The organism is Variovorax paradoxus (assembly GCF_009498455.1).
Classification (GTDB): domain Bacteria; phylum Pseudomonadota; class Gammaproteobacteria; order Burkholderiales; family Burkholderiaceae_C; genus Variovorax; species Variovorax paradoxus_H.
Window position 1 is genome coordinate 568303 of record NZ_CP045644.1, and the last position, 56295, is coordinate 624597.

Genomic DNA, 56295 nt, shown 5'->3' on the forward strand with positions numbered 1-56295 from the left:
CAGCGTCTCGCCGTTCCATTCGACACAGCGCTCGGGCGTGAGGATGGCCCAGCGCATCTGCGCGAAGCGGCGCGCGAAGAACGGCGCGTTGGCCTCGACGATGTGGTGGTCGGGCTCGAACCAGGCGACGTGGCGCTCGAGCCCGTCATCGCCCACGACGCGGGTGAAGCGCACGAAGGCGCGCATCTTGTGGATGTCGCGGTGCACGGCCTTGGCCAGCAGCTGCGCCTGCAGCATGTCGGCGTCGAGCGGGTCGTGCCGCAGCGAGGGCTCGTGCGCGAGCCGCCACAGCAGGCGGTACATCAGGGCGAAGCGCTGCGGGTCGCGATGCAGGATCACGTCGCCGCACAGCGCGACGAAGGACGCGGGCACGGCGTGCGGCGTGCCCGCGACGAGCGGTGTGGGCGGCGCGTCGTTCGCCTCATCGAACCGGCCGGCAACCCGCTCCCCGTTCCATTCGACCTGCGCCGGCGGCACGCCCCCGGCCAGCAGCTGCCGCGCGTGACGGCGAAAGGCGTCGAGATCGATCGGGTCATCGAGCCGCACGTGCATCGCGGGCCTGCTCAGAACAAGGCGGCTTGCGTCGGTTGCGCGGCAGGTACCGCCGCCGCCATGGCACCCGCCGCGGGCCGGTGCCCGTCGGCCACCACGAACGGCAGCACCTTGCGCGCGGGCACGTGCAGCCGCCGCAGGTCGTCGGCCCGCACCCGGCGCACGCGCCGCGCCTGCAGCAGCCGCTCGACCGCCTTCACGCCCAGGCCGGGCACGCGCAGCAGCATCTCGCGCGGCGCATGGTTCAGGTCGACCGGGAAACGCTCGGCATGCGCGAGCGCCCAGGCCATCTTGGGATCGACATCGAGCCGCAGCAGGCCGTCGGGCGCGGCCACAATTTCCTGGTGCTCGAAGCCGTAGAAGCGCATGAGCCAGTCGGCCTGGTAGAGCCGGTGTTCGCGCATCAGCGGCGGCGCGACCAGCGGCAGCGCGCGCGCCGCATCGGGGATGGGGCTGAAGGCCGAGTAGTACACGCGCTTGAGCTTGTAGGCGCCGTAGAGCGTGGCGCTGGAGGCGAGGATATGGCGGTCGTCGGTGGCGTCGGCGCCTACGATCATCTGCGTGCTCTGGCCCGCGGGCGCGAAGGGTGGTGGCTTCGCGGCGGTGGGCGCGGCGCCCGGCAGCGCGCGAATGGGCACCACGCGGCGCGCCTCCTCGCGCGTGTCGTCGATGCGCAGCCGCAGCCGCGCCATCGATCGCCGGATCGCGCTCTCGTCCTTCTCGGGCGCGAGCGCCTGCAGGCCTTCGGTGGTGGGCATCTCGACATTGATGCTGAGCCGGTCGGCATAACGGCCGGCGCGGGCGATGAGCTCGTCGCTGGCGTCGGGAATGGTCTTCAGGTGGATGTAGCCGCGGAAGTCGTGGTCTTCGCGCAGTTGGCGCGCCACCTCGACCACCTGCTCCATCGTGTGGTCGGGCGACTTGATGATCCCGCTGGAGAGAAACAGGCCCTCGATGCAGTTGCGGCGGTAGAAGTCGAGCGTGAGCTGCACCACTTCCTCGACGCGGAAACGCGCGCGCGGCACGTTGCTCGACGCGCGGTTGACGCAATAGAGGCAGTCGTACTGGCAGTGGTTGGTAAGCAGCACCTTCAGGAGCGAGATGCAGCGGCCGTCGGGCGCGTAGCTGTGGCAGATGCCGGCGCCCTCTGTCGAGCCGATGCCGCGGCCGCCGAGCGAGTCGCGCGGCTGCGAGCCGCTGGACGCGCACGAGGCGTCGTACTTGGCGGCGTCCGCGAGGATGGCGAGTTTGCGCTGGATATCCACGGTGGTGCTCGGCTGAAAATACTGTATGAATATACAGTTTTCGAGAGCCCATGTCGGAAGAAGGCGCACGCTGGCGCCGGCACCGGGCCTGCCGGCCGGGCCAGTCGTCTACTGCGGCGAGTGCGCCTCGGCTTCTTCCGGCCGCACCCGCGCCAGGATGAAATCGATGAACGTCCGGATCGCCCGCGTGTGCTGGCGGTTCGGCATGTAGAGCATGAACATCTGGGTGCCGAAGATCGACAGGCGCCAGTCGTCCAGCGTGGTCACCACGTCGCCGCGGCGCACGTCTTCCTGCACCACGTAGTCGGGCACGAGGCCCACGCCCAGGCCCGCGAGGATGGCCTGGCGCAGGAACAGAAAGTTCTCCGAGATCAGCGTCGGCTCCAGGATCACCTCGCGCCGCGTCTCGCCCTGGTAGGCCGAGATGCGCAGCTGCCGGCCGATGACGGCGGCCGTGACCACCGGCGTGGCGCGCAGCGCGTCAAGCTGCACAGGCAGCGGGTGGCGCTCGGCGTACGCGCGCGTGGCACAGGCCACATAGCGCACCGGGCCCATCTCGCGCGCCACGAGGTTCTGCGGCGGCTCGGGAATCACGCGGATGGCGATGTCGACCTCGTCGCGCAGCAAATCTTCGATGCGGTTCTCGAACACCACGTCGAGCACGATGCCGGGGTACTGGCGCTTGAAGTCGATGAGCCAGTCGGCCATCACGAGCTGGCCGTAGCCGCTGGGCACGCTCAGGCGCACGCGGCCCTGCAGGCCCTCGCCCAGCGCGGTGACCGATTCGCGCGCCGCCAGCAGCTCGGTCTGGATGGCCACGCCGTGCTGGTACAGCCGCAGGCCGATCTCGGTGGGCTCGGCGCGGCGGGTGGTGCGCCGGATCAGCTGCGCGCCGACCGAGCGCTCCAGCTGGTTCAGGTGGTAGCTGACGTTGGCGCGGGTCATCTTGAGCCGGCGGGCCGCCGCGCTCAGGTTGCCCGCGTCAAGGATTTCCACCAGCAAGGTGAGCGATTGCAGGTCCATGGGCGGATTGTGTCAAAAATTCTTTGACAGTCTGTCAACCACCTATGCAATTGTCAAAGCCGAGATACCGGCCAAGAATGCAGGGCTCCCCAGAGCCCCGGACCCCTCGGCTTCACGAGGGCCTGCCACGCAAGCAAGAGACAAGCGACACGCACATGGCCACCCCCACTCCCAGCCCTTCCACGTCCAACGGTCCCGTCACCTTCCAGCGTCAAGGCGACGTGTGTGTGGTGACCATCGACAACCCGCCCGTCAACGCCCTGGGCGTGGATGTGCGCCGCGGCCTGGCCGCCGCCATCGACGCGGCCGAGGCCGACAGCGGCGCCAAGGCGGTGCTGATCGTCGGTGCGGGCCGCAACTTCATCGCCGGCGCGGACATCCGCGAGTTCGGCCAGGCCCCGCAGCAGCCCTCGCTGCCCGAGGTCTGCCTGAAGATCGAGAACTGCACCAAGCCGGTGGTCGCCGCCATCCATGGCGCCGCGCTCGGCGGCGGCCTGGAGATTGCGCTGTCGGCGCACTACCGCCTCGCCTCCCCCACCGCCAAGCTGGGCCTGCCCGAAGTGGCGCTGGGCCTGCTGCCCGGCTCGGGCGGCACGCAGCGCGCACCGCGCCTCATCGGCGTGAAGCCCGCGCTCGAACTGATGCTCAGCGGCCGCCATGCGGGCGCCAAGGAAGCGCTGACGCTCGGCCTCGTCGACCGCCTCGGCACCGACGCCGACGCACGCGCCGAAGGCCTCGCCTACGCGCAGGAACTGGTCGCCGCCAACGCCCCGGTGCGCCGCACGCGCGAAGCGGCCGGCCTGGCCGACAAGGACGCAGCCCGCGCCGCCCTCGATGCCGCGCGCGCCGACACCGCCAAGAAGAGCCGCGGCCTGTTCTCCCCGATGAAGATCGTCGAAGCCGTCGAAGGCGCACTCACGCTGCCCTTCGACGAAGGCATGGCGCTCGAACGCCAACTGTTCCTGCAGTGCATCGACAGCCCGCAGCGCGCCGGCCTGATCCACGCCTTCTTCGCCGAGCGCGAAGTGCTGAAGGCGCCCGAGACCCGTTCGGCCAGCCCGCGCGCGCTCGCCTCGGCCGGCATCGTCGGCGGCGGCACCATGGGTGCGGGCATTGCCGTGGCCATGCTCGACGCGGGCCTGCCGGTGACCATGGTCGAGCGCGACGAGCCCAGCCTCGCGCGCGGCCGTGCGCACGTCGAGAAGGTGTACGACGGCCTCATCGCCAAGGGCCGCATGACACCCGAAGCCAAGGCCGCCGTGATGGCGCGCTTCTCGGGCTCGACGAGCTACGACGCGTTCGCCAATGTCGACATCGTGGTCGAGGCCGTGTTCGAGGAAATGGGCGTCAAGAAGGCCGTGTTCGCCGAACTCGACCGCGTGTGCAAGAAGGGCGCTGTGCTCGCCACCAACACCTCGTACCTGGACATCGACGAGATCGCCGCCAGCATCTCGCGTCCGCAGGACGTGGTGGGCCTGCACTTCTTCTCACCCGCCAACATCATGAAGCTGCTGGAGATCGTGGTGCCCGCCAAGGTGAGCGCCGACGTGGTCGCCACCGGCTTCGAACTCGCGAAGAAATTGAAGAAGGTGCCCGTGCGCGCCGGCGTGTGCGACGGCTTCATCGGCAACCGCATCCTGGCCGTGTACCGCCAGGCCGCCGACCACATGATGGAAGACGGCGCCTCGCCCTACGAGATCGACGCGGCCGTGCGCAACTTCGGCTACCCGATGGGCCCGTTCCAGGTGTCCGACCTGGCCGGCGGCGACATCGGCTGGGCCACGCGCAAGCGCAAGGCCGCCACGCGCGACCCGCAGGCGCGCTACGTGCAGGTGGCCGACCGCATCTGCGAGCGCGGCTGGTTCGGCCAGAAGACGCAGCGCGGCTACTACCTGTACCCCGAAGGCGCGCGCACCGGCGTGCCCGACCCCGAGGTGCTGGCCATCATCGACGCCGAGCGCGAGCGCGCCGGCATCACGCCGCGCAAATTCACCGAAGAAGAAATCATGCGCCGCTACATGGCCGCCATGGTCAACGAAGGCGCGAATGTCGTGCTCCAGCGCATCGCGCTGCGCCCGCTCGACGTCGACGTGACCTTCCTCTATGGCTACGGCTTCCCGCGCCACCGCGGCGGCCCCATGAAGTACGCCGACACCGTGGGCCTGCCCAAGGTGCTGGCCGACATCCGCGAGTTCGCCAAGGCCGATCCGATTTTCTGGAAGCCGTCGCCGCTGCTCGTGGAGCTGGTCGAACGCGGCGCCGATTTCGCCAGCCTCAACAAATCCGAGTAACCGTTAGAGCCCACCGTCCAGGAGACAAACCCATGCGTGAAGCCGTCATCGTTTCTACCGCCCGCACCCCGCTCACCAAGGCGCACCGCGGCGAATTCAACATCACCTCCGGCGCCACGCTGGCCTCGTTCGCGGTGAAGGCCGCGGTCGAGCGCTCGGGCCTGGACCCGGCCCTGATCGAAGACGCGATCCTCGGCTGCGGCTACCCCGAAGGCACCACCGGCCGCAACATCGCGCGCCAGTCGATCATCCGTTCGGGCCTGCCCATCAGCATCGCCGGCACCACGGTGAACCGCTTCTGCGCCTCGGGCCTGCAGGCGATTGCCATGGCCGCCGGCCGCATCGTGGTGGACGGCGCGCCGGCCATGATCGCGGGCGGCGTGGAAAGCATCTCGCAGATCCGTGGCCGCAGCCCCGGCGACGGTGGCGACCTCAGCCTGGACCCGTGGATCGTCGAACACAAGCCCGAGCTGTACATGGCGATGATCGACACCGCCGACATCGTGGCCAAGCGCTACAACATCAGCCGCGAAGCGCAGGACCGCTTCTCCGCCGAAAGCCAGCGCAAGACCGAAGAAGCGCAACTGGCCGGCCGCTACAAGGACGAGATCGTGGCCTGCACCACCACGATGGCCGTGACCGACAAGGACACCAAGGAAGTCACGCACCGCGAAGTCACCGCCACGGAAGACAACTGCAACCGCCGCGGCACCACCTACGAAGCGCTGGCCAAGCTCAAGCCCGTCATGGGCGAAGACAAGTTCATCACCGCCGGCAACGCCTCGCAGCTGTCCGACGGCGCCTCGGCCTGCGTGATGATGGAAGCCAAGGACGCCGAGCGCGCCAACCTCAAGCCGCTGGGCGCGTTCCGCGGCCTGGCGCTGGCCGGCTGCGAGCCCGACGAGATGGGCATCGGCCCGGTCTTCGCCGTGCCCAAGCTGCTCGCGCGCCACGGCCTGAAGGTGCAGGACATCGACCTGTGGGAACTCAACGAAGCCTTCGCTTCGCAGTCGATCTACTGCCAGGAGAAGCTGGGCATTCCGTCGGAACGCCTGAACGTGAACGGCGGCGCGATCTCCATCGGCCACCCCTTCGGCATGACCGGCGCGCGCCTCACGGGCCACGTGCTCATCGAAGGCAAGCGCCGGGGCGCCAAGTACGCCGTGGTCACGATGTGCATCGCCGGCGGCATGGGCGCCGCTGGTCTGTTCGAAATCTACTGATTCATTGAGGAGTCCGCGATGGACCTGAACTTCACGACCGAAGAAGAAGCCTTCCGCAGCGAAGTGCGCACCTTCCTGGCGGACAAGCTGCCTGCGCGGCTGTCCGACAAGGTGCGCGGCGGCAAGATCCTGGAAAAGGCCGACATGCAGGAATGGCACGCCATCCTGAACGCGCGCGGCTGGCTCGCCAACCACTGGCCCGAGCAGTACGGCGGACCCGGCTGGACGGCGGTGGAGAAGTTCATCTTCGAACACGAGTGCGCGCTGGCCTTTGCACCGCGCATCGTGCCCTTCGGCGTCAACATGCTGGGCCCGGTGCTCATCAAGTACGGCAACGAAGCACAGAAGCGCTACTGGCTGCCGCGCATCCTGAGCGGCGCCGACTGGTGGTGCCAGGGTTATTCAGAACCCGGCGCGGGCTCCGACCTGGCCGCGGTGAAGACCACGGCCGTGCGCGGCATCGACGCACAGGGCGACCACTACATCGTCAACGGCCAGAAGACCTGGACCACGCTGGGCCAGCACGCCAACATGATCTTCTGCCTGGTGCGCACCAACCGCGAGGCGAAGAAGCAGGAAGGCATCAGCTTCCTGCTGGTCGACATGACCTCGCCCGGCGTGGAAGTGCGCCCGATCATCACGCTCGACGGCGAGCATGAAGTCAATGAGGTGTTCTTCTCCGACGTGCGCGTGCCCGCCGAGAACCTCGTGGGCGAAGAGAACAAGGGCTGGACCTGCGCCAAGTACCTGCTGACCTACGAACGCACCAACATCGCGGGCGTGGGCTTTTCGGTGGCCGCACTCGAACAGCTCAAGGGCATCGCCGCGTCGCAAACCAGGAACGGCAAGCCGCTCGCCGAAGACCCGGCCTTCGCGGCACGCCTGGCACGTGTCGAGATCGACCTGGAGAACATGAAGACGACCAACCTGCGCGTGATCGCGGCCGTGGCCGGCGGCGGCGTGCCCGGTGCGGAAAGCTCGATGCTGAAGATTCGCGGCACGGAAATTCGCCAGGAGATCTCGTCGCTCGCGCGCCGTGCCATGGGCGTGTACGGACGGCCCTTCATCGAGGAGGCGCTGCACGACGGCTTCGACGGCGAGACCTTCGGCCCCGCCTACGCGTCGGCCGCAGCTTCGCGCTACTTCAACAACCGCAAGCTGTCGATCTTCGGCGGCTCGAACGAAATCCAGAAGAACATCATCAGCAAGATGATCCTGGGCCTGTAAGGAGACATGCAATGAACTTCGAACATTCCGAAGACCGGCGCATGCTGGCCGACAGCCTGAACCGCTTCATCGCCGAGCAGTACGCCTTCGATGCACGCGACCGCATCGCAAAGTCCGAGCACGGCTTCAGCAAAGAGATCTTCCAGAACTTCGCCGAGCTCGGCGTGATCGGCGCGCTGTTCAGCGAAGCCGACGGCGGCTTCGGCGGCAGCGGCTTCGACATCGCCGTGGTCTTCGAAGCGCTGGGCCGCGGCCTCGTGGTCGAGCCGCTGCTGGGCGCCGTGATGGTCGGCGAGGCGATCAGCGCCGCCGGCAGCGATGCGCAGAAAGAGAAGATCGGCGACATCGTCAACGGCGTGACCGTAGCGGCCTTTGCACACGACGAAGCCGACACGCACTACGAACGCACGCGCGTGGCCACCAAGGCCGAACGCAGCGGCGACGGCTGGGTGCTCAAGGGCGCCAAGGCCGTGGTGCCGCAAGGCGAGCAGGCCGACCTGTTCCTGGTCTCGGCCCGCACCTCGGGCAACGTCGATGACGAAGCCGGCATCTCGCTGTTCCTCGTGCCCGCAAAAACCGCCGGCCTCACCGTGCGCGGCTGCCCCGCGATCGACGGGGGCCGCGTGGCCGAACTCACGCTCGACGGCGTGACGCTCGGCGCCGACGCGCTGCTGGGCGCCGAAGGCCAGGGCGCTGCGACGCTGGAACGCGCCATCGGCCGCGGCGTGCTCGCGCTGTGCGCCGAAGCGCTGGGCGCGATGGAAGCCGCCAAGACCGCCACGCTCGAGTACCTGCGCACGCGCAAGCAGTTCGGCATCCTCATCGGCAGCTTCCAGGCCCTGCAACATCGCATGGCCGACCTGCTGCTCGAGATCGAACAGGCCCGCTCGGCCGTGATCAACGCCGCCGCCGCCATCGACGGCAGCGACCGCGTGGCGCGCGAGCGCGCACTGTCGGCCGCCAAGTTCAGCATCGGCCGCATCGGCGCACTGGTGGCGGAAGAAAGCATCCAGATGCACGGCGGCATCGGCATGACGTGGGAGCTGCCGCTGCCCCACTACGCCAAGCGCCTCGTGATGATCGACCACCAGCTCGGCGACGAAGACCACCACCTGCAGCGCTACATCGCGCTCGGCAAGGAGCTTGCAGCATGACGGACAAGACCGTCCTCATCTCGCAGGAAGGCGCCGTCCGCATCCTGACCAACAGCAACCCGGCCGCGCGCAACGCGATCACGCCGACGCTGTACGCCGAGCTCTCCGCCGCGCTCACCGACGCGCAGAACGACCCCGAGGTGGGCGCCATCGTCTTCACCGGCGCAGGCGACTTCTTCTGCTCGGGCGGCGACCTGAACCTGCTGGCCAAGCGCCGCGAACTGCCCGAGGCCGAACGCCGCGAGAAGCTCGAAGGCCTGCACGACCTGATCCGCGCGATCCGCGACTGCGGCAAGCCCGTGATCGCGGCGGTCGAAGGCGGTGCGGCCGGTGCCGGCCTGTCGATGGCGCTGGCCTGCGACATGCTCGTGTCGGCGCGCGATGCGTTCTACACGGTCGCCTACATCAAGGTCGGCCTCACGCCCGACGGCGGCGCCACGGCCTTCCTCGCGGAGTTCGTCTCGCGCCAGGTGCTCACCGAGCTGTGCCTCACCGGCGACCGCCTCACGGCCGAGCGCCTGCACGCGATGGGCGCCGTGAACCGCCTGACCGACAAGGGCGGCGCGCTGGCCGAAGCCATCGCACTCGCCGCCAAGGTGGCGGTTGGCCCGCTGCGCGCGAGCGCACGCATCAAGTCGCTGTGCCGCCAGGCCCATCGCGCCACGCTCGAGGAACAACTCGAGGCCGAAGCGGTCTACATGGTGACGTCGCAGGCCGACGCCGAAGCCGCTGAAGGCATCGGTGCCTTCCTCGGCAAGCGCAAGGCCGACTTCGTCGCGTTGCGCCACGCGCCCCAGCCCGACGCGTCCTGACGCGCCGCGCCCTTCCCCGCGTGTGCATGCCGATGCAGATGCGGGGGTCTTTCGTTTTCCTGGAGTTGTTCCCATGCCCTCGCTGAATTCCTCGCTGCCGCTCGCCGGCGTGCGCGTCCTCGATCTGTCCCGCATCCTCGCCGGCCCGTGGTGCGGCATGGTGCTGGCCGACATGGGTGCCGAGGTGATCAAGGTCGAGCACCCGGGCCGCGGCGACGACACGCGCGACTGGGGCCTGCGCGTGGGCAAGACGGAGACCGCCTACTTCAACAGCGTGAACCGCAACAAGCGCTCGGTCACGCTCGACCTGCAGACGCCCGAAGGCCAGCAGATCGCACGCGACCTCGCCAAGCAGTGCGACGTGGTGCTGCAGAACTTCAAGTTCGGCGGCATCGACAAGCTGGGCCTGGGCTACGAACAGCTGCGCAAGGAGAACCCGGGCCTCATCTACTGCTCGATCTCGGGCTACGACCGCACCGGCCCCGAGGCCGCACGCCCCGGCTACGACCTCGTGGTGCAGGGCGAGGCCGGCCTGATGGCGCTCAACGGCGAAGCCAACCAGCCGCCGCTGAAGTTCGGCGTGGCCGCCGTCGACCTGTTCACCGGCATGTACTCGGCGCAGGCCGTGCTGGCCGCGCTCTACCAGCGCGAAAAAACCGGCACGGGCCGCCACATCGAGATGGCGCTGTTCGACTGCGGCCTCATGATCACTGCCTACTACGGCCTCGAAGCGCTGCTGATGGGCGAAGACCCGCCGCGCTACGGCAACTCGCACCCGTCGATCGTGCCCTACGGCGTGTTCGACGCGGCCGACGGCCCGCTGGTGATCACCGTGGGCAACAACGCGCAGTTCTCACGCTTCTGCACTGAAGTGATCGAGCGCCCCGACCTCGCGGCCGACGAGCGCTTCAAGACCAACATCCTGCGCTCGGCCAACCGCGCCGTGCTGCTGCCCGAGCTGCACGCCGAGCTGGCCAAGCGCCCGCGCGCCGCGCTGCTCGAAAAGCTCAACGCCTCGGGCATTCCCTGCGGCGAAGTGCTGGGCCTGCTGGAGGCGCTGAACTCCAAGCGCGCGACCGACGCCGGCCTGGTGACCAAGCAGCCGCACCCGGTGGCCGGCGAGGTCGACGTGCTCGCGCCTCCCTACCGTTTCGATGGCGAGCGCCTGCCCGTGCGCAGCGCGCCGCCCACTTTGGGCGAAGGCACGCACGACGTGCTGAAGTCCCTGCTCGGCCTGTCGGATGAAAAGCTGGCAGCGCTGAAAACGAACGGCGTTGTCTGATCGCACTTCGCGAAGACAACGTCCGCATTCCTGAAGAGAAGTCCATGGCCTTTCCGTTTTTCCGTACCCCCCGCAATCCCGTGCGCCGCGCCCTGATCGCGCTGGCCCTTCCCCTTCTGGCCGGCAGCGCCTTCGCCCAGGCCTGGCCGACCAAGCCGATCACGCTGGTCGTGCCCTTCCCGCCCGGCGGCCCGACCGACGTGGCCTCGCGCATCGTGGCGCAGAAGATGTCGCTGTCGCTCAAGCAGAACATCCTGGTCGACAACCGCAGCGGCGCCTCGGGCACCATCGGCGCGGCCTTTGCGGCCAAGGCCGCACCCGACGGCTACACCTTCGTGATGCTGGCCACGCCGACGCTGCTGGCCTCGCACCTGTACGGCACCGTGCCGTACGACATCTTCAAGAACTTCACGCCCGTGGGCACGGTGTACGACCTGCCGATCGTGATGGTGGTGAACCCGAAGGCGCTGCCCGGCGTGAACGGCCTGCAGGACCTGATCGCCAAGGCCAAGGCCGACGGCGGCAAGCTCAACTACACGACCGCCGGCGCCGGCAGCTTCGGCCACCTGACGACCGAGCAGCTGAAGAACATCGGCAAGTTCGAGATGCAGCACGTGCCTTACCGCGGCAGCGCGCCCGCCGTGACCGACCTCATCGGCGGCCAGGTGCCCGCGATGTTCTCCGACCTCGTGGCCGTGATCCCGCACATCCGCGCCGGCACGCTGCGCCCGATCGCCGTGGGCTCCGGCAAGCGCGTGAGCCTGCTGCCCGACGTGAAGACCGTGGCCGAGCAGGGCTTCCCCGGCTTCGACGCGACCTCGTGGGGCGGGCTGCTGGCCCCGGCCGGCACGCCGCAGGCCGTGGTCGACCGCATGAGCGCCGAGCTGAAGAAGGCGCTGGCCGACAAGGAAGTCGGCGAGAAGCTGCAGAGCGTGGGCTCCTTCGCGGCCTACGGCACGCCGGAACAGACCGCCACGCGCATGCGCCAGGACTTCGAACGCTGGGGCAAGGTGATCCGCGACAACAAGATCACGAACCAGTAAGACGCGGACCCGCGTCCGCAGCCGGTAAGACGACCTAAGGAGACACCATGACAACAGGCAACGACAAGAACAACAACAACGTCATCGGCACACCGTTCCGCCCCCGGTTTCCGGTGCGCGGGCTCGACGACATCCGCGCGCTCGAAGCAACGCCGCTCGAAGAAGCGCTCACGGTGCGCAGCACCTACGAGCTCTTCCGCAATTCCGGTGCGGCCTTCGGCGACAAGACCGCGCTGACCTTTCTGCGCAGCGGCAACCCGGCGGATGAACCCATCCGCTGGTCGTATGCGCAGCTGCTCGCGGGCATTCACCAGACCGCCAACCTGCTGCACACGCTGGGTGTGGGGCCCGACGATGCGGTCGCGGTGCTGCTGCCCGGTTGCCTCGAGTACCACCTCGCGCTCTGGGGCGGCGAGGCGGCCGGCATCGTGCAGCCGCTGAACCCGCTGCTCACCGACGAGAAGCTGGTCGCGCTGATGACCGCGGCGCGCGCCAAGGTGCTCATCGCCTACGGCTCGGACAGCGAATCGGGCATGTGGTCGAAGGCGATGCGCCTGCGCGGCCAGGTGCCCACACTCACCACCGTGCTGCGCGTGGCGCCGCACGACGAAGCGCCGGGCGCTGCGGGGGCATTGCCTGGAGGCGTGGCCGAGTTCGACGTGCTGCGCGCCGCGCAACCTTCGGACCGCCTCGTGAGCGGCCGCGACATCGCCCCCACCGACATCGCCGCCTACTTCCACACCGGCGGCACCACGGGCGCGCCCAAGCTCGCGCGCCACAGCCACGGCGCGCAGGTGTTCACCGCCTGGGCCAGCGTGCAGCTCGCGGGCATGAACGAACAGGGCATCTCGATCAACGGCTACCCGCTGTTCCATGTGGCGGGCGTGCTGCCGGCGTCGCTCTCGGCGTTGTCGGCGGGCGTGGAGGTGATCATTCCGACGCCCTCGCTGCTGCGCAACAAGGAGGTGCTGGCCAACTACTGGAAGCTGGTCGAGAAGTACCGCCCGACCTCGCTGTCGGCCGTGCCCACGGTGCTCGCCGCGCTGGCCAACGTGTCGCTGGACGGCGCCGACATCTCGTCCATCACCTACTGCCGCACCGGCGCCGCCGTGCTCGCGCCCGAGCTGGCCGCGCGCTTCGAGCGCCTGTTCGGCCTGCACGTGCACGAGAGCCTGGGCATGACCGAGATGGCCGGCATCTCGACCATCACGCCGCCCGGCGTGAACGGCCCCGCGGGCTGCGTCGGCTTCCGGCTGCCGTATGCGCAGGTGCGCATCGTGGCGCTCGACGAGAACGGCAACGCCAGCGACCGCGAAGTGGCGCAAGGCGAGACCGGCATGGTGCTGTTCAAGTCGCCCAACGTGTTCTCGGGTTTCGTCGATCCGGCCGACAACGCCAAGGCCTTCACGGCCGACGGCTGGCTCGCGACCGGCGACCTGGGCTGGATGGACGCCGAAGAGCGGCTGCACCTCACGGGCCGCTCGAAGGACCTGATCATCCGCAGCGGCCACAACATCGACCCCAAGACCATCGAGGACGCGCTGGGCGCGCACCCGGCCGTGCAGCTGTGCGCCGCCGTCGGCGCCCCCGATGCCTACGCGGGCGAACTGCCCGTGATCTTCGCGACGCTGGTGCCCGGCGCCTCGGCCACCGAAGACGAGCTGCTGGCCTTCACTTCTGCACGCGTCGACGAGGCGCCCGCGCGCCCCAAGTGGGTGTCGGTGATCGCCACGATGCCGATGACCAACGTCGGCAAGATCTACAAGCCCGAGCTGCGCGCCATGGCCGCGCGGCAGGTGGTGGCGACCACCGTCGCCGAGGTCTGCGCGGCACTCGGCCTGAGCGATGCGGCGCAGCCTGCGGTAAGCACGGAAGGCGAAAGCCTCGTGCACGTGCAGATCGACGCTGCCGCGGCAGGCACGCAAGCCGCGACGCTGCAGGAGCGGCTGCAGAAGGCCCTGGAGCCCCTGCCATTCAAGACGCGCATCGCACTGAAGTGAGCGACCCGCTTCTTCTTCGACACGATTTTCTGAAACCGAACGGGAGACAACCCATGACCCATCAAGCCTCGACCCGCCGCGCCCTGCTGTGCGCTGCCGCATCGACCGCCGCGCTGTTCGCACTGGCCCCCGCGCATGCGCAGGCGCCCTATCCGAACAAGCCGATCCGCCTCATCGTGCCCTTCCAGGCCGGCGGCGCGACCGACGTGCTGGCGCGCGTGCTGGGCCAGAAGATGGCGGCCAGCATGGGCCAGCCCATCGTGGTGGACAACAAGCCCGGCGCGGCCGGCATCATCGGCACCGACATGGTCGCCAAGGCCGCGCCCGACGGCTACACGATCGTGCTGTCGCTGAGCAACTCGCTCATGACCAACGAGTTCTTGTACGACAAGCTGCCCTACGACACGCAGCGCGACCTGACGCTGGTCTACCAGATCGCGATGGCGCCGCTGGTGCTGGTGGTGCACCCGAGCGTGACCGCGAAGACCGGGCCCGAACTGCAGAAGTACGTCGTCGCGCACAAGGGCAAGGTTGCCTACGGTTCGTACGGCGTGGGCGCCTACCCGCACCTGGCCGGCGCGCACATGAGCCTCACGCAACAGGCCGACATGAACCACGTCGCCTACAAGGGCGAGGCACCGATGGTGCAGGACCTCATCGGCGGCCAGATCCAGATGGCCTACGCCAGCGCGCTCGCGGCCAAGCCGCACATCGACGCGGGCAAGCTCAAGGCCATTGCCGTGACCGGCGAGCGCCGCATGAGCACGCTGCCCAACGTGCCGACGATGGCCGAGCAAGGCCTGAAGGACGAGGCCTACCGCGTGACCGGCTGGCTCGCCATCGCCGCGCCCGCGAAGACGCCCAAGGCCATCGTCGACCGCATCGCCGACGAAGTGCGCAAGGCCACGCAGCAGCCCGACGTGCGCGAGCGTGTCGCGGCCATGGGCTTCGAGATCAAGGACAGCTCGCCCGAACTCTTTGCAGCAGCCTGGAAGCAGGAGCGTCCCGTGTGGGAGCGCCTCATCAAGCAGTCGGGCGCCAAGCTCGAGTAACCCCTTTCCCATTTTTTGTCATTCAAGAGGAACAGCCATGAAAGTTCTGGTGCCTGTCAAACGGGTCGTCGATTACAACGTGAAGGTGCGCGTCAAGAGCGACGGCACCGGGGTGGACATTGCCAACGTCAAGATGAGCATGAACCCCTTCGACGAGATCGCTGTCGAAGAAGCGGTTCGGCTGAAGGAAAAGGGCATCGTGACCGAAGTCATCGCCGTCTCGTGCGGCGATGCCAAGTGCCAGGAAACCCTGCGCACCGCGATGGCCATCGGCGCCGACCGCGGCATCCTGGTCGAGACCACCGAAGAGCTGCAGCCCCTCGCGGTTGCCAAGCTGCTCAAGGCACTGGTCGACAAGGAAAAGCCCCAGCTGATCATCCTCGGCAAGCAAGCCATCGATGACGACGCGAATCAAACGGGCCAGATGCTGGCTGCCTTGGCCGACCTGCCGCAAGCCACCTTCGCCTCGAAGGTCGATCTCGCAGCCGACAAGGTCACCGTCGCACGCGAAGTCGACGGCGGCATGGAAACGCTGACGCTCACGCTGCCCGCCGTCATCACGACCGACCTGCGCCTGAACGAGCCGCGCTACGTGACGCTGCCCAACATCATGAAGGCCAAGAAGAAGCAGCTGGACATCTTCAAGCCCGAAGACCTGGGCGTGGACGTGAAGCCGCGCCTGAAGACCCTCAAGGTCAGCGAGCCGCCGAAGCGCGGCGCCGGCATCAAGGTGCCTGACGTTGCAACGCTGGTGGACAAACTGAAGAACGAAGCGAAGGTGATCTGAACATGACCGCACTTGTTATTGCCGAACACGACCACGCCAGCATCAAGCCGGCCACCCTCAACACCGTGACTGCAGCCCTGGCTTGCGGTGGCGACGTCCACATCCTCGTGGCCGGTGCCAACGCCGCTGAGGCCGCCAAGGCCGCCGCGCAGATCGCCGGCGTGTCCAAGGTGATCGCTGCCGACAGCGCCAGCCTCGCTGAAAACCTCGCCGAGAACGTCGCAGCCCAAGTGCTCGCGATCGCCGGCAACTACAGCCACATCCTGTTCCCCTCGACCGCCAACGGCAAGAACGTCGCTCCGCGCGTGGCCGCCAAGCTGGACGTGGCGCAGATCAGCGACATCACCAAGGTCGACAGCCCCGACACCTTCGAGCGCCCGATCTACGCCGGCAACGCGATTGCCACCGTGCAGAGCACCGACGCCACCAAGGTGATCACCGTGCGCACGACCGGCTTCGATGCCGCAGCAGCCACCGGTGGCAGCGCTACCGTTGAAACCGCTGAAGGCGTGGCAGACAGCGGCAAGAGCAGCTTCGTCGGCCGTGAAGTCACGAAGAGCGAGCGCCCCGAACTGACCGCCGCCAAGATCATCGTCTCCGGTGGCCGTGCCCTGGGCAGCGCCGAGAAGTTCACCGAAGTGATGGCGCCGCTGGCCGACAAGCTGAATGCAGGCCTCGGCGCCAGCCGCGCAGCCGTCGACGCAGGCTACGCCCCGAACGACTGGCAAGTGGGCCAGACCGGCAAGATCGTCGCGCCGCAGCTGTACATCGCTGCGGGCATCTCGGGCGCCATCCAGCATCTGGCCGGCATGAAGGACTCGAAGGTCATCGTCGCGATCAACAAGGACGAAGAAGCACCGATCTTCTCGGTGGCCGACTACGGCCTCGTGGCCGACCTGTTCACGGCCGTGCCGGAACTCGTGAAGGCGCTGTAAGCGGCGGCGACAACGATGAAGACCCGCATCACCGAACTGCTCGGCATCCGCTACCCCATCATCCAGGGCGGCATGCAATGGGTGGGCCGCGCCGAGCTGGCCGCGGCCGTGTCGAACGCCGGCGGCCTCGGCATCCTCACCGCGCTGACGCAGCCCACGCCCGACGACCTGCGCCACGAAATCGAGCGCACGCGCACGATGACCGACCAGCCCTTCGGCGTGAACCTCACGATCCTGCCGGCGGTGAAGCCGCCGCCGTATGCCGAGTACATCCAGGCCATCATCGACAGCGGCGTGAAGATCGTGGAGACCGCGGGCAACAGCCCGAAGGACTTCATCGAGGCCCTGAAGCGCCACGACGTGAAGATCGTCCACAAGTGCACCTCGGTGCGCCATGCGCTCTCGGCCGAACGCAACGGCGTCGACGCGGTGTCGGTGGACGGTTTTGAATGCGCCGGCCACCCGGGCGAAGACGACGTGCCCGGCCTCGTGCTGCTGCCGGTGGCGGCGCGCAAGCTGCGCATTCCGATCATCGCGTCGGGCGGCATCGCCGACGGCCGCGGCATGGCCGCCGCGCTGGCGCTGGGCGCCGAGGGCATCAACATGGGCACGCGCTTCTGCGTGACCCAGGAAGCGCCGATCCACGACAACATCAAGCAGGCGCTGGTGGCCGCGACCGAGCGCGACACCAAGCTGATGTTCCGCACCCTGCACAACACGGCGCGCGTGTTCCGCAACGCGATCTCCGAAGAAGTGGTGGCCACCGAACGCCGTCCGGGCGGCTGCGAGTTCGAGGACATCCGTCCGCTGGTGGCCGGCGCGCGCGGCCGTGCGGCGCTGGAGTCGGGCGAGGTGCACAACGGCGTGGTCTCGGCCGGCCAGTGCATCGGGCTGATCGACGACATCCCGACGTGTGCTGAATTGCTGGAGCGCATGGTGCGGGAGTGCCGCGAGCATCTGGACCGGGCGCGCAGCTGGATGAACTGAGGGCTTCAGGCTCTGCCGCGCTCCCGCCGACGGGGTACCTTGCTCCGCGAATGTCCCCCGGGGCTGCGCCCCTCCTCCTTGATTTCGCTGCGCAAGGCACCCCATCGGCGTGAGCGTTCAGAGCCGCTTCGGGCTGATGCGGCATCGGGCCCACGAGGTCCGTGCGCGGCGCGCCGCAGAAGCTGCATTTGTTGGCGCTCGCCGAGACTTCGTGCCGCATGAACCGGCTGCTTCGCCGGGTTCTTCTCTAGAGTGAATGCCCCCTGTCACTCGACACCCCACCAAGGGAAGAAGAAAGGCGCCATACCCCCACCACCCAGATGTTTGAAGGCTGCTTGCCTCGCGGCAGGTCGTCGGTGCGAAAGCAGCGATGCAGATGCGAGGTATCAAAAGGCGACGGCCAGGGCGTTACTAGCACCCCAGCCGTCTAACCAAGTTCGTGCAATCACCTCTCAAGGAACCGCACAAAAATGGCTACCAAGACTATAGCCCGGCCAACTACGCCGGTAGCTTCCGAAGACAACGCCCAAGACCCGGCGGATCTTCTCGAAAACACCCTCTCGCAACTCGAAGCGCTCCTGTGGGTCTGCCATGGGGAAGAGATCGACTGGTGCAGCGGTGACGGGCCTCGACAACTGGACAACGTGCTTTGGCTTGCGGCTGAACTGGCTCGCAAGGCGGGGCGCTGTTTCAGCTGAGCGAGAAGGCGCGACGTGGGGCGCTTGAGACTGGCGGTTAGCGGCTGGTCTGCGGGCCGCAGGGCGCTGGTGGTGGACGAAGATTTTCTGTAACTCGGCTTACGCAAACTGCCACATGACGCTCACTGCAAGGAGCGCACTGCCGCGCAAGAAATAGATCGCTGCAAGCGTGGCCCAGGACTACCATTCCATCGTTCACGTGCGGTTCGGCACGAGACTGCCGCGGACTGGTTGCTCACTCGTGCGAGGAGAGTCGCGATGGCAAGTCCAATGCATGTCAACAAGCTTCAGACGAAATCCCATGACGAACCGGATGAGGTTCGGGAGCCCGAAAAGACCCGGGTCGAAGTGGTCCGCCTCGAGGGCTACACGCTCGGACGCTTCAAGTTCGAGCCCGGGTGGCGCTGGTCGAAGTGCATCAAACCGGTCGTGGGCACGGACAGTTGCCAGGTGGCTCACGTCGGGTATGCGGTGTCCGGTCGCATCACCGTGCAAATGAATGACGGCTCGCAGACTGTCATTGAGGAAGGCATGTCGTACACCATTCCGCCGGGTCACGACGCATGGGTCGAAGGCAACGCTCCGTTCGTCGGCTTGGAGATGATGAGCGCAGAGGAATACGCAAAGTCCAAGAGCTGACCCGAGGTGAAAGGCCTGGCCGACTGCGCAGGTGTCGCGCAGCAGGCCGGCGTCGACCGCCGGCGTTTGGCCGATAGCACCCGTCTGAAGCAGACATGCCCGACGGCAACTATGCAGCGATCGCGGTCTGTCGTGCGTCTGCAATTGACGTCCGCTTCTTGCTGCTGAACCGCCCCTTCAACGCGGCGGCTCCGACTACGAGCGGGAAGAAAATCTGGCCACAAAAGCCGGGGCGATTCAGTTCGCCCTGTGCTGTTAGCCTTACATGGTCGGCAGGGCCTCTGCCACGCCAACTCCGGCCATCGCGCCCAATTCAAGAAGTGAACTCACCATGACCAGCCCGCTGTACAACGCCTCCGTTCCCGTCATGCAGCAGATGCTGCGCGCCCTGTCCGACGTGCTCAAGAAGGCCGAAGACCAGGCGACGCAGAAAAATATCGATCCGAATGCGCTGCTGCAGGCACGGCTGTTCCCTGACATGTTTCCGCTGCTACGTCAGGTACAGATCGCCGCAGATTTCTCCAAGGGCATTGCCTCCCGCCTGGCGGGTGCCGAGGTGCCGTCCTGGCCCGACACCGAGGTCAGCTTCGCCGATCTGCAAGCGTTGATCGCCAAAGCTTTGGCCCATATCGGCTCCTTCAAGCCTGAGCAATTTGATTCAAGCGAGAGCCGCGAGATCGTATTGCGCCCCGGCACCCCCAAGGAAAAGAAGCTGACCGCAAGCGCCTATCTTCTGAACTATGGACTGCCGCAGTTTTTCTTCCATGTGACCACCACCTATGCCATCTTGCGCCACAACGGTGTTGAGATCGGCAAGCGCGACTACATGGGTGCCTACTGACCCAAGACGGACAGGCGTTCAGCCACTCTGGCCACTGCCGCTCGACCAGCGCCTTGCACCAGGCCTGCGGGGCCCCAGGACTTCCGCTTCCGTGATGCTCCGGTCGATGACTTTCTCCTTGGCGGCGGCCGGCAAGATTGCCCCTGCGATCAGGAGGTCGTGCCGTTGGTCGCACCGTATCCGGGCTATCGACCGAAAACTTCCAATCACTGCATGGCCAGGTCCAGACCCATCCAATTGCAAAATTCAAAGGTGAGGAAGAGCACGAGGAACGCAGAAGCGACGAACGCCCCGCCCACCTTGATGGATGTCAGTACCACTGCAGCTGTCTTTTGATTCTTGTCCTTCTGTCCCCGTTCGTAATGCCACTTGACGGCTAAGTACATGCCCACGCTGAGCACGAGAACTTTGAAAATAACAAAAGAGATAGGGATTGAATTCATGATTGAAGGGATATCAATGGGTGACAGACGGCGAAGTGCCCGAGTGCGGCGAGTAGCTCAATAGACCGCTGAAGAAGCGGAAATCAATCAATCTCACGACACGGTTGCGGTGAGCTAAATGGGCGTCCGCAAGGCGCGTCGAAAGGCACGCAAGACATGGGTCGAAAGGCGGAGCGGTCCGCCTGCACCACAGAAGCACTCTCATCGTGCTGTCGAGTGTTCATCTTCCAGGCTGATACGTACAGAACCAGATCAGCTGAAAATTTTCGTATCAGATGCAAGGAGGCCGGTAGTCGCGCCGGGGCAGGCCGACGCCTGATATGACAATCTCTGGAGCGGTCCAGAACGACCGTATCAGAAAGAGATGCCCATGAACCGCTACGAGAGGCTTGCCGACAACATCGCTCAGCGTATTCGCGCGGGTAGCCTGAAGGCGAACGATCGCCTTCCCTCCGTGCGCGAACTGAAGTCGCAAATGGGCATCAGTGCGTCCACCGTGTTCTCTGCTTACTACCTGCTGGAGGCGCAAGGGCTTGTCGAAGCTCGGCAGCGGTCGGGATACTTCGTTCGAGCGGGCGCGGAAATGCCGGCCAACGAACTCGCCGCCAGCGAGCCTGTCCTGCGGTCCATGTCGGTCGACGTCTCGTCGCTTGTCTTTCAGGTCCTAGCACAGGCTCGCGAGCGCGATATGGTCCCGCTCGGCTCGGCCTTTCCGTCGCCAGAGCTGTTTCCCTTCGAGCAACTTGCCGCCGGCCTGACGCGAGCGCTCAAGCGGATGGATCCTTGGCAGACCGTCGAAGATTTGTCTCCAGGAAACGCCCAATTACGCCATCAGATCTCCCTGCGCTACGGCAGCGTCGGGATGGATGTTCCAGCATCTGAACTGGTCATCACCAGCGGGGCGATGGAAGCACTCAATCTTGCGCTCGAATCGGTGACGCAGCCAGGCGACCTCGTGGCGATCGAAACACCAACCTTTTATGGTGCGTTGCAGGCACTGGAGCGGCGCGGTCTTCGCGCGGTCGAGGTTGAGACCCACCCGCGAACGGGCGTAGATCTCGACTCTCTTGCTCGCGTGATCGACCAGCATCCGGTGAAGGCCTGCTGGTTCATGCCGACCTTCCAGAATCCAATGGGCTGCACCATGAGCGACGCAGCCAAAGAGCAACTGGTCAGCATGCTCGCCACCCGCGCCATACCGCTGATCGAAGACGACGTGTACGGCGAGCTCGCGCATGGGGCTCGGAGACCGCCACCAGCCAAGGCCTGGGACCGGGATGGCTGGGTGCTGCACTGCAGTTCTTTCTCGAAATCCCTGGCACCCGGATATCGCATCGGTTGGGTCGCGGGCGGTCGCTTTGCAGCCACTTTGGGTCGCAACAAGTTGATGAGCTCGCTGGCGACGGCACTCCCTTCGCAACTGGCGTTGCAGGAGTACCTGCAACACAAGAGTTTCGATCGCCACCTGCGCGCCCTGCGGCATTCGCTCAGCCGCCAGCAGGCTGCATGCTTGCGATTTGTCGATCGATACTTTCCGACTGGAACGCGGGTCACGCGCCCCGAGGGTGGCTATTTCCTGTGGCTCGCGCTGCCAGAAGGTGTCGACTCGCTCGCACTGCACCAGGACGCTCTTCGGCTCGGCATAGGCGTAGCGCCGGGCCATCTGTTTTCAGCCGACCGCCGATACACCCGGCACCTGCGCATCAACTACGGGTATCTCGGCGACCCGCGCTTGGAAGGGGCTATCAGGAGTCTTGGAGATCTCGCCAACGCGCAGCTGAAATCTACAACTGGGAAATCGGGGCCAATCTTCGAGCAACGTTCGTCGAGACCCTAGTTAGCGTCAACGCAGGTCGAGGTCCGCCGCCTTCGACTGACTCTCAACGTCACGCGCGCCGCTTCTGTCCAGTCGCGGCTTAAAGAACCCGCAGCACCTCAAACTGCTGTCGGATGGGAGCGACCTGTATCGACACCTCATCACCCTCGCATTTGCCCAGCATTGCCCTGCCCAAAGGGGCTTCGCTGCTGATGACCTGAACAAGCTGAGTGCCGCTGACCAACGTCATGCTGCCCCCATCCGGGCCGAGAAAGAGCTGTTGCTGCTTGTCGTCGGAGTCGACCAGGCAGACCAGCGAGCCGAGCTGTATGCCTTTGATGGCGTCGTAGGGACGCGGGCGGAATCGGCGCCAATTGGCCATCGCCTGGCGTATGGCTTCGGCGCGCCGGGCTTGGCCGGTGGCCAGGTAGGCGGCTTCGAGTCCCAAGGTGTCGTATTTGTTTTCGGCGATGTTCTCTTCGTGCGTCGCCGTTTCATGGGCTGCCCGCACGGCCTGTTCGGCTTGCAGCAGGTCTTCGGCGAGCCGTTCCAGCACCTGCTGTTGCAGCAAGAATTTATCCATGACGAAAGATCGGTATCTCGAACAAGCGGGGGGCAGGTTTTGATTATGAAGGGCTCCAGAAGCCTTCGACGCGGTCCAACCGCCAACGCCGCAGCCGCACTCATCGTGCGCAGGGCACCGGGTGCTCCCCGCAGCGAAATAAAGGAGGAGCGAAGCGGGGGACATTCGCGGAGGGGAGCACCCGGTGTCCTGTGCACGCGCCCCGAAGGCCCCCAAGCCGAGGCCGTCAACGCACCGCCACAGCTAAGGAAACCCCCGATATATGAATGGTCATTGACCCCCTAGGATCGAGCGCTGCTCGCCTGTCAAGGTGTACGGATCGCGTCCCGGCGTCCGCCCGGTGACATGGCGCCTGCCTCAGCTGCCCTTTCCTTCGATGACAACTCCTCCCGAGTCCGGCCCCACGCTGGACGCCGCCAGCCCTCCCCGACATCGAAGCCGCCGACGAACCGAACAAGGTTCCCCTCGCCATCGAAGACTGGCTCACGGTCCTCATCATGGGCGCGCTGGCGCTCATTACCTTCGCCAACGTCATCGTGCGCTACTTCACCGACTCGTCCTTCGCGTGGACGGAAGAGTTCTCGGTGTTCCTCATGATCATGCTGGCGCTGGTGGCCGGCTCGGCCGCCGTGGCGCGCGACCGGCACATCCGCATCGAGTACTTCTCGGAGAGCGGCTCCATGGCACGGCGCAAGCGCCTGGCGCAGTTCGGCGCGCTGATGATCGCCATCTTGTTCGCGCTGATCGGCGCGCTCAGCATCCGCATGGTGTGGGACGACTACCGCTTCGAGGAGACCACGCCCGGCATCGGACTGCCGGCCTGGTGGTATTCGATCTGGCTGCCCATCGTGTCGTTCGCGATCGCGGGGCGCGCCATCGGCCTCATGGTCCGCCGTGGCCGCAAGACGAACTACAAGTCTGACGACCACAGCAACACCAGCAAGGGCGACGCCAAGTGATCGCCACCCTGCTCTTCGTCGCCTTCGTCGTGATGATGCTGGTGGGCGTGCCCATCGGCGCCGCGCTCGGCCTGGCGGGCGCCGCCTGCATCGCGTTGGCCAACGCCGACGCCCAGTGGTTCGGACTGCTGGCCGTGCCGCAGAACTTCTATGCCGGCCTGGGCAAGTACCCGCTGCTGGCGATTCCGATGTTCGTGCTGGTCGGCTCCATCTTCGACCGCTCGGGCGTGGCGCTGCGGCTCGTCAACTTTGCGATTGCCATCGTGGGCCGCGGCCCCGGCATGCTGCCGCTGGTGGCGATTGCCGTGGCGATGTTCCTGGGCGGCATCTCGGGCTCGGGCCCGGCCAACGCCGCCGCCGTGGGCGCGGTGATGATCGCGGCCATGAGCCGCGCCGGTTATCCGCCGGCCTTCTCGGCCAGCGTGGTGGGCGCCGCGGCGGCCACCGACATTTTGATTCCGCCCTCGGTCGCGTTCATCGTGTACTCGGTGCTGGTGCCCGGCGCCTCGGTGCCGGCGCTGTTCGCGGCCGGCATGATCCCCGGCGTGATGGCCGGTCTGGCGCTCATGATTCCGGCCGTGTGGCTGGCGCGCAAACACAAGATGGGCGCGCTCGAATCGACGCTGCCGCGCCCGCCGTTCTGGAAGAGCTTTCGCGAAGCGATCTGGGGCCTGGCGGCGCCGGTGCTGATTCTGGGCGGCATGCGCGCAGGCTGGTTCACGCCCACCGAGGCGGCCGTGGTGGCGGTGTTCTACGGCCTGTTCGTGGGCATGTGCATCCACCGGACCATCAAGGTGCGCGACCTGTTCGTGATCTTGCGCGAGTCGGGCGAGCTGTCGGCGGTGATCCTGCTGGTGGTGTCGCTGGCGGGCATCTTCGCGTACTCGCTCTCGACGCTGGGCATCATCGATCCGGTGACGCAGGCCATCGTCAACTCCGGATTGGGCGAGTACGGCATCCTGGCGCTGCTGATTTTGCTGCTCATCACCGTGGGTATGTTCCTGGACGGCGTGTCGATTTTCCTGATCTTCGTGCCGTTGCTGCTGCCCATCGTGCAGCACTACAAATGGGACCCGGTGTGGTTCGGCGTGATCCTCACGCTGAAGGTGGCGCTGGGCCAGTTCACGCCGCCGCTGGCCGTCAACCTCATGGTCTCGTGCCGCATCGCCAAGGTGCGCATGGAAGAAACCGTGCAGTGGGTGGGCTGGATGCTGTTTTCGATGTTCGTGGTGATGGTGCTGGTGATCGCCTTCCCCGAACTCGCGCTGTGGCTGCCCCGCAAGCTGGGCTACTGATTTTTTCGTTCCATCGACCATCGACAAAGAGGAGACCTCTCTCATGAAATTCCGCCGCACCCTGCTCGGCCTTGCCGCTGTTGCCGCCACCCTCGGCCTGTTCTCGACCGGCGCGATGGCGCAGGCCGCCTACAAGCCCGAGTACAAGATGTCGCTGGTGCTGGGCCCGCCCACGCCGTGGGGCCAGGCCGGAAAGATCTGGGCCGACCTCGTGAAGGAGCGCACCCAGGGCCGCATCAACATCAAGCTGTACCCGGGCGTGTCGCTCATTCAAGGCGACCAGACGCGCGAGTTCAGCGCGCTGCGCCAGGGCGTGATCGACATGGCCGTGGGCTCGACCATCAACTGGTCGCCGCAGGTGAAGCAACTCAACCTGTTCTCCATGCCCTTCCTGATGCCCGACTACGCGGCCATCGACGCGCTCACGCAGGGCGAAGTGGGCAAGGACATGTTCAAGACGCTCGACAAGGCCGGCGTGGTGCCGCTTGCCTGGGGCGAGAACGGCTTCCGCGAAATCACCAACTCGAAGCGAGCGATCAAGTCGCCGGCCGACATCAAGGGCATGAAGATCCGCGTGGTCGGCTCGCCGATCTACTCCGACATGCTCACCGCGCTGGGCGCCAACCCCACGCAGATGAGCTGGGCCGACGCGCAGCCCGCGCTCGCCAGCGGCGCGGTCGACGGCCAGGAGAACCCGCTGTTCCTGTTCACCGTGCTCAAGATGCACACGGTGGGCCAGAAGTTCGTCACCACCTGGGGCTACGTGGCCGACCCGCTGGTGTTCGTCGTGAACAAGGAAATCTGGGCCTCGTGGACGCCGGCCGACCAGGCCATCGTGCGCCAGGCCGCGCTCGACGCCGGCAAGCAGGAAATCGCCATCGCGCGCAAGGGCCTGGTCGAAGCCGACAAGCCCGTGCTGAAAGACATCGCGGCCATGGGCGTGACGGTGACCAACCTCACGCCGGCCGAGCGCGACGCCTTCGTGAAGGCCACGCGCCCGGTGTACGACAAGTGGAAGTCGACCGTCGGCACCGACCTGGTGGCGAAGGCCGAGAAGGCCATCGCGGCCCGCGCGAAGTAAGCAAGCAAGCCTCGCTCTTTCTTCCCGCTTTCTTCCCCGCGCATCGGGGTGACGGCTGGTGGTGACGATCGCGACAATGTCGCCATGCTGCATCCCACCCCCCTGATCATCGACACGGACCCCGGCGCGGACGACATGATCGCGCTGCTGTTTGCCCTGGCGGCGCCCGAATCGCTGGCGATTCAGGCGCTGACCACGGTGGCAGGCAATGTCCCCCTGGCCAAGACCTCGCGCAATGCGCGCCTGGCCTGCGAATGGGCCGGACGGCCGGAGCTTCCGGTCTACGCGGGTGCCGAACGGCCCCTGCAGCGCACACCGATCTACGCCGCCAACATCCACGGCCGCGAAGGCCTCACGGGCGTGGCCGTGCACGATCCCGCCGTGCCGCTGGCCGAAGGCAGTGCCATCGATTACCTCGTTCGCACGCTGCGCGCCGCACCCGAGCACAGCGTGACGCTCGCCATGCTCAGCCCGCAGACCAACCTCGCGCTGGCGCTCGAACAGGCGCCCGACATCGTGCGCGGCCTGCGCGAGCTGGTGCTCATGGCCGGCGCGCACTTCAACGGCGGCAACATCACGCCGGTGGCGGAGTTCAACGTGTTCGCCGACCCGCACGCGGCCGAGGCGGTGCTGCAGTGCGGCGTGCCGATCACGATGCTGCCGCTGGACGTGACGCACAAGATCCTCACGAGCGACGCGCGCATTGCGCGGCTGCGCCAGCTGGGCAATCGCGCCGGCGCGATCGTCGCCGACATCCTCGATGCCTACGCGCCGCAGGAGATGGCGCACTACGGCATGCCCGGCGGCCCGGTGCACGACGCCACCGTCACGGCCTACCTGCTGCGGCCCGACCTGTTCCAGGGCCGACGCATCCACGTCGAGGTCGACAGCCGCGAAGGCATGGGCTTCGGCCAGACCGTGGCCGACTGGCACGGCAGCCTGAAGCGGTCCGCCAACGTGCAGTGGATCGTCGACGGCGATGCGCAGGGCTTCTTCGACCTGCTGACGGAACACATTGCGCGGCTGCCCTGAAAAAGAAAAGCCACGCCGCAAAAATGCGCGTGGCCTTGAGGACTTTTTCCAGGGATACCGCGGAACCGGCTTTGCCGGGCCGCTGGTATCGCCCCCTGCAAGGGGGTTGGCGTAGCGACACGAAGTGCGCGAAGCCTGGGGGTTAGCCTAATGTTGCAGGATCTTGTTGAGGAAATCCTTGGTGCGCGGCTGGCGATTCTCGGGGTGATTGAAGAACTCGTCCTTCGGGCAGTCTTCGAGGATCTTGCCGCCCACGTCGATGAAGATCACGCGGCTCGCGACCTTGCGGGCGAAGGCCATTTCGTGCGTGACGACCATCATGGTCATGCCTTCCTTGGCCAGGGCCACCATCACGTCGAGCACTTCGCCGACCATCTCGGGGTCGAGCGCCGAGGTGGGCTCGTCGAACAGCATGACGATCGGGTCCATCGACAGCGCACGGGCGATGGCCACGCGCTGCTGCTGGCCGCCCGAGAGCTGGCCCGGGAACTTGTCCTTGTGCGCCATGAGGCCCACGCGGTCGAGCATCTTCAGGCCACGCACCTTGGCTTCGTCCGCAGTGCGGCCCAGCACCTTGATCTGCGCGATCGTGAGGTTCTCGGTCACCGACAGGTGCGGGAACAGCTCGAAGTGCTGGAACACCATGCCGACCTTGGAGCGCAGCTTGGGCAGGTTGGTCTTGGGGTCGTGCAGCGGAATGCCGTTGACGGTGATCTCGCCCTTCTGGAAGGGCTCGAGCGCGTTCACGGTCTTGATGAGCGTGGATTTGCCGGAACCCGACGGGCCGCACACCACCACCACGTCGCCCTTGGAGATGTTCACCGAGCAGTCGTTGAGCACCTGCACCGGGCCGTACCACTTGGAGACGTTCTTGATTTCAATCATTTTTTCGGACATTTGTTTCTCTCCGGTTCAGTTCAGCCACTCAAACAATCAGCGAATGATGGCGATTTTCTTGTGCAGACGCTTGACCACGTAAGACAGCGAATAGCAGATGATGAAGTAGACGACCGCGGCCAGCAGGTAGGACTCCACCGGTCGGCCGAAATTCTTGCCGGAGGTCTCGAAGCCCTTGAGCAGGTCGTAGGCGCCGATGGCATACACCAGCGAGGTGTCCTGGAACAGGATGATGGTCTGTGTCAGCAGCACCGGCAGCATGTTGCGGAAGGCCTGCGGCAGGATCACGAGCCGCATGTTCTGCCCATAGCTCATCCCCACGGCCTGGCCGGCATAGACCTGGCCGCGCGGGATCGACTGGATGCCCGCGCGCATGATCTCGCTGAAGTAGGCCGCCTCGAAGGCGATGAAGGTGATCATCGCGGAATACTCCGCGCCGATGGGCCGCCCGATGACGAAGGGCACCAGCAGGAAGAAGCCCAGGATCACCATCACCAGCGGGACGCTGCGCATGCCGTTGACGTAGATGGCCGCCGGCATGTCCAGCCACTTCTTGCCCGACAGGCGCATGAGCGCCAGCACGGTACCGAAGACGATGCCGCCCAGGGTGGCCACGACCGTGAGGAACACGCTGAAGTAGAAGCCCTTCAGCACGTAGTTGCTGATGACGCCCCAGTCGTAGAAGGAAAAGTCGAGGTTCATCATGTCAGTGACCTCCGCCGGTGCCCGCGGCAACGAAGCCCGGGACACGCGCCTTCTTCTCGATGTGGGCCATGAGCCGGTTGATCACCAGCGCCGAGAAGATATAGAGCAGCACGACACCGATGTAGATTTCCATGTTGCGCCCGGTTTCCTCGCCAGCCTGCAGGTAGAACTGCGTGAGTTCCGCGATCGACACCGCGAAGGCCACCGACGAGTTCTTGAAGATGTTCATCGACTCGCTGGTCAGCGGCGGCAGGATGATGCGGTAGGCCATCGGCAGGATGACGTAGCGGTAGTACTGCAGCGTGGTGAAACCCACCGCCATGCCCGCATAGCGCTGGCCCTTGGGCAGCGCCTGGATGCCCGAGCGCAACTGCTCGGCAATGCGCGCCGATGTGAACAGGCCCAGCGCGACCACCACCAGCACGAAGGGCGGGAAATCGCGCATGACGGGGAACAGCGACGGCACCACGTGGTACCAGAGGAAGATCTGCACCAGCAAGGGAATGTTGCGGAACAGCTCGACCCAGGCGTTGCCGAATCGCACCAGCCACGGGTTGTCGGGCAGCGTGCGCAGGATGCCGATGGCCGATCCGACGACCAGGGCGATGATCAGTGCGCACAGCGACACCGACACCGTCCAGCCCCAGGCGGACATCATCCAGTTGAGATACGTAGATGCACCGCCCGTACCGAAGCAGCCTGGAACGATGTCACCATCGATCGTGTCTTTACAAAAGACCTGCCAGTCCCATGCCATGGGGAACTCCTCGTCTTGTCGTTTCTTCTATCTATGAAAAAAACAAACGCCCACCTTGAGGGCGGGCGCTTGTTGATCGGATCACGCCAAATGGATTACTTCTTGGCGTAGTCTTCCATCGGCTTGTTGTTCGGGTTGGCCCAGGCTGCCTTGGTGGCGTCCGACAGCGGCAGGTTCAGCGCCGTGTTGGTCGGGGGAACGGGCTGCATGAACCACTTGTCGTACAGCTTGGTCAGCGAGCCGTCCTTGATCTGGCGGGCAATGGACTCGTTGACCGCCTTCAGGAAGGCCTCGTCGCCCTTGCGCACCATGCAGGCGATCGGCTCGACCGACAGCTCGGGGCCGACGATGGTGTAGTCCTTCGGTGCCTTGGACTTGGCGATGTTGGCGGCCAGGATCGAGCCGTCCATCACGAAGGCGTCGGCACGGCCGGTTTCGAGCAGCAGGAAGCTGTCGGCGTGGTCCTTGCCCATGACTTCCTTGAAGTCGATGCTCTGGGCGCGTTCGTTCTTGCGCAGGGTCTGGACCGAGGTGGTGCCGGTGGTGGTGGCCACGGTCTTGCCGTTCAGGTCCTTCAGGTCCTTGATGCCCGAGCTGGCCTTGACGGCGATGCGCACCACTTCCACGTAGGTGGTCGAGGCAAAGTCGACGTCCTTCTGGCGGGTGGCATTGTTGGTGGTGGAGCCGCACTCCAGGTCCACGGTGCCGTTCTGCACCAGCGGGATGCGGTTCTGGGACGTGACGGGCACGTAGTTGACGGTGAGCTTCTTGCCCGCGGTCTTGCCCAGGTCTTCGATGATGCGCTCGCCCATCTCGGTGTGGAAGCCCACGTATTTGCCATTGCCCAGGGTAAAGGACAGCGCGGACGAATCGCGCACACCGAGGGCGACGGCACCGCTGCCCTTGATCTTGGCCAGCGTGTCATTGGCCTGTGCAAAGGCGCCGCTGGTGGCGAGCGCTGCGACAGCCAATGCCAATACTTGTTTTTTCATACGGAAAGCTCCTGAGGGTGACTGAAACAAATAGAACGAAATTCTAGACATTCGCATTTTGCGGGATACCCGGACCAACCCGGTGCATCCCACGGGCATCGTCGCCCGCCTCGCACCGGCCGCGCCCATCAAGGCGCCAGCCTGGTGCAATCCAGACATTTCGCATTGTCCGACTTTCACTAAGCAGCCTTTGTGCCCGGCATTCGGGCGGCTGTGCGTGGCGCAAGCAGTACCGGCGATCCCGGCGTGCAACAGCCGAAAAAAACTGCCGCGACTGTAGTGGCGCCGGGGTCCGGCCGCCAATGCTGATTGCGGGGCCCGGTATGCGCGGTGCTTATAGATTGTGCAGTGCACAAATCCGGCCGCCGCTCCCGCGGGTCAGTGCGGCGGCTGGGTTCCGACCAGGTACGACCACAAGGCGTCGGCCGTGCGCTTGGGCTGCATGCTTTCCGAGAGCCCGGCCCGCGCGGCCGAACGGCTGGCGCCGGCCTTCACCGGGACCGGCGCGCTGGGCCGCTCGCGGTAGGCGCGGATTTCCATCTTGGCCTCGAGGCTGTCGATCTCGGGCGGCAGCGCACTCACGAGCTTGCGTGCCTTGATCTCCTTGCGCACCGCACTCTGCGGCAGGAAGGCGATGCCGTGGCCTTCGAGCGCCATCACCTTCAGGCCTTCGGCCATGTCGGTCTCGTAGACGCGATCGAGGTGGATGGCAGTGCCCGACTCTTTCAGCAACTGGTCGACCACGCGCCCGAGGTACGCGCCCGGCGCATAGCCCAGGTAGGGCAGCGGCTGGCCCGGGCGGCCCGGCAGCCGGTAGCGCGGCGCGCCCTCGGCATCGGCCTTGACCCAGGGGGCGACGGTTTCCTCGCCCAGGCTGACCATCTCGTACTTGTTGGCATCGAGCTGCAGCGGCTGCGAGGGATGGTGGTAGGCAATGAGCAGGTCGCAGCTGCCTTCGACCAGCCGCAGCACCGCGTCATGCACGTTGAGCGCGATGAGCCGGCTCTTGATCGGCCCGAAGTGCTCGCGCAGGCTGGTGACCCACGACGGGAAGAAGGTGAAGGCCAGCGTGTGCGGCACGGCGATCTCGATCACGTCCTGCCCGGCGGCCGAGTGCCCGCGCAGCATGGCGCGCGTGCTCTGCAGCGACTGCAGCATCTCGATGGCCTGGCTGTAGAGCGTCTGGCCTGCGGGTGTAAGGCGCGTGGGGTACGAGCTGCGGTCGACCAGGTCGGTGCCGGCCCATCCCTCGAGCGCCTGGATGCGCCGCGAGAACGCCGGCTGCGTCACGTGCCTCAACTGGGCCGAGCGGCTGAAGCTGCGGGTTTCCGCCAAGCTGATGAAGTCTTCAAGCCACTTTGTTTCCATACGCGGCGATTATGCGAGCGCCGCGCCATACTGGGCGCCCCCTCCTTTTCCCGCATGCGCCATGTCTTTCGACGACCTGCCTGACCTCAGCGCCACCGAACTTTCGCGCCGCATCGCGGCCCGCGACCTGTCCTGCCGCGAGGTGATGCAGGCGTCGCTCGCCCGCATCGACGCGCTCAATCCGCAATTCAACGCCATCGTCTCGCTGCGCGACCCGGGCCAGCTGCTGGCCGAGGCCGACGAGCGCGACGCCGAACTGGCGCGCGGCGAACGGCGCGGCTGGATGCACGGCTTTCCGCTGGCCGTGAAAGACCTGAGCCATGCCGCCGGCCTGCCGACCTCGATGGGCTCGCCGCTGTCGCCGCGCTCGCCTGCGCGCACCGACAGCCTGCACGTCGCACGCATGCGCGCGGCCGGCGCCGTTGTCATCGGCAAGACCAACACGCCCGAGTTCGGGCTCGGCTCGCACACCTACAACACGGTGTTCGGCATCACGCGCAACGCCTACGCGCCCGACCGCAGCGCGGGCGGCAGCAGCGGCGGCGCGGCCGTCGCGCTGGCCTTGGGCATGCTGCCCGTGGCCGACGGCAGCGACATGATGGGATCGCTGCGCAACCCCGCCGCCTTCAACAACGTGATCGGCATGCGGCCCTCGCGCGGGCGCGTGCCCGGCGACCCGGAGCAGGAGCTGTTCTTTCAGCAGCTGGGCTGCGAAGGCCCGATGGCGCGCACGGTGGAAGACGCCGCGCGGCTGCTCGCGGTGCAGGCGGGCTTCGACACGCGCGTGCCGCTGTCGTCGCCACACGCCATGCCCTCGCCCGACGACATCGCGCTCGACGGCGACGGCAAGGGCCTGCGCATCGGCTGGCTGGGCAGCGTATGGCCCGAGTTGCCGCTGGCACCGGGCGTGCGCGAACTCGGCGAGCAGGCGCTCGACACCTTCCGCGCCATCGGCTGCGAGGTCGAACCCTGCACGCTCGACGTGCCGCGCGAGCACAACTGGAGCGCCTGGCTGCGATTGAGGCAACTGCTGGTGGGCGGCAAGCTCGGCGCCTACGTGAGCGACCCGAAGCTCTTCGCCCAGCTCAAGCCCGAGGCGCAATGGGAGATCGAGCAGAGCCGCCACCTGGACGCCGCCTCGCTGTACCAGGCCTCGCTCTATCGCTCGAATGTGTACCGCGCGTTCCTGAAGCTCTTCGAGCGCTTCGATTTCGTGCTCGCACCGACCGCGCAGGTGTTCCCGTTCGATGCCGCGCTGCACTGGCCGGCCGAGGTGAACGGCGTGAAGAGCGACACCTACCACCGCTGGATGGAAATCGTCACGCCCTTCACGCTGGCGGGCCTGCCGACGCTCAATGTGCGCGCGGGCTTCGGCGACGGCGGGCTGCCGATGGGGCTGCAGCTGGCGGGGCCGATCCATGCGGACCTCGAGGTGCTGCGGCTGGGGCATGCGTACGACCAGGCCTGCGGCTGGGGCGCGCGGCGCCCTCCGGTTTTGGTTTGACTCCCTCCCCTTCCGGAGGAGGGCGGGGGTGGGGGCAAGCGGCCGTCAATCGAGCGCTGCCTGCATTGCAAGCGCCGTCTGCCCCCATCCCAACCTTCCCCAGAGGGGAAGGAGCAAGACCCACGCGTGCGGATGCGGCGCGCGGCGCCCTCCGGTTTTGGCTTGACTCCTTCCGGGGAGGGCGGGGGTGGGGGCAAGCGGCCGTCAATCGAGCGCTGCCTGCATTGCAAGCGCCGTCTGCCCCCATCCCAACCTTCCCCCAGAGGGGGAAGGAGCAAGGCCCTCAGATCGGCGTGAGCACGCCCCGCCCTGCGAAGTGCCCTTCGGCGTTCGCGAGGAAATGGTTCACCGACTTCTGCGTGGCCTCGGGCGACCAGCCCGCCATGTGCGGCGTGAGCAGTACGTTGTCCAGGCCGACGAGCGGCTCGGGGCGCTTGGGTTCGCTCTCGTACACATCGAGCCCCGCGCCCGCGATGCGGTGTTCGCGCAGCGCCTTCGCCAGCGCCTCGGTGTCGACCACGCTGCCGCGGCCGATGCTCACGAGGTAGCCCTGCGGCCCGAGTGCATCGAGCACTTCGGCGTTGACCAGGTGCTTGGTCGCCGGCCCGCCCGGCGCGGCCAGTATCAGGAAGTCGGCCCAGGTAGCAAGCGACTTCAGATCGTCGAAGTAGCGCTGCGTGGCGCCTTCGCGCGGCTTGCGGTTGTGATAGCCGACTTCCATGTCGAAGGCGGCGGCGCGCTTGGCGATCTTCTGGCCGATGGTGCCCAGCCCCAGGATGCCGAGCTTCTTGCCCGACACGTTCGGCGGCTGCGGAATGGCTTCGCGCCACACGCCTTCGCGGCACAGGCGGTCGAGCTTGCGAAACTCGCGCACGATGCTGATGAGCAGGCCGAAGGCGTGGTCGGCCACGCAGTCGTCGTTCGTGCCTGCGCCGTTGGCGGTGACGATGCCGCGTGCGCGCGTCACGTCGAGCGGCACGCCCTCGTAGCCCGCGCCGAGGCAGCAGATCAACTCCACCGCCGGCATGGCCGCGATGTCGGCGGGCGTGAGGCCGATGACGCCGATGGTCAGCACCGCGCGAAATTTGGCGCCGTGCTCGGCGATGGCAGCGGCGCGCTCGGCGTCGCCGAAGGCGTAGGTCATGTCGTAGACCTCGGCAATCTGGGCCTGGTGGGCGCTCGAGAGGCTGCAGAGCACCAGCAGGGGAATCTTGGTCGACACGTCTGAACTCCTGGGTCGGTGAAAAAGAAGGGATGAATGATCGGGCTAGAGCAAGGGGACCGCTTCGCTCTTCTGCAAAGCCCACATCTGGGCGTAGCGGCCCTGCTGGGCCAACAGCTCTGAGTGCGTGCCACGCTCGACGATCACGCCCGATTCGAGCACCAGGATCTCGTGCGCCTCGACCACGGTCGAGAGGCGGTGCGCGATGACCAGCGTGGTCTTGCCCTGCGCGGCGCTGCGCAGCTCCGACTGGATGGCGCGCTCGTTGGCCGAATCGAGCGCCGACGTGGCCTCGTCGAAGATCACGATCGGCGGGTTCTTCAGCAGTGTGCGCGCGATGGCCACGCGCTGCTTTTCGCCGCCCGAGAGCTTCAGGCCGCGCTCGCCCACCGTCGTCTCGTAGCCCTTGGGCGTGGCCGAGATGAAGTCGTGGATGCGCGCAGCGCGTGCGGCGCCTTCGACCTCTTCGCGCGTGGCGCCGGGGCGGCCGTAGGCGATGTTGTATTCGACCGTGTCGTTGAACAGCACCGTGTCCTGCGGCACGATGCCGATGGCGCGGCGCACGCTGGACTGCTGCACGGCGCGGATGTCTTCGCCGCCGATGGTGATGCGGCCCTGCTGCACGTCGTAGAAGCGGTACAGCAGGCGCGCGAGCGTCGACTTGCCCGAGCCCGACGGGCCGACCACGGCCACCGTCTTGCCGGCGGGGATCTCGAAGCTCACGTGCTTGAGGATCGGGCGATCGGGTTCGTAGGCGAAGCTCACGTCTTCGAAGCGGATGGTGGAGTTGATGCCGCCGCCCTCACCCCTTCCCTCTCCCGGAGGGAGAGGGAGCAAAGACAAGGGCTTCGCACCGGGCGCGTCGCGCACTTCGCGCTCCTTCTCCATCAGCACGAACATCTTGTCCAGGTCGGTCAGGCTCTGCTTGATCTCGCGGTAGATCACGCCCAGGAAGTTGAGCGGAATGTAGAGCTGGATCATGAAGGCGTTGACCATCACCAGGTCGCCCAGCGTCATGCGCCCTTCGACCACGCCCGAGGTCGCGCGCCACAGCATCAGCACGAGGCTCACGGCAATCAGCAGCTGCTGGCCGGTGTTCAGCATGCTCAGCGTGCGCTGGCTCTTGATGGCGGCCTTGCGGTAGCGGTCGAGGCTGGCGTCGTAGCGCTTCGCCTCGAAGTCTTCGTTGTTGAAGTACTTGACGGTTTCGTAGTTCAGCAGCGAATCGACCGCGCGGCTCTGGGCCATCGAGTCGAGTTCGTTCATGGTCTTGCGGAACTGCGTGCGCCACTCGGTCACCGTCACGGTGAAGGTGATGTACAGCACCAGCGCCGCGCCCGTGATCCACACGAACAGCGAATCGAACTTCACGCCCAATATGGTGAGCACCAGCGCCAGCTCGATGATGGTCGGCACGATGCTGTAGAGCGACATCGAAATGAGCGAATGCACGCCGCGCGTGCCGCGCTCGATGTCGCGCGTCATGCCGCCGGTCTGGCGCTCCAGGTGGAAGCGCAGGCTCAGCGAGTGCAGGTGGCCGAACACCTCCAGCGCGATCTGCCGCGCCGTGCCTTCGGTGGCCTTGGCGAAGATCAGCTCGCGCAGTTCGCCGAAGAGCGCCGTCGAAAAGCGCAAGAGTCCGTAGGCCAGCAGCAGCCCGATCGGCACGATGAGCAGCGCCTGCGCCATGTCGGGCTTGGGCGTCATCGTGTCGATGAGGTTCTTCAGCAGCACCGGCACGCCCACGTTGGCCACCTTGGCGCCCACCATGAAGGCCAGCGCGGCCATCACGCGCCATTTGTACTGCCAGAGATAGGGAAAGAGGCGACGCAGGGTCGCCCAGTCGGAACGGTCGGCGCGGTCCGGCGGATGGCCGCCGGGCGCATGGGGAGAGGGGGAAAGGGCTTCGCCGCTTCGGCGCATGGGGGACAATCGTGGCTGTTGTTGTTGCCTCAGATTGTGCCCATGTCCTCTTCTTCCAGTGCCTCTTCCGCCGCAGCGACGGCCGCCGCCACCCTCAAGAGCCTGCCCACCGACATGGAGCTGGTGCTCAAGGTCATTCCGATGCCGGCCGACTGCAACGCCAACGGCGACATCTTCGGCGGCTGGGTCATGGCGCAGTGCGACCTGGCCGGCTCGGTGATTCCGGCGCGCTACGCCAAGGGGCGCCAGGCCACCGTGGCGGTCAACGAATTCATCTTCAAGCAGCCGGTGCGGCTGGGCGACATCCTCTCGTTCTATTCGAAGCTGGTGCGCGTGGGTCGCACCTCGATCACGGTGACGGTCGAGGTGTTTGCCGAGCGCTTCCGCGCGCAGGGCGAGTACATCAAGGTGACGCAGGCCACCTTCACCTACGTCGCGATCGACGACAACGGCCGCCCCCGGCCGATCGAACAGCCGGCGGCCTGAGCGGCCTCCGTCAGCCGACGCCGATGCCGGCGTCGCGCACCCGTTCGCTGCACTCGAACTCGCGGTTGATCCAGCGCGCGTCGCGCCGCTCCACGCGGCGGATGTAGACCGACTGCACCACGTCGCGCGTGTGGGCGTCGATCTCGACCGGTCCGCGCGGGCTGTCCAGCCGCAGGCCGCGGAACGCATCCACCAGCCGTTCGGCGCCCGCCTTGCCGCCGCGCGCACCCGGCGCGCTCAGGGCCGCATCGATGGCCGCGAGCCCGTCGTGGGCTGCCACGGCAAAGTAGCCCGGGCGCAGGTGGCTGCCGTACTCGGTTTCGAAGGCGCCCGCGAAGCGCCGGTTGGCCGGCGACTCGTGGGCGAAGGAATAGTGGTGGCTGGTGACCAGCCCCTCGGCCAGTTCGCCGATGCCGTCCAGGTAGTGGTCGTCGGTGGCGTCGCCCGTGGCGAGCAGGCGGATGCCGGTGTCGGCCATGCCGCGGTCGCGCCAGAACTTCAGGAAGATGGCCGGCATCTGGCCCGACGGCAGGAAGAAGAACACGGCCTGCGGCTTCAGCTCGCGCAGGCGCAGCATGTAGGCCGAGTAGTCGAGGGTGTTCAGCGGCACGCGCAGCATCGCCCCCACGCGGCCGCCGCCCGCGGTGATGCCGGAGACAAACGCGCTTTCGGCGTCCACGCCCGAGGCGTAGTCGGCCACCACGGTGCACACATCGCGCAGCCCCTGCTGCAGCGCCCAGCGCGCCAGCGGCGCCGTGACCTGCGCGATGGTGAACGACACCCGCACCATGAACGGCGAGCGCCCGGTGATGCCCGAGGAGGCGGCGTTCATGATCACGGTCGGCACGCGCGCCTGCGTGGCGACGGCGCCGACGGCGTAGGCGTTGGAGCTGAAGTCCAGCCCCGTGAGCAGGTCGACGCGTTCGCTCTCGATGAGGTCTTGCGCCTGGCGCCGTGCCTGTTCGGGCGCGCTGCCGGGCACGTCGCGGCGCAGGAGCTCGACCGGCCGGCCCGCGATCTGCTGCTTGTGGTCGGCCAGCCAGACCGCCATGCCGGCGTCGAACTGGCGCCCACCGCCCGCATAAGGCCCCGACCACGAGCCGATGACCCCGATGCGCAACGGCCGCACGCGCGCCAGCACCAGCGAGGGCGCCGCGAGCGAGCCTGCGAGTAAGCCCAAAGCATGCCGGCGCGTGGGCCCGAATGCTACTTTTTCAGTAGCACGCATCGCCCGTGTGGCGGGCGCTGTGGGCGAGTTGATGTCTGGAGCAGGCACGAGGAACAGTGTACGCAGCCACCGTCCGCAAGCAAGCCCACGGAAGGCTTAGACCTTCGAGAAATCGGGCTTGCGCTTCTCCATGAAGGCGCCGAACGCTTCCTTGGCGGCCGGCTCGCGCAGCATGCGGCCGAAGCTCGCACCTTCTTCGCCCATGCGCTCGAGCACGGCGGGCATCTGCGTCTTCTTCAGCAGGCGCTTGGTTTCGATCAGCGCGCTCAGCGGCTTGGCGGCGAGCTTGCGGGCCTGCGTCTGTGCGATGCCGTTGGCCTCGGTCGGCGGCACGACGCGGTTGACCAGGCCCACTTCGAGCGCGGCCTCGGCCATGAAGGGCTCGCCCAGCAGCAGGGCTTCGGCGGCGCGGTGGTAGCCCAGCATCTGCGGCACCAGCAGGCTCGACGCGGCCTCGGGGCACAGGCCCAGGTTCACGAAGGGCATCGAGAAGGCCGCGTTGTCGCCCGCATAGACGAGGTCGCAGTGGAACAGCATCGTGGTGCCGATGCCCACGGCCGGGCCGCACACGGCGGCGACGATCGGCTTCGGAAAGGTCGCGATGCCGCGCAGGAAGCGGAACACCGGCGATTCGGTGTTGGCGGGCGGCGCATTGAGGAAGTCGCCGATGTCGTTGCCGGCACTGAAGATCGTCGGGTCGCCCTGGAACAGCACGCAGCGCACAGCCGCGTCGCTCTCGGCCGTGGCGAGCGCGTCGGCCATCGCGGCGTACATGCTGCTGGTGATCGAGTTCTTCTTGTCGACGCGGTTGAAGGTGATGGTCATCACGCCGGCTTCGGTGTGGACGAGGATGTCGCTCATGGGATTTCCTTGAAACAAAAAATGGACAACGCCACGCATCGAGCGTGGCTCCTTCGGGAGACACCGCGGAACCGGCTTTGCCGGGCCGCAGGTGTCGCCCCCTGCAAGGGGGTTGGCGGCCACACGAAGTGGGCAAGCCTGGGGGTGTGCATCAGGTCAGGGCTTCGCGGACAAAGTCGAGGCGGTCCTGGCCCCAGAACATCTGATCGCCGACGAACATGGTGGGCGCGCCGAACACGCCGCGTTCCACCGCCTCTTGCGTGACCGCCTTGAGGCGGTCCTTGGTCTCCTGCGCGCCGGCCAGCGCGAGCAGGCCCGCGGCGTCGAAGCCCGCATTTTGCAAGACGGCGCCGACGGTCGCGGGGTCGTTGAGGTTCTTCGGCTCGACCCACATCGCATGGAACACGGCATCGACGTACGCGCCGAAACGTTCGGGTGCCGTCATCTGCACGCCGGTCGCGCCGCGCATCAGCAGCAGCGTGTTGATCGGGAAATGCGGGTTGTGCGCGAAGGGCACGCCGTAGCGCTTGGAGAAACGCTGCAGGTCGGTCGTGAGGTACGGGCCCTTGGCCTTGATCTCGGCCGGCGAATGGTTGCCCGTGGCCTGGAACACGCCGCCGAGCAGCATGGGCTTCCAGACCAGCTCGGCGCCGGTGTCGGCGCACACGTGCGGCAGCTGCGTGGCGGCCAGGTAGGCGGCGGGGCTGCCGACGTCGAAATAGAAATCGACGGTTTTCGTCATGGTGTCGTCTCCTTGAGGCTGTGTGTCGCGGCGCGAAGCTCGGCGCCGGTCAGAACTTCTCGGACCAGGGGCGCAGGTCGAGCTCGTGCGTCCACGCATCGCGCGGCTGCGCGTGCAGCATCCAGTAGCTGTCGGCGATGTGGTTCGGGTTCAGGATGCCGTCGCTGTCCTTCAGCGCATAGCGCTCGGGGAAATTGCTGCGGATGAACTCGGTGTCGATGGCACCGTCGACCACCACATGCGCGACGTGGATGCCCTGCGGCCCCAGCTCCCGCGCCATCGATTGGGCCAACGCGCGCAAGGCCATCTTGGCGCCCGAGAAGGCACCGAAGTTGGCTGCACCGCGCAGCGACGCCGTCGCACCGGTGAAGATGATCGTGCCGCGATGAGCGCCCGTCGGCATCTCGCGCGCCACCATGCGCTTGGCCACTTCGCGGCCGTTGAGGAAGCCCGAGAAGCAGGCCATCTCCCACACCTTGAAGTACTTGCGCGCGGACTCGGTGAGGATGCTCTCCGGCACGTTGGCGCCGATGTTGAACACCATCACCTCGATCGGCCCGACGGTCGATTCGATCTGCTCGATGAGCGCCACCACTTCTTCTTCCTTGCGTGCATCGCAAGCGAAGGCGTGGGCCCGGCCGCCGTCGGCCTCGATCTGCGCCACCAGCGGCTGCAGCTTGTCGAGGCTGCGCCGCGTGACGCAGGTGGCGTAGCCCTCGCGCGCGAAACGGCGGGCAATGGCGCCGCCGGTGGCGTCTCCTGCGCCGACGATCAATGCAGCTTTGGTGAGTGCCATCGGGTCATTCCTTGTAGTAGACGATCTGGTTCGAGGTGGCGAGCAGCGCGCCCTTCTCGCTCCACAGCTGCGCCTTCTGGTCGAAGAAGCCGTTGAAGAACTGCTGCCCCGCCGCGCAGCCCAGCAGGTAGCCCGTGCCGACCTCGGCCAGCTCGGCGGCGCCGACATGGAAGTACGTGGTGATCGACACCGTGCCCGCGGGCACGTGCTTGGCGCGGCGCAGCCAGACGCGCGGATAGAACACGTCGCTCAATGCGGCGAGCGAGGCGAAGTCGAGCGGGCGGGCCTGCGCGTCGCGCACCCAGATGCGGGTCTCGCTGTGCTGCAGGCTGCCGTCCCATTTCGAGGGAATGCCGCCGCTGAACGGACGCATCTCGTACTGATCGAGCCAGGCCACGCCCGACGGGCCGATGCTCATGCGATCGACCGACGCGGGCGTCGGCGCCTCGGGCATGGTGAGGTCGGCCTGGCTCCAGGTGTCGCGACGCGCGGCCGTCACCACCGTGGCGGTGGTCGTCATGTTCGCCGTGCCGTCGGCACCCGGCTGTGTGATCGTCACCGTCCAGTGTTGCGTCGAGCGGTTGGTGCGCACGGCGATGGCCTGGATGTCGAACGCGCCCTCGCCGAGCGCGGCCGCGTAGTTGACCGTCAACGCGATGGGCGTGCCGAGCAGGTCGGGGTGCTGGAGCACCGACTGCAGCGCCAGCGCCGCAGTGGTGCCGCCGAACGGACCGACCATGTTCCAGTAGTCGGGACTCGTGGTGCCGGTGAAGTGCCCCACGCGGATGTCGCTGTGGTGCAGGGCCAGGGCTTTGTCGAAGGGGTGTGGGGTCGTGCGCATGGTGATCAGCAGTGTGCCTCCGGTCGATGACCTCACGCAGTCGTGTGCGGGACGTTGGCGTGCTGCACTGCGGCACGCACCGGGGGCCATGCACCGCCCGCACGGAACTGCTGCTGCGTGCCGTGCATGGCCGTGATTCCCCTGCCGATCAGACCCGCTCGAAGATGCCGGCGGCGCCTTGGCCCATGCCCACGCACATCGTGACCATGCCGTACTTCAGCTTCTCGCGGCGCAGCGCATGCACCACGGTCGCCGCGCGGATCGCGCCGGTCGCGCCGAGCGGGTGGCCCAGCGCAATCGCGCCGCCCATCGGGTTGACCTTCGACGGATCGAGCCCCAGCGTGTTCATCACCGCGAGCGATTGCGCGGCGAAGGCTTCGTTGAGTTCGAACCAGTCGATGTCTTCGTGCTTCAGACCGGCGTAGCGCAATGCAGCGGGAATCGCCTCGATCGGGCCGATGCCCATGATGTGCGGCGGCACGCCCTTGCTGGCGAAGCTCACGAAGCGTGCGAGCGGCGTGAGGCCGTACTGCTTGATGGCCTTCTCGCTCGCCAGGATCAGCGCGCCCGCGCCGTCGGAGGTCTGCGAGCTGTTGCCGGCGGTCACGGTGCCGCGTGCGGCGAACACGGTGCGCAGCTTGGCCAGGCCCTCGAGGCTGGTGTCGGGGCGTGCGCCTTCATCGAGGCTCACGGTGCGGGTTTTGGCGATGGCCTCGCCGGTGGCCAGGTCCGGCGTGCGGTCGGTCACTTCGATCGGCGTGATCTCGTCGGCGAACTTGCCGGCGGCCTGTGCGGCCAATGCCTTCTGGTGCGAGGCGAGCGCGAACGCGTCCTGCGCCTCGCGGCTCACCTTCCACTGCTGCGCGACCTTCTCGGCCGTGAGGCCCATGCCGTAGGCGATGCCCACGTCACCTTCGCGCTCGAAGATCGAGGGCGACAGCGAGGGCGAATTGCCCATCATCGGCACCATGCTCATGCTCTCGACGCCGGCCGCGATCATCACGTCGGCCTCGCCGACGCGGATGCGGTCCGCCGCCATCTGCACCGCGGAGAGACCCGAGGCGCAGAAGCGGTTGACGGTGATGCCACCGATGCTGGTCGGCAAGCCGGCGAGCACCGCGCCGATGCGCGCGACGTTCAGGCCCTGCTGCGATTCGGGAATCGCGCAGCCGCAGATGATGTCTTCGATGGCCTTCGGGTCGAGGCCCGGCACGGCGGCCAGCGCTGCCTTCAGCGTGGTCGCGAGCAGGTCGTCGGGGCGGTAGTTGCGGAAGTAGCCGCGGTGGGATTTGCCGATGGGGGTGCGGGTGGCGGAGACGATGTAGGCGTCTTGAATCTGTTTCATGGATGGCTCCTGGATTGGGCTCCTTCCCCCTCTGGGGGAAGGTTGGGATGGGGGCAAGCGGCCTTCAACTCGTTCAGGCGGTTGAGAACGGCTTGCAGCATCCCCTCGAAATTGACAAACGGATCATTCGATCCAAAGCGCAGCACCTCGAATCCTTGCGTCCGCAGGAAGGTGTCACGTTGCGCGTCGTAGCCTTTTTGGGTCTGATGCTGCGACCCGTCGAGTTCGACGATCAGCCTTGGATCGAGGCACGCAAAGTCGGCGATGTAGTTGCCAAGCGGATGCTGCCGACGGAACTTCACTCCCAGCTGCTCGCTGCGCAGCCCGCTCCAAAGCTTGCGCTCGGCGTCGGTCATCTCGCGCCGCAGGGTGCGAGCGTTCTGTTGCGCGTTGGAAGTGGATTGGTTCTGCATAGGCTGCTTGCCCCCATCCCGGCCTTCCCCCAGAGGGGGAAGGAGGAAGAGGGGTACCTGCTTCAGTTACGCACCGGCTTCCCCGTGCTCAACATCCCCATGATCCGCTCCTGCGTCTTCGGATGCACGATGAGCGAGCAGAACGCCTTGCGCTCCAGCGTCATCAGGTATTCCTCGGTCACGAGCGAGCCCGCGTCCACGTCGCCGCCGGTGACCACGTTGGCGATCAGGCTGGCGATGTGGAAATCGTGCGCGCTGATGAAGCCGCCGTCGCGCATGTTCACGAGCTGGCCCTTGATCGTGGCGGCGCCGCTGCGGCCGGCCACGCGGAAGGTGCGGCGCAGCGGCGGGCGGTAGCCGGCGTCGGCCATGGCCTTCGCTTGCTGCAGCGCCACGTACAGCAGCTCGTCCTTGTTCGGCACGATCACGTCGCTGTCCAGCAGGTAGCCCAGCTTCTTCGAATCGAGCGCGCCGGTGCCCACCTTCGCCATCGCCGCGGCGGTGAAGCCTTCGGTGAGGAACGGCAGCAGGTCGGTGCCCGTGGAGGCCGAGGCGTTCTCTGCCGCGCGGCGTGCGATATACGTCAGGCCGCCCGCGCCGGGGATCAGGCCCACGCCGACTTCGACCAGGCCGATGTAGCTTTCCATCGCGACGACGCGCTTGGCCGAGTGGATGGCCAGCTCGCAGCCGCCGCCCAGTGCCATGCCGCGCACGGCCGAGATCACCGGCACGTTGGCATAACGGATCTTGAGCATGACGTTCTGCAGCTCTTCTTCCGCGCCTTCGACCGCGCCGATGCCCGCGACCACGAAGGCCGGCAGCATCGCCTGCAGGTCGGCGCCGACCGAGAAGACTTCGTCGGGCGACCAGATCACCAGGCCCTTGTACTCAGCCTCGGCCAGGTCGACCGCAGCACCGAGTGCTTCGGCCACGTCGGGGCTGATGGCATGCATCTTCGACTGGATGCTCGCAATGAGCACTTCACCGTCGAGCGTCCACACGCGCACATCGCCTTCGTCGCTGATCGTCGTGCCGGCCGTGTGGGCATCGGCCGCGTTGGCGCCCAGCACGCTTTCGGGGAACAGCTGGCGGTCGTGCACGGGCAGCTTGCGCTGCGGCACGAACTTGTTCTGCGAGGCGCTCCACGAGCCTTCAGGCGTGTGCACGCCACCGGCTTCGGCCACCGGGCCTTCGAACACCCACTTCGGCAGCGGTGCGCTGCTCAGCGCCTTGCCGGCGTCGATGTCTTCCTGCACCCACTTGGCGACCTGCGCCCAGCCGGCTTCCTGCCAGAGTTCGAACGGGCCCTGCTTCATGCCGAAGCCCCAGCGCATTGCATAGTCGATGTCGCGCGCGCTCTCGGCGATGTCGGCCAGGTGCACGGCGGCGTAGTGGAAGCCGTCGCGCAGGATGGCCCAGAGGAACTGGCCCTGCGGTCCTTCGCTCTCGCGCAGCAGCTTCAGGCGCTCGCCCGCGGGCTTCTTCAGCATGCGGCCATACACCTCGTCGGCCTTGGCGCCGGCGGGCACGTACTCGCCGCTCTTCAGGTCGAAGCGCAGGATGTCGCGGCCGACCTTCTTGAAGAAACCGGCCTTGGCCTTCTGGCCCAGGTTGCCCAGCTCGAGCAGCTTGGCGAGCACCGGCGGCGTCGCGAAGTTGGCATAGAACGGATCGGTCTGCGCGTTCAGGTTGTCCTGCAGCGTCTTCACGACGTGGGCCATGGTGTCCAGGCCCACCACGTCGGCGGTGCGGAAGGTGCCCGAGCTCGCACGGCCCAGCTTCTTGCCGGTGAGGTCGTCGACCACGTCGGGCGTCAAACCGAACTTCTCGACTTCCTTCAGCGTGGCCAGCATCCCGGCGATGCCGACGCGGTTGGCGATGAAGTTGGGCGTGTCGTGCGCGCGCACCACGCCCTTGCCGAGCGTGCTGGTGACGAAGGCTTCGAGGTCGTCGAGCACCTGCGGCTGCGTGGTGGGCGTGTTGATCAGCTCCACCAGGAACATGTAGCGCGGCGGGTTGAAGAAGTGAATGCCGCAGAAGCGCGGCTTCAGGGCTTCAGGCAGTGCTTCGCTGAGCTTGGTGATCGACAGGCCCGAGGTGTTCGAGGCCAGGATCGAATGCTTGGCGACGTGCGGCGCGATCTTCTTGTACAGATCGAGCTTCCAGTCCATGCGCTCGGCAATGGCTTCGATGATGAGGTCGCACTCGCCGAGCTTGGCCAGATCATCGTCGTAGTTGGCCTGCTCGATCAGGCCCGCATCGGCCACGTCGCCGAGCGGCGCGGGCTTGAGCTTCTTGAGGTTGTCGATGGCGCGCGTGACGATGCCGTTCTTCGGGCCTTCTTTTGCGGCCAGGTCGAACAGCACGACAGGCACGCGCACGTTGACGAGGTGGGCGGCAATCTGCGCGCCCATCACGCCGGCGCCGAGCACGGCGACCTTCTTCACTTGAAATCGGGACATGTTGCTTGGTATTTCTTGGATGGGTTGCGTGCAGGTTTACTGCACACGGTTCCAGGTTTGGGTGCGCCAGAACGGGCCGAGGTAGCCACGGACCTCGAGCTTCTTGCCGCCGTCGATGGGCGTGAAGCTCGCGCGGTATTCCTTGCCGTTCTCGGGGTCGAGGATCTTCCCGCCTTCCCAGACGTCCTTGCCCTCGGCCTTCTTGCCGCCACGGACGATCTCCAGGCCTGCGATGGGCTTGCCCTTGCGGTCGTCGGCGCATTCGTCGCAGGTGGCGTCGGGCTTGGTGTCTTTCTTCAACGACTTTTCAATACGTCCCCGGAGCGCGCCGTCGGACTCGACTATGCGGATCTCGGCCTTGGCCTCGCCGGTCTTGTCGTCGACATTGCGCCACAGGCCCACCGGCGTGCTCTGGGCCATGGCCGAGACGGCGGTGACTGTGAACAAGACGGCTGCAAGCGTTGCTTTCATGAGCGGCTCCCGGTAGGTCGATGAAGAAAGGCTGTGTGCGTCGCTTAAGCGAGTGCGGCGTCGGTGTCCATCAACACCTTGCTGCCGGCGCGCGCGGTGCGCATCAGCATCACGGTCTCGGGGAACAGCTTGGCGAAGTAGAAGCGTGCGGTCTGCAGCTTGGCGACGTAGAACGGATCGGTGTTGCCGGCGGCGATTTCGCGCAGCGCGACTTGCGCCATGCGGGCGAACAGGTAGCCGAACACGAAGTGGCCGGCCACGCGCAGGTAGTCGACAGCGGCGGCGCCCACTTCGTCGGGGTTCTGGAAGCCCTTGAAGCCGATCTCGGTCGTGAACTTGGTGAGCTGGTCGCCCAGCATCGCGATCGGGTTGATGAACTCGGCCATCTTCTCGTTCACGCCTTCTTCTTCCACCAGCTTGGCGACGAGCTTGCCGAACTTCTTCAGCGAGGCGCCGTTGTTGCCCAAAATCTTGCGGCCCAGCAGGTCCAGCGACTGGATGGTGTTGGTGCCTTCATAGATCATGTTGATGCGGTTGTCGCGCACGAACTGCTCCATGCCCCATTCCTTGATGAAGCCGTGGCCACCGAAAACCTGCATGCACGAATTGGTCGCGATGTGGCCGTTGTCGGTGATGAAGGCCTTGACGATGGGCGTCAGCAGCGCGACCAGTTCGCCGGAGTCCTTGCGCACCTTTTCGTCCGGGTGGTTGTGCTCCTTGTCGAGCAGCAGCGTGCAGAAGATCTGCAGCGCGCGGCCGCCTTCGGCATACGCCTTGGCCGTGAGCAGCATCTTGCGCACATCGGGGTGCACGATGATGGGGTCGGCTTCCTTGTCCTTGGCCTTCACGCCCGACAGCGAACGCATCTGCGTGCGGTCCTTGGCGTAGGCCAGTGCATTCTGATAAGCCACTTCGGTCAGGCCGAGCGACTGGTTGCCCACGCCCAGGCGTGCAGCATTCATCATCACGAACATCGCGGCCAGGCCCTTGTTGGGCTCACCCACCAAGGTGCCGGTGGCGCCTTCGATCACGATCTGCGCGGTGGCGTTGCCGTGGATGCCCATCTTGTGCTCCAGGCCGGCGCAGAAGATCGGGTTGCGTTCGCCGAGCGAGCCGTCGGCCTTGACATGGAACTTGGGCACCACGAACAGGCTGATGCCCTTGCTGCCCTTGGGCGCGTCCGGCAGGCGGGCCAGCACCAGGTGAATGATGTTGTCCGTCATGTCGTGCTCGCCGGCCGAGATGAAGATCTTGCTGCCGGTGATGCGGTAGGTGCCGTCGGGCTGCGGCTCGGCCTTGGTGCGCAAGAGGCCCAGGTCGGTGCCGCAATGGGGTTCGGTCAGGCACATGGTGCCGGTCCACTCGCCGCTCGTGAGTTTGGGCAGGTACGTCTTCTTCTGGTCTTCGGTGCCGTGGGCCTTGAGCGCCTCGTACGCGCCGTGCGAGAGGCCCGGGTACATGGTCCAGGCCTGGTTGGCGCTGTTGAGCATTTCGAACAGGCACTGGTTCACCACGAACGGCAGGCCCTGGCCGCCGAAGGCCGGGTCGCACGACAGCGCGGGCCAGCCGCCTTCGACGTACTTGGCGTAGGCGCCCTTGAAGCCGGTGGGCGTCTTCACTTCGTGCGTGGCCTTGTCGAGCACGCAGCCTTCTTCGTCGCCGCTGATGTTCAGCGGAAAGGTGACTTCGGCCGCGAACTTGCCGGCCTCTTCGATCACGGCGTTGATGGTGTCGGCATCGGTCTCGGCGTGGGCCGGCAGTGCCTTGAGTTCCTCGGCGACGTTGAGCACTTCGTGCAGCACGAACTGCATGTCACGCACGGGGGGGTTGTAGGTAGGCATCCGGGACTCTCCTGGTCGAAGCTAGATAGATTGGAAAAAACGAAAACGGGAAAAACGAAACGGGCGGCCGTGGCGCTCAGCGCACGGTCTTGAGCCGGCGCGTGCCGCGCGCAGCGGGCGCGGACTCGGTGGCATTGGAAGCAGGCGGCGCGTCCGGCGTGGCGGCGCGCGCAAGGATGTTGTCGAAGCCGACGTTGGCGCGGCCGATGGAGCCGGGCACCTGCAGGAAGCGGGCTTCGTAGTGCAGCGCGAGGATCAGGCCGTGGATCTCGAACCCGACCTGGCGCTCGTCGGCCTCGGCGCGCAGGTGGCCTTCGGTCTTCGACTGCACGATGGCGCGCAGCACGGCGGCCTGCCAGATGCTGACCGACTCGACCAGCGCATCGCGCACCGGGCCCGGGCGGTCGTCGAATTCGGAGGCGCCGCTGATGTAGATGCAGCCCGAGTCGATCTCGGTCGAGGTGCGCTTCATCCAGTTGGCGAACATGGCGCGCAGGCGCGGCAGGCCGCGCGGGGCTGTCAGGGCGGGGAAGAACACTTCCTGCTCGAAGCGGGCGTGGTACTCGCGCACCACGGAAATCTGCAGTTCTTCGCGCGAGCCGAAGTGGGCGAACACGCCCGACTTGCTCATCTTGGTGATTTCGGCCACGGCGCCAATCGACAGGCCCTCGAGCCCGATCTGCGCGGCCAGCGCCAGTGCGGCGTCGACGATGATGGCCTTGGTCTGCTGGCCTTTGGGGGCGGCGCGGGCCGGCTTGGCGGGAACGGCGGTGGCAGACATCGTGAAAGCTCCGAATAAAACGAACGGTCGTTCTATTTTGCAGGGGCTTTGCACTTTTGACCGCAAATGACCTTGGGCGGCACTGGGTTAATGAAGGTTAGCCAAAGCAAGGGGCGACCGCCAGAGGGTCACACCCTTGCCCGGCGGGATCAGAAGTCCTGCGACACGGGCCGCAGCACGACCTCGTTGATGTCCACGTTGGCCGGCTGCTCCACCGCGTAGACGATGGCGCGCGCCACCGAGTCGGCGGGGATCTGGTTGGCGTCGTAGAAGGCCTTCAGGCCGGCGGCGCTCTCGGCGTCGCTGCTGCCGAGCTTCAGTTCCGAGTCCACGGCGCCGGGCGACACGATGGTCACGCGCACGCCGCTGTTGCCCACCTCCACGCGCAGGCCTTCGGAGATGGCGCGCACCGCATGCTTGGTCGCGCTGTAGACGGTGCCGATGGGCGTGAACACCTTCAGCCCGGCAATCGAGGCCACGTTCACGATGTGGCCGCTGCCCTGTGCCTGCATGCGCGGCAGCACGGCGGCAATGCCGTAGAGCACGCCCTTGATATTGACGTCGATGGTGCGGTCCCACTCGTCGACCTTGAGCTTGTCGAGCGGCGACAGCGGCATCACGCCCGCGTTATTGACCAGCACGTCGATGCGGCCGAAGGCCTCGACGGTGGCGGCAGCGAGCTTTTCGAGATCGGCGCGCTTCGCCACGTCGGTGGCGACGGCGATGGCTTCGCCGCCGGCTTCGCGGATCTCGGCGACGACTTTGTCGAGCCGGTCGGTGCGGCGGGCCGCGAGCACCACCTTGGCGCCGCGCGCGGCCAGGTGGCGCGCCGTCGATTCGCCCAGACCGCTGCTCGCGCCGGTGACGATGGCGACCTTGCCTTGGATGTTGTCTTGAACGGAGGTCATGAAGATTTCCTTTGGGGTGTGTTGAAGAAGTGCATGCAGTGTGGAAAATCCACGCGTTCCAGTAAATGAAACTCTGGCGACTTCAGAATTCCCAAGCGAGGAACACCTCATGTCCAACCGCCTCGAAGCCCTGCGCGTGTTCTTCACCGCCGCAGCTGCCGCCAACTTCCGCGAGGCGGCCGTGCGCCTGTCGGTGTCGCCGCAGGTGGTGACGCGCGCGGTGCGCGAACTCGAAGAAGAACTGGGCGAGCCGCTCTTTCACCGCAGCACGCGCGGCGTGCAGCTCACCGACTTCGGGCGGCAACTCGCCGAGCGCGCCCGCATCGCGGTGGGCGGCGTCGACGAGCTCTTTCACCGCATCGACCGGCGCGCGCTGTCGCAGCACGCGGGCACGGTGCGGGTCACGGCGCCGCATGTGTACGGCCGGTTCATTCCGCAGGCGCTGGCGCCGCTGCTGGTGGCGCACCCGGGGCTGGTGCTCGACCTGCGGTTGTCGGAGCAGCATGCCGACGTGGTCGACCAGCAGATCGACATCGGCGTGCGCGTCGGGCCGATGCGCGACGCGCGCTTCGTGGCACGGAGTGTGGGAAAGATGCCGCTGCGCGTGGTGGCGTCACCGGCGCTCATCGAGCGGGCCGGTGCGCCGCGCACCGTGGACGCGCTGTCCCAGCTGCCGGTGACGGCGCTGATCGATCGCAGCTCGGGCCGGCCCTGGCCATGGGCGTTCAGCAAGAAGCGGGTGTTCACCGTGTCGTCGCCCGCGTTCGTGACGGACAACATCGACGCCGAATGCGCCGCGGTGCTCGCGGGCATCGGCTTCGGCCAGCTCATCGGCCCGCTGGCGGAGCCGTGGCTGCAGTCGGGCGCAATGGTCGAGGTGCTGGCGGCCGACGCGCCGGAGCCCTGGCCGATTCACGTCTACCGCCCGCAGCGCGCGCCGGTGCCGGCGCGCGTGCGGTTGGTGTACGACGAACTGATCCGCGTGCTCAGAGCTTGAAGGGAATCACTTCCTGGCGCTGTTCGCCCAGGCCTTCGATGCCCAGCGTCATCACGTCGCCCTTCTTCAGGAACAGTGGCGGCTTCATGCCCATGCCGACGCCGGGCGGCGTGCCGGTGGTGATCACGTCGCCGGGCATCAGCGTCATGAACTGGCTCACGTAGCTCACGATTTTTGCCACGCTGAAGATCATGGTCTTGGTGCTGCCGGTCTGCACGCGCTGGCCGTTCAGGTCGAGCCACATCGCGAGCTTCTGCGGGTTCTCGATCTCGTCGCGCGTCACGAGCCAGGGGCCGAGCGGGCCGAAGGTGTCGCAGCCCTTGCCCTTGTCCCAGGTGCCGCCGCGCTCGATCTGGTATTCGCGCTCGCTGATGTCGTTGATGGTGCAGTAGCCGGCCACGTAGTCGAGCGCGCTCTTCTGCGACACGTAGCGTGCGCGCGTGCCGATGACCACGCCCAGCTCGACTTCCCAGTCGGTCTTGACCGAGCCCTTGGGCAGCATCACGGGGTCGTTCGGGCCCTGGATGCAGCTGTTGGCCTTCATGAAGACCACGGGCTCCTTGGGCACCGGCAGGCCCGACTCGGCCGCGTGGTCGGCGTAGTTCAGGCCGATGGCGATGAACTTGCCGACGTTGGCCACGGGGCTGCCCAGGCGCGGCTTGCCGCGCACGAGCGGCAGCTTGTCGAGCTTGGTCTTGCGCAGCTTGGCAATGGCGGCATCGCCGAGTTGGTCGGGACCGATGTCCTTGACGATGGCGCTCAGGTCGCGCAGCTTGCCTTCTGCATCGATGAGGCCGGGCTTCTCCTTGCCGGGGTTGCCGTAGCGGACGAGTTTCATGCGTTCCTTTCAGTGCATTGAAATGGGGAATGGATCAATAGGTGGAGCGACCACCGGACAGGTCGAAGACCGCGCCGGTGGAGAACGAGCAATCTTCGGTGCAAAGCCAGCCGACCAGCGCGGCCACTTCTTCCACCGTGCCGAAACGGCCCATGGGGATTTTCGACAACATGAAGGCGATGTGCTCGGGCGTCATCTGATCGAAGATCGCCGTCTTCACCGCGGCGGGCGTCACGCAGTTCACGCGGATGCCGGTGTCGGCCAGTTCCTTGCCGAGCGACTTGGTGAGGCCGATGACGGCGGCCTTGCTCGCGCTGTAGGCGCTGGCGTTGGGGTTGCCTTCCTTGCCGGCGACCGAGGCGATGTTGACGATGCGACCGTGGCCCTGCTTTCGCATCTGCCCCACCACCTCGCGGCAGCACAGGAACACGCCGTTGACGTTGACCTCCATCACCTGGCGCCAGTCGTCCACCGGGTAGTCCCACAGCTTGACGTTGGGCCCGGTGATGCCCGCGCTGTTGACCAGCGCATCGATGCGCGGCGCGTGCGTGAGCGTGGCAGCCACGGCTTTCGCAACCGAGGGCTGCTGCGTCACGTCGACCTTCAGTGCGAAGGCTTTGGCACCGAGCGCTTCGGCCGCGCGCCCGGCGGCGGCCTCGTCGCGGTCCCACAAGGTGACGCTGCCGCCCGAGGCGACGAGCCGCTGCGCGATGCCGAAGCCCAGCCCGGTGGCACCGCCGGTGACCACCGCATGGCGGCCTTCGAAATCGAGCCGGTTCATATCGTGATGCCGCCGTCGACGGTGAAGTACTGGCCGGTGGCGAAGATGGATTCGTCGCTGGCCAGGAACACCACCACCGGCGCGATCTCCTCGGCCTGCGCGAGCCGGCCCATCGGCTGGCGCGCCACGAAGGCCTTGCGCGCGGCCTCGGGGTCGGCGTTGGCGTTGATGCGATCGCCCAGCGAGGGCGTGTCGACCGTGCCCGGGCACACGGCATTGCAGCGGATGCCGCGTGCCACGTAGTCGGCCGCCACGCTCTTGGTGAGGCCGAGCACGGCCGCCTTGGTGGTGCCGTAGACAAAGCGGTTGGGCAGGCCCTTCATGCTGGAGCACACGCTGGCCATGTTGATGATGCTGCCGCGCCCGGCCGCGAGCATGCCGGGCAGCACGGCCTGGATGGTCCACATCTGTGCGCGCACGTTGAGGCGGAAGGCGAAGTCGAGGTCGTCGTCGCTGGCCTGCTCGATGGTGCCGTTGTGCACCACGCCCGCGCAGTTGAACAGCACGTCGAGCGCGGGCAGCTGCGCCACGACCGCGCCGATGGCCGCCTTGTCGAGCACGTCGAGCTTCAGGGCCGTGACGTTCGCCACGCCGGCGTAGGCCGCCAGCAGCTGCTCGTTGACGTCGGTGGCCCACACGCGGGCGCCCTCGGCCGCGAGCGCCAGCACGCTCGCGCGGCCGATGCCCTGGCCTGCGGCGGTGACGAGCACGGTCTTTCCCTTCAATCTCATGGTCGGTGTCTCCTGGGGGTTCGCAAGTGCGAGGGGTGGATTCGGGTTAGGCCCGATGGGTGACATGTGTGAATCGCCGTATTCTGAATTGGCCTTACCACTTGTCCAATTCAGGACAACCCTTAAGCCGATCCACCGCCTCGCCCGCCACCCGCCCTGCTCCCGTGCCGCTCCAGACCGTCGAACCCCAACGCCTCTATCGCCAGATTGCCGACCAGCTCCGCGGGCTGATCGCCAAGGGCGAGTTCGACGTGGGCGCGCGCCTGCCCGCCGAGCGCGACCTCGCCAAGCAGCTCGGCGTGAGCCGTCCCTCGGTGCGCGAAGCGCTCATTGCGCTCGAGGTCGAGGGCTGGGTCGAGGTGCGCACCGGCTCGGGCGTGTACGTGCTCGACCGCTCGCACCGCGCCAGCGCGCCGGTGGCGCCCACCGAATGGGGGCCGCTGGAGCTGATCCGCGCGCGCCGCGTGATCGAGGGCGAGACCGCCGCCATCGCCGCCCTCTCGGGCAAGCGCAAGGACGTGGACGCGATGACGCGCGCCATCGCCACCATGCGCGAGATGGCCGACCGCAACGTCATGCCGCTGGACGGCGACCGCGCCTTTCACCTGGCCATCGTCAACGCCGGCGGCAACGTGGTGCTGGTGGAAACGGTGCAGGGCTTCTGGGATTCGCGCCGCGGGCCGATCTTCACGCGGCTGGGCGGCTACTTCGAGACCGTGACCTCGTGGCGCGCCGCCATCGCCGAGCACGAGGCGATTCGCGATGCCATTGCCGCACGCGACGCGGAGACCGCGCGCACCGCGATGCACGCGCACATGGACAACTCGCACCACCGTTTCAGCGCGAGCTGGCGCCGCGCCAAGCCCGCCTGATTTCTCGCCAGCATTCCTGCCCATTAACTACAACGGAGACAAGCCACATGATCAGCAGCAAGAACAGCAAACGCACCGCCCTCAAGGCCCTGGCCGCCTGCGCCCTCGCAGCCGGCGCGCTCGGCGTGACGGGCATCGCCAGCGCACAGACCAAGCTCAAGTGGGCCCACGTGTACGAGACCTCGGAGCCCTTCCACAAGTACTCGGTGTGGGCCGGCGACGAGATCAAGAAGCGCACCAACGGCCGCTACGAGGTGCAGGTGTTCCCGGCCTCCACGCTCGGCAAGGAAGCCGACATCAACCAGGGCCTCACGCTGGGCACGGTCGACATCATTCTGTCGGGCGCGAGCTTCGCGGGGCGCACCTACACGCCGCTGGCGATCTCGTACTTCCCGTTCATCTTCCGCGACGCCGAGCACCAGCTCAAGTACGCCAAGAGCGACGTGTTCAAGGAGCTCGCCAAGGGCTACGACGACAAGAGCGGCAACCACATCACGGCGCTGAGCTACTACGGCGCGCGCCACGTCACCTCGAGCGCCGCGCGGCCCGTGGCCAAGCCCGAGGACATGAAGGGCCTGAAGATCCGCGTGCCCGACGCACCGGCCTACCTGGCGTTCCCGAAATCGCTGGGCGCCAACCCGACGCCGATCGCCTTTGCCGAGGTGTACCTGGCGCTGCAGAACAACACGGTCGATGCGCAGGAGAACCCGCTGCCGACCATCGAGGCCAAGAAGTTCTTCGAGGTGCAGAAGAACATCTCGCTCACCGGCCACATCGTCGACTCGCTGCTCACCATCACCTCGGGCCAGCTGTGGACCAAGCTCTCGGCCGAAGACAAGAAGATCTTCACCGAGGTGATGCAGGAAGCCGCTGAGAAAACCGGCCGCGAAATCATCGCGTCGGAAGCCCGCCTGGTGGAAGAGTTCAAGAAGAAGGGCAACAACGTGATCACGGTCGACAAGAACGCGTTCCGTGAAGCGGTGCTGAAAGCCACCAAGCCGACGGATCAAGGCTACCGCCAGCAGGACTACGACCGCATCCTGGCCATCAAGTAAGCGACGCGGCCATGACCGAACAGAAGATCATCGACGACGAGGGCCACTTCCATGCGGAGGACGAAGTGGTCGACCTGTCGGACACCATCGCCGAGGGCTGGCTTTCGCTGGCCCTCTTCTGGATGCTGGGCCTGACGGTGTTCTACCAGTTCGTCACGCGCTATGTGATGAACGACTCGGCCGCCTGGACGGAAGAAGTGGCGCGCTACCTGCTCATCGGCGTGGTCTTCGTCGGCGCGGCGATCGGTGTGGCGAAGAACAACCAGATCCAGGTCGACTTCTTCTACCGTCACATGCCGCGCGCGATGGGCCGCCTGCTCTCGATGGCCGTGGACGTGCTGCGCACCGCCTTCTTCGTCGCGGCCGTCGTCATGACGGTGCAGATGATGATGAAGATCGGCAACCAGACGCGCATGACGCTCGTCGACCTGCCGATGAACGTGGTGTACGCGCTGTGCGTGTTCGGCTTCGCCGCGATGGCGTGGCGTTCGCTGCAGGTGCTGCGCATCCACTGGCAGCGCGGCTACAGCGTGCTCGAACAACCCGAATCCACTCTGCGCGACCGCTGACGCGGACCCCTCCGCCACACAGACGCAGGCGCGGTCCTGCGACACAACCCCATGCTGAAAATCATCTTCCTGTTCTTCATGGCCGGCGGCATCCCCGTGGCCGTTGCCATGGCCGGCGCCTCGCTGGTCTACATCCTCGTGAGCGACAGCACGCTGCCGCCGTTCGTGGTGATCCACCGCATGGTGAGCGGCATCGACAGCTTTCCGCTGCTGGCCGTGCCCTTCTTCATCCTGGCCGGCAACCTGATGAACAACGCCGGCATCACCACGCGCATCTACAACTTCGCGCTGGCGCTGGTGGGCTGGCTCAAGGGCGGCCTGGGCCACGTGAACGTGCTGGGCTCGGTGATCTTCGCGGGCATGAGTGGCACGGCCATTGCCGATGCGGCCGGCCTGGGCACCATCGAGATCAAGGCCATGAAGGAACACGGCTACTCCACCGAATTCGCGGTGGGCGTGACGGCCGCCTCGGCCACGCTGGGCCCGATCATTCCGCCGAGCCTGCCCTTCGTGATCTACGGAATGATGGCCAACGTGTCGGTGGGCGCGCTGTTTCTCGCGGGCCTGCTGCCGGGCGTGATGATGGCCGTGCTGATGATGCTCACGGTGGCCTATTACGCGCACAAGAACAAGTGGGGCGCCGACGTCAAGTTCTCGCGCACGCGCCTGTTCAAGGCACTGATGGAGCTGGTCGTGGTGATCGGCTGGCCGATGCTGCTGTGGCTGCTGGTGGCCAAGCTGGGCACGCCGCCGCAGCTCACGGTGTTCGCGGGGCTGGCCTCGCTCTTCGTGCTCGACAAGATCTTCAGCTTCGAGGCGCTGCTGCCCATCATGACGCCGGTGCTGCTCATCGGCGGCATGACCACGGGCCTGTTCACGCCCACCGAAG

54 protein-coding genes (2 of these 54 cut by a window edge) are annotated in these 56295 nt (G+C 66.7%); 27 read left to right on the plus strand and 27 right to left on the minus strand.

Annotation, left to right across the window (positions count from 1 at the left end; all coding sequences use genetic code 11):
- The 3 genes from GFK26_RS02545 to GFK26_RS02555 all read right to left on the minus strand — a co-directional run.
- Positions 1 to 552 carry the beginning of a UdgX family uracil-DNA binding protein gene (locus GFK26_RS02545; RefSeq protein ID WP_153280707.1) on the minus strand. It extends 891 nt beyond the left edge of the window, so 552 of the gene's 1443 nt are visible here — the first part of the coding sequence; its start codon is at positions 550 to 552; its stop codon lies beyond the left edge, outside the window.
- A gap of 11 nt (positions 553 to 563) precedes the next feature.
- A complete protein-coding gene (locus GFK26_RS02550) occupies positions 564 to 1817 on the minus strand; it encodes a putative DNA modification/repair radical SAM protein (RefSeq protein ID WP_153280708.1) in 1254 nt (417 codons plus the stop codon).
- 108 nt (positions 1818 to 1925) lie between these two features.
- Positions 1926 to 2840, minus strand: a complete 915-nt coding sequence (locus GFK26_RS02555) for a LysR family transcriptional regulator (RefSeq protein ID WP_153280709.1) — start codon at positions 2838 to 2840, stop codon at positions 1926 to 1928.
- A gap of 155 nt (positions 2841 to 2995) precedes the next feature.
- Between GFK26_RS02555 and GFK26_RS02560 the strand changes: the two genes are divergently transcribed.
- The 15 genes from GFK26_RS02560 to GFK26_RS02630 all read left to right on the plus strand — a co-directional run bounded on the left by GFK26_RS02560 (position 2996) and on the right by GFK26_RS02630 (position 19811).
- Positions 2996 to 5131: a 3-hydroxyacyl-CoA dehydrogenase NAD-binding domain-containing protein gene (locus tag GFK26_RS02560; RefSeq protein WP_153280710.1), complete on the plus strand. Its 2136-nt coding sequence runs from the start codon at positions 2996 to 2998 to the stop codon at positions 5129 to 5131.
- A gap of 32 nt (positions 5132 to 5163) precedes the next feature.
- A complete protein-coding gene (locus tag GFK26_RS02565; protein WP_099795004.1) occupies positions 5164 to 6354 on the plus strand; it encodes an acetyl-CoA C-acyltransferase in 1191 nt (396 codons plus the stop codon).
- Positions 6355 to 6372: 18 nt separating this feature from the next.
- Positions 6373 to 7581, plus strand: coding sequence for an acyl-CoA dehydrogenase family protein (locus GFK26_RS02570; RefSeq protein ID WP_153280711.1), 1209 nt, complete (start codon positions 6373 to 6375; stop codon positions 7579 to 7581).
- A gap of 11 nt (positions 7582 to 7592) precedes the next feature.
- Positions 7593 to 8735, plus strand: a complete 1143-nt coding sequence (locus tag GFK26_RS02575) for an acyl-CoA dehydrogenase family protein (RefSeq protein ID WP_153280712.1) — start codon at positions 7593 to 7595, stop codon at positions 8733 to 8735.
- Complete coding sequence (locus tag GFK26_RS02580; protein ID WP_153280713.1) at positions 8732 to 9547, plus strand: oxepin-CoA hydrolase, alternative type; 816 nt, start codon at positions 8732 to 8734, stop codon at positions 9545 to 9547. Before GFK26_RS02575 ends, GFK26_RS02580 begins: the two co-directional genes overlap by 4 nt.
- 73 nt (positions 9548 to 9620) lie before the next feature.
- Positions 9621 to 10829: a CaiB/BaiF CoA transferase family protein gene (locus tag GFK26_RS02585; RefSeq protein ID WP_153280714.1), complete on the plus strand. Its 1209-nt coding sequence runs from the start codon at positions 9621 to 9623 to the stop codon at positions 10827 to 10829.
- Between the two features lie 44 nt (positions 10830 to 10873).
- Positions 10874 to 11872 (plus strand): Bug family tripartite tricarboxylate transporter substrate binding protein, encoded by a 999-nt coding sequence (locus GFK26_RS02590; RefSeq protein WP_153280715.1) that lies wholly within the window; start codon positions 10874 to 10876, stop codon positions 11870 to 11872.
- 47 nt (positions 11873 to 11919) lie between these two features.
- The gene (locus GFK26_RS02595; RefSeq protein WP_153280716.1) at positions 11920 to 13872 is read left to right on the plus strand and encodes an acyl-CoA synthetase; all 1953 of its coding nucleotides are present in this window, start codon (positions 11920 to 11922) and stop codon (positions 13870 to 13872) included.
- Positions 13873 to 13925: 53 nt separating this feature from the next.
- Positions 13926 to 14924 carry a Bug family tripartite tricarboxylate transporter substrate binding protein gene (locus tag GFK26_RS02600; protein ID WP_153280717.1) on the plus strand — a complete coding sequence of 333 codons (999 nt, stop codon included), beginning with the start codon at positions 13926 to 13928 and terminating at the stop codon, positions 14922 to 14924.
- A gap of 37 nt (positions 14925 to 14961) precedes the next feature.
- On the plus strand, positions 14962 to 15711 hold the full coding sequence (locus tag GFK26_RS02605) for an electron transfer flavoprotein subunit beta/FixA family protein (RefSeq protein ID WP_153280718.1): 750 nt from the start codon (positions 14962 to 14964) through the stop codon (positions 15709 to 15711).
- Positions 15712 to 15713: 2 nt separating this feature from the next.
- Positions 15714 to 16646, plus strand: coding sequence for an electron transfer flavoprotein subunit alpha/FixB family protein (locus GFK26_RS02610; RefSeq protein ID WP_153280719.1), 933 nt, complete (start codon positions 15714 to 15716; stop codon positions 16644 to 16646).
- Positions 16647 to 16661: 15 nt separating this feature from the next.
- Positions 16662 to 17633, plus strand: coding sequence for an NAD(P)H-dependent flavin oxidoreductase (locus GFK26_RS02615; RefSeq protein ID WP_153280720.1), 972 nt, complete (start codon positions 16662 to 16664; stop codon positions 17631 to 17633).
- A gap of 470 nt (positions 17634 to 18103) precedes the next feature.
- Complete coding sequence (locus GFK26_RS02620) at positions 18104 to 18331, plus strand: hypothetical protein (RefSeq protein WP_228121878.1); 228 nt, start codon at positions 18104 to 18106, stop codon at positions 18329 to 18331.
- A gap of 258 nt (positions 18332 to 18589) precedes the next feature.
- Entirely contained in the window at positions 18590 to 18970 is a 381-nt protein-coding gene (locus GFK26_RS02625) for a cupin domain-containing protein (protein ID WP_153280721.1), read from the plus strand.
- Between the two features lie 331 nt (positions 18971 to 19301).
- Complete coding sequence (locus GFK26_RS02630) at positions 19302 to 19811, plus strand: DUF1993 domain-containing protein (RefSeq protein WP_153280722.1); 510 nt, start codon at positions 19302 to 19304, stop codon at positions 19809 to 19811.
- Between the two features lie 206 nt (positions 19812 to 20017).
- On the opposite strand, the gene GFK26_RS02635 is transcribed toward GFK26_RS02630, so the two are convergent.
- On the minus strand, positions 20018 to 20254 hold the full coding sequence (locus GFK26_RS02635; protein WP_062471033.1) for a hypothetical protein: 237 nt from the start codon (positions 20252 to 20254) through the stop codon (positions 20018 to 20020).
- A gap of 370 nt (positions 20255 to 20624) precedes the next feature.
- Here GFK26_RS02635 and GFK26_RS02640 point away from each other — a divergent pair, with 370 nt between their 5' ends.
- Complete coding sequence (locus tag GFK26_RS02640; RefSeq protein ID WP_153280723.1) at positions 20625 to 22091, plus strand: PLP-dependent aminotransferase family protein; 1467 nt, start codon at positions 20625 to 20627, stop codon at positions 22089 to 22091.
- Between the two features lie 79 nt (positions 22092 to 22170).
- Here GFK26_RS02640 and GFK26_RS02645 read toward each other — a convergent pair whose 3' ends face one another.
- On the minus strand, positions 22171 to 22653 hold the full coding sequence (locus GFK26_RS02645) for a GreA/GreB family elongation factor (RefSeq protein WP_099794983.1): 483 nt from the start codon (positions 22651 to 22653) through the stop codon (positions 22171 to 22173).
- Positions 22654 to 23150: 497 nt separating this feature from the next.
- On the opposite strand from GFK26_RS02645, the gene GFK26_RS02650 reads away from it, so the two are divergent.
- From GFK26_RS02650 to GFK26_RS02665, 4 genes are all read left to right on the plus strand, one after another.
- Positions 23151 to 23612: a TRAP transporter small permease gene (locus tag GFK26_RS02650; protein WP_228121879.1), complete on the plus strand. Its 462-nt coding sequence runs from the start codon at positions 23151 to 23153 to the stop codon at positions 23610 to 23612.
- Complete coding sequence (locus GFK26_RS02655) at positions 23609 to 24907, plus strand: TRAP transporter large permease (protein WP_153280724.1); 1299 nt, start codon at positions 23609 to 23611, stop codon at positions 24905 to 24907. Before GFK26_RS02650 ends, GFK26_RS02655 begins: the two co-directional genes overlap by 4 nt.
- Before the next feature lie 43 nt (positions 24908 to 24950).
- The gene (locus GFK26_RS02660) at positions 24951 to 25988 is read left to right on the plus strand and encodes a DctP family TRAP transporter solute-binding subunit (RefSeq protein WP_099794979.1); all 1038 of its coding nucleotides are present in this window, start codon (positions 24951 to 24953) and stop codon (positions 25986 to 25988) included.
- 87 nt (positions 25989 to 26075) lie between these two features.
- Positions 26076 to 27020, plus strand: coding sequence for a nucleoside hydrolase (locus GFK26_RS02665; protein ID WP_153285833.1), 945 nt, complete (start codon positions 26076 to 26078; stop codon positions 27018 to 27020).
- A gap of 147 nt (positions 27021 to 27167) precedes the next feature.
- Here GFK26_RS02665 and GFK26_RS02670 read toward each other — a convergent pair whose 3' ends face one another.
- The 5 genes from GFK26_RS02670 to GFK26_RS02690 all read right to left on the minus strand — a co-directional run bounded on the left by GFK26_RS02670 (position 27168) and on the right by GFK26_RS02690 (position 31739).
- Positions 27168 to 27905 carry an amino acid ABC transporter ATP-binding protein gene (locus GFK26_RS02670; protein ID WP_099797376.1) on the minus strand — a complete coding sequence of 246 codons (738 nt, stop codon included), beginning with the start codon at positions 27903 to 27905 and terminating at the stop codon, positions 27168 to 27170.
- Between the two features lie 48 nt (positions 27906 to 27953).
- The gene (locus tag GFK26_RS02675; RefSeq protein ID WP_194274010.1) at positions 27954 to 28622 is read right to left on the minus strand and encodes an amino acid ABC transporter permease; all 669 of its coding nucleotides are present in this window, start codon (positions 28620 to 28622) and stop codon (positions 27954 to 27956) included.
- 1 nt (position 28623) lies between these two features.
- Positions 28624 to 29379, minus strand: coding sequence for an amino acid ABC transporter permease (locus GFK26_RS02680; RefSeq protein ID WP_056575887.1), 756 nt, complete (start codon positions 29377 to 29379; stop codon positions 28624 to 28626).
- 95 nt (positions 29380 to 29474) lie between these two features.
- On the minus strand, positions 29475 to 30371 hold the full coding sequence (locus GFK26_RS02685) for a transporter substrate-binding domain-containing protein (RefSeq protein WP_153280725.1): 897 nt from the start codon (positions 30369 to 30371) through the stop codon (positions 29475 to 29477).
- A 378-nt stretch (positions 30372 to 30749) separates the two neighbouring features.
- Complete coding sequence (locus tag GFK26_RS02690; protein ID WP_153280726.1) at positions 30750 to 31739, minus strand: LysR substrate-binding domain-containing protein; 990 nt, start codon at positions 31737 to 31739, stop codon at positions 30750 to 30752.
- A 61-nt stretch (positions 31740 to 31800) separates the two neighbouring features.
- Between GFK26_RS02690 and GFK26_RS02695 the strand changes: the two genes are divergently transcribed.
- Complete coding sequence (locus GFK26_RS02695; RefSeq protein ID WP_153280727.1) at positions 31801 to 33243, plus strand: amidase; 1443 nt, start codon at positions 31801 to 31803, stop codon at positions 33241 to 33243.
- Positions 33244 to 33526: 283 nt separating this feature from the next.
- Here the strand turns inward: GFK26_RS02695 and GFK26_RS02700 are convergent, their stop codons facing one another.
- Positions 33527 to 34465, minus strand: coding sequence for a 2-hydroxyacid dehydrogenase (locus GFK26_RS02700; protein WP_153280728.1), 939 nt, complete (start codon positions 34463 to 34465; stop codon positions 33527 to 33529).
- A gap of 45 nt (positions 34466 to 34510) precedes the next feature.
- Positions 34511 to 36388, minus strand: coding sequence for an ABCB family ABC transporter ATP-binding protein/permease (locus GFK26_RS02705; RefSeq protein WP_153280729.1), 1878 nt, complete (start codon positions 36386 to 36388; stop codon positions 34511 to 34513).
- A 42-nt stretch (positions 36389 to 36430) separates the two neighbouring features.
- On the opposite strand from GFK26_RS02705, the gene GFK26_RS02710 reads away from it, so the two are divergent.
- Positions 36431 to 36874, plus strand: a complete 444-nt coding sequence (locus GFK26_RS02710) for an acyl-CoA thioesterase (protein WP_099794971.1) — start codon at positions 36431 to 36433, stop codon at positions 36872 to 36874.
- A 10-nt stretch (positions 36875 to 36884) separates the two neighbouring features.
- Here the strand turns inward: GFK26_RS02710 and GFK26_RS02715 are convergent, their stop codons facing one another.
- The 12 genes from GFK26_RS02715 to GFK26_RS02770 all read right to left on the minus strand — a co-directional run bounded on the left by GFK26_RS02715 (position 36885) and on the right by GFK26_RS02770 (position 49563).
- The gene (locus GFK26_RS02715; protein ID WP_153285835.1) at positions 36885 to 38003 is read right to left on the minus strand and encodes an ABC transporter substrate-binding protein; all 1119 of its coding nucleotides are present in this window, start codon (positions 38001 to 38003) and stop codon (positions 36885 to 36887) included.
- Between the two features lie 195 nt (positions 38004 to 38198).
- Positions 38199 to 38963: an enoyl-CoA hydratase gene (locus GFK26_RS02720; protein ID WP_153280730.1), complete on the minus strand. Its 765-nt coding sequence runs from the start codon at positions 38961 to 38963 to the stop codon at positions 38199 to 38201.
- A 151-nt stretch (positions 38964 to 39114) separates the two neighbouring features.
- Positions 39115 to 39705, minus strand: a complete 591-nt coding sequence (locus tag GFK26_RS02725; protein WP_153280731.1) for a 2-hydroxychromene-2-carboxylate isomerase — start codon at positions 39703 to 39705, stop codon at positions 39115 to 39117.
- Positions 39706 to 39754: 49 nt separating this feature from the next.
- Positions 39755 to 40501 (minus strand): SDR family oxidoreductase, encoded by a 747-nt coding sequence (locus GFK26_RS02730; RefSeq protein WP_153280732.1) that lies wholly within the window; start codon positions 40499 to 40501, stop codon positions 39755 to 39757.
- Between the two features lie 4 nt (positions 40502 to 40505).
- Positions 40506 to 41342, minus strand: a complete 837-nt coding sequence (locus GFK26_RS02735) for an acyl-CoA thioesterase (RefSeq protein WP_153280733.1) — start codon at positions 41340 to 41342, stop codon at positions 40506 to 40508.
- Positions 41343 to 41490: 148 nt separating this feature from the next.
- Complete coding sequence (locus GFK26_RS02740) at positions 41491 to 42687, minus strand: acetyl-CoA C-acyltransferase (RefSeq protein ID WP_153280734.1); 1197 nt, start codon at positions 42685 to 42687, stop codon at positions 41491 to 41493.
- A complete protein-coding gene (locus GFK26_RS02745) occupies positions 42684 to 43100 on the minus strand; it encodes an endonuclease domain-containing protein (RefSeq protein WP_153280735.1) in 417 nt (138 codons plus the stop codon). Before GFK26_RS02745 ends, GFK26_RS02740 begins: the two co-directional genes overlap by 4 nt.
- A gap of 62 nt (positions 43101 to 43162) precedes the next feature.
- On the minus strand, positions 43163 to 45562 hold the full coding sequence (locus tag GFK26_RS02750; protein WP_153280736.1) for a 3-hydroxyacyl-CoA dehydrogenase/enoyl-CoA hydratase family protein: 2400 nt from the start codon (positions 45560 to 45562) through the stop codon (positions 43163 to 43165).
- 36 nt (positions 45563 to 45598) lie between these two features.
- Positions 45599 to 46033: a DUF2147 domain-containing protein gene (locus GFK26_RS02755; RefSeq protein WP_153280737.1), complete on the minus strand. Its 435-nt coding sequence runs from the start codon at positions 46031 to 46033 to the stop codon at positions 45599 to 45601.
- Positions 46034 to 46077: 44 nt separating this feature from the next.
- A complete protein-coding gene (locus GFK26_RS02760; protein ID WP_153280738.1) occupies positions 46078 to 47874 on the minus strand; it encodes an acyl-CoA dehydrogenase C-terminal domain-containing protein in 1797 nt (598 codons plus the stop codon).
- Positions 47875 to 47950: 76 nt separating this feature from the next.
- On the minus strand, positions 47951 to 48655 hold the full coding sequence (locus GFK26_RS02765) for a TetR/AcrR family transcriptional regulator (protein ID WP_153280739.1): 705 nt from the start codon (positions 48653 to 48655) through the stop codon (positions 47951 to 47953).
- A gap of 149 nt (positions 48656 to 48804) precedes the next feature.
- On the minus strand, positions 48805 to 49563 hold the full coding sequence (locus GFK26_RS02770; protein WP_153280740.1) for an SDR family oxidoreductase: 759 nt from the start codon (positions 49561 to 49563) through the stop codon (positions 48805 to 48807).
- Between the two features lie 109 nt (positions 49564 to 49672).
- Here GFK26_RS02770 and GFK26_RS02775 point away from each other — a divergent pair, with 109 nt between their 5' ends.
- The gene (locus GFK26_RS02775; protein ID WP_153280741.1) at positions 49673 to 50560 is read left to right on the plus strand and encodes a substrate binding domain-containing protein; all 888 of its coding nucleotides are present in this window, start codon (positions 49673 to 49675) and stop codon (positions 50558 to 50560) included.
- Here the strand turns inward: GFK26_RS02775 and GFK26_RS02780 are convergent.
- From GFK26_RS02780 to GFK26_RS02790, 3 genes are read right to left on the minus strand one after another with little or no spacing between them, the layout of a single operon-like run.
- Positions 50550 to 51398, minus strand: a complete 849-nt coding sequence (locus GFK26_RS02780) for a fumarylacetoacetate hydrolase family protein (protein WP_153280742.1) — start codon at positions 51396 to 51398, stop codon at positions 50550 to 50552. The genes GFK26_RS02775 and GFK26_RS02780 overlap by 11 nt on opposite strands.
- 34 nt (positions 51399 to 51432) lie before the next feature.
- On the minus strand, positions 51433 to 52179 hold the full coding sequence (locus GFK26_RS02785) for an SDR family NAD(P)-dependent oxidoreductase (RefSeq protein ID WP_153280743.1): 747 nt from the start codon (positions 52177 to 52179) through the stop codon (positions 51433 to 51435).
- Positions 52176 to 52910, minus strand: coding sequence for an SDR family oxidoreductase (locus GFK26_RS02790; protein ID WP_153280744.1), 735 nt, complete (start codon positions 52908 to 52910; stop codon positions 52176 to 52178). The genes GFK26_RS02785 and GFK26_RS02790 overlap by 4 nt, the downstream gene beginning before the upstream one ends.
- Before the next feature lie 164 nt (positions 52911 to 53074).
- Between GFK26_RS02790 and GFK26_RS02795 the strand changes: the two genes are divergently transcribed.
- The 4 genes in view from GFK26_RS02795 to GFK26_RS02810 are tightly spaced (at most 51 nt apart) and all read left to right on the plus strand, a layout consistent with a single transcriptional unit that may run on beyond the window.
- Positions 53075 to 53782 (plus strand): FadR/GntR family transcriptional regulator, encoded by a 708-nt coding sequence (locus GFK26_RS02795; RefSeq protein ID WP_153280745.1) that lies wholly within the window; start codon positions 53075 to 53077, stop codon positions 53780 to 53782.
- A gap of 47 nt (positions 53783 to 53829) precedes the next feature.
- Positions 53830 to 54837, plus strand: coding sequence for a sialic acid TRAP transporter substrate-binding protein SiaP (locus GFK26_RS02800; RefSeq protein WP_101488583.1), 1008 nt, complete (start codon positions 53830 to 53832; stop codon positions 54835 to 54837).
- Between the two features lie 11 nt (positions 54838 to 54848).
- Positions 54849 to 55406, plus strand: a complete 558-nt coding sequence (locus tag GFK26_RS02805; RefSeq protein ID WP_153280746.1) for a TRAP transporter small permease — start codon at positions 54849 to 54851, stop codon at positions 55404 to 55406.
- A 51-nt stretch (positions 55407 to 55457) separates the two neighbouring features.
- On the plus strand, positions 55458 to 56295 hold the 5' portion of the coding sequence (locus tag GFK26_RS02810) for a TRAP transporter large permease (protein WP_153280747.1). It continues 560 nt past the right edge of the window; the window shows 838 of its 1398 coding nt (coding positions 1–838); it begins with the start codon at positions 55458 to 55460; the stop codon falls past the right edge of the window.

Bases quoted from the DNA above. Each gene is read 5' to 3' on its own strand.
- GFK26_RS02670 (WP_099797376.1), bottom strand. From the start codon at position 27,905: ATGATTGAAATCAAGAACGTCTCCAAGTGGTACGGCCCGGTGCAGGTG.
- GFK26_RS02630 (WP_153280722.1), top strand. From the start codon at position 19,302: ATGACCAGCCCGCTGTACAACGCCTCCGTTCCCGTCATGCAGCAGATG.
- GFK26_RS02800 (WP_101488583.1), top strand. From the start codon at position 53,830: ATGATCAGCAGCAAGAACAGCAAACGCACCGCCCTCAAGGCCCTGGCC.
- GFK26_RS02675 (WP_194274010.1), bottom strand. From the start codon at position 28,622: ATGATGAACCTCGACTTTTCCTTCTACGACTGGGGCGTCATCAGCAAC.
- GFK26_RS02680 (WP_056575887.1), bottom strand. From the start codon at position 29,379: ATGGCATGGGACTGGCAGGTCTTTTGTAAAGACACGATCGATGGTGAC.
- GFK26_RS02575 (WP_153280712.1), top strand. From the start codon at position 7,593: ATGAACTTCGAACATTCCGAAGACCGGCGCATGCTGGCCGACAGCCTG.
- GFK26_RS02705 (WP_153280729.1), bottom strand. From the start codon at position 36,388: ATGCGCCGAAGCGGCGAAGCCCTTTCCCCCTCTCCCCATGCGCCCGGC.
- GFK26_RS02590 (WP_153280715.1), top strand. From the start codon at position 10,874: ATGGCCTTTCCGTTTTTCCGTACCCCCCGCAATCCCGTGCGCCGCGCC.
- GFK26_RS02725 (WP_153280731.1), bottom strand. From the start codon at position 39,705: ATGACGAAAACCGTCGATTTCTATTTCGACGTCGGCAGCCCCGCCGCC.
- GFK26_RS02735 (WP_153280733.1), bottom strand. From the start codon at position 41,342: ATGCGCACGACCCCACACCCCTTCGACAAAGCCCTGGCCCTGCACCAC.
- GFK26_RS02610 (WP_153280719.1), top strand. From the start codon at position 15,714: ATGACCGCACTTGTTATTGCCGAACACGACCACGCCAGCATCAAGCCG.
- GFK26_RS02580 (WP_153280713.1), top strand. From the start codon at position 8,732: ATGACGGACAAGACCGTCCTCATCTCGCAGGAAGGCGCCGTCCGCATC.
- GFK26_RS02765 (WP_153280739.1), bottom strand. From the start codon at position 48,655: ATGTCTGCCACCGCCGTTCCCGCCAAGCCGGCCCGCGCCGCCCCCAAA.
- GFK26_RS02685 (WP_153280725.1), bottom strand. From the start codon at position 30,371: ATGAAAAAACAAGTATTGGCATTGGCTGTCGCAGCGCTCGCCACCAGC.
- GFK26_RS02690 (WP_153280726.1), bottom strand. From the start codon at position 31,739: ATGGAAACAAAGTGGCTTGAAGACTTCATCAGCTTGGCGGAAACCCGC.
- GFK26_RS02740 (WP_153280734.1), bottom strand. From the start codon at position 42,687: ATGAAACAGATTCAAGACGCCTACATCGTCTCCGCCACCCGCACCCCC.
- GFK26_RS02780 (WP_153280742.1), bottom strand. From the start codon at position 51,398: ATGAAACTCGTCCGCTACGGCAACCCCGGCAAGGAGAAGCCCGGCCTC.
- GFK26_RS02660 (WP_099794979.1), top strand. From the start codon at position 24,951: ATGAAATTCCGCCGCACCCTGCTCGGCCTTGCCGCTGTTGCCGCCACC.
- GFK26_RS02710 (WP_099794971.1), top strand. From the start codon at position 36,431: ATGTCCTCTTCTTCCAGTGCCTCTTCCGCCGCAGCGACGGCCGCCGCC.
- GFK26_RS02635 (WP_062471033.1), bottom strand. From the start codon at position 20,254: ATGAATTCAATCCCTATCTCTTTTGTTATTTTCAAAGTTCTCGTGCTC.
- GFK26_RS02730 (WP_153280732.1), bottom strand. From the start codon at position 40,501: ATGGCACTCACCAAAGCTGCATTGATCGTCGGCGCAGGAGACGCCACC.
- GFK26_RS02695 (WP_153280727.1), top strand. From the start codon at position 31,801: ATGTCTTTCGACGACCTGCCTGACCTCAGCGCCACCGAACTTTCGCGC.
- GFK26_RS02640 (WP_153280723.1), top strand. From the start codon at position 20,625: ATGAACCGCTACGAGAGGCTTGCCGACAACATCGCTCAGCGTATTCGC.
- GFK26_RS02805 (WP_153280746.1), top strand. From the start codon at position 54,849: ATGACCGAACAGAAGATCATCGACGACGAGGGCCACTTCCATGCGGAG.
- GFK26_RS02560 (WP_153280710.1), top strand. From the start codon at position 2,996: ATGGCCACCCCCACTCCCAGCCCTTCCACGTCCAACGGTCCCGTCACC.
- GFK26_RS02600 (WP_153280717.1), top strand. From the start codon at position 13,926: ATGACCCATCAAGCCTCGACCCGCCGCGCCCTGCTGTGCGCTGCCGCA.
- GFK26_RS02760 (WP_153280738.1), bottom strand. From the start codon at position 47,874: ATGCCTACCTACAACCCCCCCGTGCGTGACATGCAGTTCGTGCTGCAC.
- GFK26_RS02620 (WP_228121878.1), top strand. From the start codon at position 18,104: ATGGCTACCAAGACTATAGCCCGGCCAACTACGCCGGTAGCTTCCGAA.
- GFK26_RS02595 (WP_153280716.1), top strand. From the start codon at position 11,920: ATGACAACAGGCAACGACAAGAACAACAACAACGTCATCGGCACACCG.
- GFK26_RS02565 (WP_099795004.1), top strand. From the start codon at position 5,164: ATGCGTGAAGCCGTCATCGTTTCTACCGCCCGCACCCCGCTCACCAAG.
- GFK26_RS02770 (WP_153280740.1), bottom strand. From the start codon at position 49,563: ATGACCTCCGTTCAAGACAACATCCAAGGCAAGGTCGCCATCGTCACC.
- GFK26_RS02585 (WP_153280714.1), top strand. From the start codon at position 9,621: ATGCCCTCGCTGAATTCCTCGCTGCCGCTCGCCGGCGTGCGCGTCCTC.
- GFK26_RS02750 (WP_153280736.1), bottom strand. From the start codon at position 45,562: ATGTCCCGATTTCAAGTGAAGAAGGTCGCCGTGCTCGGCGCCGGCGTG.
- GFK26_RS02790 (WP_153280744.1), bottom strand. From the start codon at position 52,910: ATGAGATTGAAGGGAAAGACCGTGCTCGTCACCGCCGCAGGCCAGGGC.
- GFK26_RS02605 (WP_153280718.1), top strand. From the start codon at position 14,962: ATGAAAGTTCTGGTGCCTGTCAAACGGGTCGTCGATTACAACGTGAAG.
- GFK26_RS02650 (WP_228121879.1), top strand. From the start codon at position 23,151: ATGGGCGCGCTGGCGCTCATTACCTTCGCCAACGTCATCGTGCGCTAC.
- GFK26_RS02555 (WP_153280709.1), bottom strand. From the start codon at position 2,840: ATGGACCTGCAATCGCTCACCTTGCTGGTGGAAATCCTTGACGCGGGC.
- GFK26_RS02745 (WP_153280735.1), bottom strand. From the start codon at position 43,100: ATGCAGAACCAATCCACTTCCAACGCGCAACAGAACGCTCGCACCCTG.
- GFK26_RS02645 (WP_099794983.1), bottom strand. From the start codon at position 22,653: ATGGATAAATTCTTGCTGCAACAGCAGGTGCTGGAACGGCTCGCCGAA.
- GFK26_RS02720 (WP_153280730.1), bottom strand. From the start codon at position 38,963: ATGAGCGACATCCTCGTCCACACCGAAGCCGGCGTGATGACCATCACC.
- GFK26_RS02625 (WP_153280721.1), top strand. From the start codon at position 18,590: ATGGCAAGTCCAATGCATGTCAACAAGCTTCAGACGAAATCCCATGAC.
- GFK26_RS02615 (WP_153280720.1), top strand. From the start codon at position 16,662: ATGAAGACCCGCATCACCGAACTGCTCGGCATCCGCTACCCCATCATC.
- GFK26_RS02570 (WP_153280711.1), top strand. From the start codon at position 6,373: ATGGACCTGAACTTCACGACCGAAGAAGAAGCCTTCCGCAGCGAAGTG.
- GFK26_RS02775 (WP_153280741.1), top strand. From the start codon at position 49,673: ATGTCCAACCGCCTCGAAGCCCTGCGCGTGTTCTTCACCGCCGCAGCT.
- GFK26_RS02785 (WP_153280743.1), bottom strand. From the start codon at position 52,179: ATGAACCGGCTCGATTTCGAAGGCCGCCATGCGGTGGTCACCGGCGGT.
- GFK26_RS02755 (WP_153280737.1), bottom strand. From the start codon at position 46,033: ATGAAAGCAACGCTTGCAGCCGTCTTGTTCACAGTCACCGCCGTCTCG.